59 protein-coding genes and 1 other RNA gene (2 of these 60 cut by a window edge) are annotated in these 55,636 nt (G+C 63.7%); 19 read left to right on the forward strand and 41 right to left on the reverse strand.

The window, feature by feature from the left end:
- Window positions 1-27, forward strand: partial view of a hypothetical protein gene (locus TC41_RS13390; RefSeq protein ID WP_014465609.1) — the 3' end only. 474 nt of this gene lie to the left of the window's left edge; 27 of the gene's 501 nt are visible here — the last part of the coding sequence; its start codon lies beyond the left edge, outside the window; its stop codon occupies window positions 25-27.
- Window positions 28-58: 31 nt separating this feature from the next.
- Here the strand turns inward: TC41_RS13390 and TC41_RS13395 are convergent, their stop codons facing one another.
- The 10 genes from TC41_RS13395 to TC41_RS13440 form a co-directional block, all read right to left on the reverse strand.
- Window positions 59-700: an SGNH/GDSL hydrolase family protein gene (locus TC41_RS13395; protein ID WP_081462292.1), complete on the reverse strand. Its 642-nt coding sequence runs from the start codon at window positions 698-700 to the stop codon at window positions 59-61.
- Window positions 697-1,536: an RnfABCDGE type electron transport complex subunit D gene (locus TC41_RS13400; RefSeq protein WP_014465611.1), complete on the reverse strand. Its 840-nt coding sequence runs from the start codon at window positions 1,534-1,536 to the stop codon at window positions 697-699. Before TC41_RS13400 ends, TC41_RS13395 begins: the two co-directional genes overlap by 4 nt.
- Window positions 1,523-2,428: an FAD:protein FMN transferase gene (locus tag TC41_RS13405; protein WP_014465612.1), complete on the reverse strand. Its 906-nt coding sequence runs from the start codon at window positions 2,426-2,428 to the stop codon at window positions 1,523-1,525. Before TC41_RS13405 ends, TC41_RS13400 begins: the two co-directional genes overlap by 14 nt.
- Window positions 2,425-2,895, reverse strand: a complete 471-nt coding sequence (locus TC41_RS13410) for an FMN-binding protein (protein WP_014465613.1) — start codon at window positions 2,893-2,895, stop codon at window positions 2,425-2,427. The genes TC41_RS13405 and TC41_RS13410 overlap by 4 nt, the downstream gene beginning before the upstream one ends.
- 94 nt (window positions 2,896-2,989) lie before the next feature.
- On the reverse strand, window positions 2,990-3,202 hold the full coding sequence (locus TC41_RS13415; RefSeq protein ID WP_041695485.1) for a hypothetical protein: 213 nt from the start codon (window positions 3,200-3,202) through the stop codon (window positions 2,990-2,992).
- 196 nt (window positions 3,203-3,398) lie between these two features.
- Window positions 3,399-3,593 (reverse strand): hypothetical protein, encoded by a 195-nt coding sequence (locus TC41_RS13420; protein ID WP_014465615.1) that lies wholly within the window; start codon window positions 3,591-3,593, stop codon window positions 3,399-3,401.
- Between the two features lie 57 nt (window positions 3,594-3,650).
- Window positions 3,651-5,171 (reverse strand): MDR family MFS transporter, encoded by a 1,521-nt coding sequence (locus tag TC41_RS13425; RefSeq protein ID WP_041695486.1) that lies wholly within the window; start codon window positions 5,169-5,171, stop codon window positions 3,651-3,653.
- Between the two features lie 95 nt (window positions 5,172-5,266).
- Window positions 5,267-6,133, reverse strand: coding sequence for a pantoate--beta-alanine ligase (gene panC / locus TC41_RS13430; RefSeq protein WP_041695487.1), 867 nt, complete (start codon window positions 6,131-6,133; stop codon window positions 5,267-5,269).
- Window positions 6,126-6,995, reverse strand: coding sequence for a 3-methyl-2-oxobutanoate hydroxymethyltransferase (gene panB, locus TC41_RS13435; RefSeq protein ID WP_041695488.1), 870 nt, complete (start codon window positions 6,993-6,995; stop codon window positions 6,126-6,128). The genes panC and panB overlap by 8 nt, the downstream gene beginning before the upstream one ends.
- On the reverse strand, window positions 6,996-7,895 hold the full coding sequence (locus TC41_RS13440; RefSeq protein WP_041695938.1) for a Rossmann-like and DUF2520 domain-containing protein: 900 nt from the start codon (window positions 7,893-7,895) through the stop codon (window positions 6,996-6,998). It lies immediately after the preceding gene.
- A 124-nt stretch (window positions 7,896-8,019) separates the two neighbouring features.
- Here TC41_RS13440 and TC41_RS13445 point away from each other — a divergent pair, with 124 nt between their 5' ends.
- The 4 genes from TC41_RS13445 to ssrS all read left to right on the forward strand — a co-directional run bounded on the left by TC41_RS13445 (window position 8,020) and on the right by ssrS (window position 11,395).
- On the forward strand, window positions 8,020-8,436 hold the full coding sequence (locus TC41_RS13445) for a hypothetical protein (RefSeq protein ID WP_014465620.1): 417 nt from the start codon (window positions 8,020-8,022) through the stop codon (window positions 8,434-8,436).
- A 13-nt stretch (window positions 8,437-8,449) separates the two neighbouring features.
- Complete coding sequence (locus tag TC41_RS13450; protein WP_014465621.1) at window positions 8,450-9,673, forward strand: MFS transporter; 1,224 nt, start codon at window positions 8,450-8,452, stop codon at window positions 9,671-9,673.
- A 161-nt stretch (window positions 9,674-9,834) separates the two neighbouring features.
- Window positions 9,835-11,160: a glycosyltransferase family 39 protein gene (locus TC41_RS13455; protein ID WP_014465622.1), complete on the forward strand. Its 1,326-nt coding sequence runs from the start codon at window positions 9,835-9,837 to the stop codon at window positions 11,158-11,160.
- A gap of 57 nt (window positions 11,161-11,217) precedes the next feature.
- Window positions 11,218-11,395: non-coding RNA, 6S RNA (gene ssrS, locus TC41_RS16035), on the forward strand.
- Between the two features lie 64 nt (window positions 11,396-11,459).
- Here the strand turns inward: ssrS and TC41_RS13460 are convergent.
- Window positions 11,460-11,900, reverse strand: a complete 441-nt coding sequence (locus TC41_RS13460; protein ID WP_049784383.1) for a Fur family transcriptional regulator — start codon at window positions 11,898-11,900, stop codon at window positions 11,460-11,462.
- 133 nt (window positions 11,901-12,033) lie between these two features.
- On the opposite strand from TC41_RS13460, the gene TC41_RS13465 reads away from it, so the two are divergent.
- The 5 genes from TC41_RS13465 to TC41_RS13485 all read left to right on the forward strand — a co-directional run bounded on the left by TC41_RS13465 (window position 12,034) and on the right by TC41_RS13485 (window position 16,157).
- Window positions 12,034-12,972: a metal ABC transporter solute-binding protein, Zn/Mn family gene (locus TC41_RS13465; RefSeq protein ID WP_014465624.1), complete on the forward strand. Its 939-nt coding sequence runs from the start codon at window positions 12,034-12,036 to the stop codon at window positions 12,970-12,972.
- On the forward strand, window positions 12,969-13,790 hold the full coding sequence (locus tag TC41_RS13470; protein WP_014465625.1) for a metal ABC transporter ATP-binding protein: 822 nt from the start codon (window positions 12,969-12,971) through the stop codon (window positions 13,788-13,790). Before TC41_RS13465 ends, TC41_RS13470 begins: the two co-directional genes overlap by 4 nt.
- On the forward strand, window positions 13,787-14,662 hold the full coding sequence (locus TC41_RS13475; RefSeq protein WP_014465626.1) for a metal ABC transporter permease: 876 nt from the start codon (window positions 13,787-13,789) through the stop codon (window positions 14,660-14,662). Before TC41_RS13470 ends, TC41_RS13475 begins: the two co-directional genes overlap by 4 nt.
- Entirely contained in the window at window positions 14,659-15,486 is an 828-nt protein-coding gene (locus TC41_RS13480) for a metal ABC transporter permease (RefSeq protein WP_014465627.1), read from the forward strand. Before TC41_RS13475 ends, TC41_RS13480 begins: the two co-directional genes overlap by 4 nt.
- 134 nt (window positions 15,487-15,620) lie before the next feature.
- Window positions 15,621-16,157, forward strand: coding sequence for an acyl-CoA thioesterase (locus TC41_RS13485; protein WP_012811858.1), 537 nt, complete (start codon window positions 15,621-15,623; stop codon window positions 16,155-16,157).
- Between the two features lie 61 nt (window positions 16,158-16,218).
- Here TC41_RS13485 and TC41_RS13490 read toward each other — a convergent pair whose 3' ends face one another.
- On the reverse strand, window positions 16,219-17,208 hold the full coding sequence (locus tag TC41_RS13490; protein ID WP_014465628.1) for a Gfo/Idh/MocA family protein: 990 nt from the start codon (window positions 17,206-17,208) through the stop codon (window positions 16,219-16,221).
- A gap of 176 nt (window positions 17,209-17,384) precedes the next feature.
- On the opposite strand from TC41_RS13490, the gene TC41_RS13495 reads away from it, so the two are divergent.
- From TC41_RS13495 to TC41_RS13505, 3 genes are all read left to right on the forward strand, one after another.
- Entirely contained in the window at window positions 17,385-18,686 is a 1,302-nt protein-coding gene (locus TC41_RS13495) for a WD40 repeat domain-containing protein (protein ID WP_237699961.1), read from the forward strand.
- 75 nt (window positions 18,687-18,761) lie between these two features.
- On the forward strand, window positions 18,762-21,161 hold the full coding sequence (locus TC41_RS13500) for a bifunctional diguanylate cyclase/phosphodiesterase (RefSeq protein ID WP_041695490.1): 2,400 nt from the start codon (window positions 18,762-18,764) through the stop codon (window positions 21,159-21,161).
- An 11-nt stretch (window positions 21,162-21,172) separates the two neighbouring features.
- On the forward strand, window positions 21,173-22,222 hold the full coding sequence (locus TC41_RS13505) for a Gfo/Idh/MocA family protein (RefSeq protein ID WP_014465632.1): 1,050 nt from the start codon (window positions 21,173-21,175) through the stop codon (window positions 22,220-22,222).
- A gap of 4 nt (window positions 22,223-22,226) precedes the next feature.
- Here the strand turns inward: TC41_RS13505 and TC41_RS13510 are convergent, their stop codons facing one another.
- The gene (locus TC41_RS13510; RefSeq protein WP_014465633.1) at window positions 22,227-23,492 is read right to left on the reverse strand and encodes an MFS transporter; all 1,266 of its coding nucleotides are present in this window, start codon (window positions 23,490-23,492) and stop codon (window positions 22,227-22,229) included.
- Window positions 23,493-23,840: 348 nt separating this feature from the next.
- The gene (locus tag TC41_RS13520) at window positions 23,841-24,086 is read right to left on the reverse strand and encodes a hypothetical protein (protein WP_041695492.1); all 246 of its coding nucleotides are present in this window, start codon (window positions 24,084-24,086) and stop codon (window positions 23,841-23,843) included.
- Between the two features lie 204 nt (window positions 24,087-24,290).
- On the opposite strand from TC41_RS13520, the gene TC41_RS13525 reads away from it, so the two are divergent.
- Entirely contained in the window at window positions 24,291-25,931 is a 1,641-nt protein-coding gene (locus TC41_RS13525; RefSeq protein ID WP_041695493.1) for a copper resistance CopC/CopD family protein, read from the forward strand.
- Window positions 25,932-25,985: 54 nt separating this feature from the next.
- Window positions 25,986-26,648 carry a YcnI family protein gene (locus TC41_RS13530; RefSeq protein ID WP_049784384.1) on the forward strand — a complete coding sequence of 221 codons (663 nt, stop codon included), beginning with the start codon at window positions 25,986-25,988 and terminating at the stop codon, window positions 26,646-26,648.
- A 42-nt stretch (window positions 26,649-26,690) separates the two neighbouring features.
- Here the strand turns inward: TC41_RS13530 and TC41_RS13535 are convergent, their stop codons facing one another.
- Both TC41_RS13535 and TC41_RS13540 read right to left on the reverse strand, forming a co-directional pair.
- Window positions 26,691-27,674, reverse strand: coding sequence for an inorganic phosphate transporter (locus TC41_RS13535; RefSeq protein ID WP_014465637.1), 984 nt, complete (start codon window positions 27,672-27,674; stop codon window positions 26,691-26,693).
- Between the two features lie 11 nt (window positions 27,675-27,685).
- Complete coding sequence (locus tag TC41_RS13540; RefSeq protein ID WP_008339331.1) at window positions 27,686-28,297, reverse strand: DUF47 domain-containing protein; 612 nt, start codon at window positions 28,295-28,297, stop codon at window positions 27,686-27,688.
- 286 nt (window positions 28,298-28,583) lie between these two features.
- Here TC41_RS13540 and TC41_RS13545 point away from each other — a divergent pair, with 286 nt between their 5' ends.
- Window positions 28,584-28,805, forward strand: coding sequence for a hypothetical protein (locus TC41_RS13545; RefSeq protein WP_014465638.1), 222 nt, complete (start codon window positions 28,584-28,586; stop codon window positions 28,803-28,805).
- A gap of 29 nt (window positions 28,806-28,834) precedes the next feature.
- Here the strand turns inward: TC41_RS13545 and TC41_RS13550 are convergent, their stop codons facing one another.
- From TC41_RS13550 to TC41_RS16350, 9 genes are all read right to left on the reverse strand, one after another.
- Window positions 28,835-30,004, reverse strand: a complete 1,170-nt coding sequence (locus tag TC41_RS13550; protein ID WP_041695942.1) for an ROK family protein — start codon at window positions 30,002-30,004, stop codon at window positions 28,835-28,837.
- A 154-nt stretch (window positions 30,005-30,158) separates the two neighbouring features.
- Window positions 30,159-32,507, reverse strand: coding sequence for a glycoside hydrolase family 3 N-terminal domain-containing protein (locus tag TC41_RS13555; RefSeq protein ID WP_041695494.1), 2,349 nt, complete (start codon window positions 32,505-32,507; stop codon window positions 30,159-30,161).
- A 14-nt stretch (window positions 32,508-32,521) separates the two neighbouring features.
- On the reverse strand, window positions 32,522-33,106 hold the full coding sequence (locus TC41_RS13560) for a carbohydrate ABC transporter permease (protein WP_014465641.1): 585 nt from the start codon (window positions 33,104-33,106) through the stop codon (window positions 32,522-32,524).
- A gap of 253 nt (window positions 33,107-33,359) precedes the next feature.
- Window positions 33,360-33,629 carry a sugar ABC transporter permease gene (locus TC41_RS16605; protein ID WP_202797557.1) on the reverse strand — a complete coding sequence of 90 codons (270 nt, stop codon included), beginning with the start codon at window positions 33,627-33,629 and terminating at the stop codon, window positions 33,360-33,362.
- On the reverse strand, window positions 33,626-34,252 hold the full coding sequence (locus TC41_RS13565; protein ID WP_202797558.1) for a carbohydrate ABC transporter permease: 627 nt from the start codon (window positions 34,250-34,252) through the stop codon (window positions 33,626-33,628). The genes TC41_RS16605 and TC41_RS13565 overlap by 4 nt, the downstream gene beginning before the upstream one ends.
- Window positions 34,253-34,334: 82 nt before the next feature.
- On the reverse strand, window positions 34,335-35,675 hold the full coding sequence (locus TC41_RS13570) for an ABC transporter substrate-binding protein (protein ID WP_014465644.1): 1,341 nt from the start codon (window positions 35,673-35,675) through the stop codon (window positions 34,335-34,337).
- 291 nt (window positions 35,676-35,966) lie between these two features.
- A complete protein-coding gene (locus TC41_RS17325; RefSeq protein ID WP_148260220.1) occupies window positions 35,967-36,173 on the reverse strand; it encodes a substrate-binding domain-containing protein in 207 nt (68 codons plus the stop codon).
- Window positions 36,091-36,384, reverse strand: a complete 294-nt coding sequence (locus tag TC41_RS17330) for a substrate-binding domain-containing protein (protein WP_148260221.1) — start codon at window positions 36,382-36,384, stop codon at window positions 36,091-36,093. Before TC41_RS17330 ends, TC41_RS17325 begins: the two co-directional genes overlap by 83 nt.
- Complete coding sequence (locus tag TC41_RS16350; RefSeq protein WP_237700125.1) at window positions 36,372-36,812, reverse strand: LacI family DNA-binding transcriptional regulator; 441 nt, start codon at window positions 36,810-36,812, stop codon at window positions 36,372-36,374. Before TC41_RS16350 ends, TC41_RS17330 begins: the two co-directional genes overlap by 13 nt.
- A 233-nt stretch (window positions 36,813-37,045) precedes the next feature.
- Between TC41_RS16350 and TC41_RS13580 the strand changes: the two genes are divergently transcribed.
- Window positions 37,046-37,702 carry an undecaprenyl-diphosphatase gene (locus tag TC41_RS13580; RefSeq protein WP_237700126.1) on the forward strand — a complete coding sequence of 219 codons (657 nt, stop codon included), beginning with the start codon at window positions 37,046-37,048 and terminating at the stop codon, window positions 37,700-37,702.
- A gap of 117 nt (window positions 37,703-37,819) precedes the next feature.
- Here TC41_RS13580 and TC41_RS13585 read toward each other — a convergent pair whose 3' ends face one another.
- From TC41_RS13585 to csb2 (TC41_RS13610), 6 genes are all read right to left on the reverse strand, one after another.
- A complete protein-coding gene (locus TC41_RS13585) occupies window positions 37,820-38,674 on the reverse strand; it encodes a hypothetical protein (RefSeq protein WP_014465647.1) in 855 nt (284 codons plus the stop codon).
- Window positions 38,671-39,180 (reverse strand): anti-sigma factor family protein, encoded by a 510-nt coding sequence (locus TC41_RS13590; RefSeq protein ID WP_014465648.1) that lies wholly within the window; start codon window positions 39,178-39,180, stop codon window positions 38,671-38,673. The genes TC41_RS13585 and TC41_RS13590 overlap by 4 nt, the downstream gene beginning before the upstream one ends.
- Complete coding sequence (locus TC41_RS13595; protein ID WP_014465649.1) at window positions 39,180-39,713, reverse strand: RNA polymerase sigma factor; 534 nt, start codon at window positions 39,711-39,713, stop codon at window positions 39,180-39,182. Before TC41_RS13595 ends, TC41_RS13590 begins: the two co-directional genes overlap by 1 nt.
- A 262-nt stretch (window positions 39,714-39,975) precedes the next feature.
- Entirely contained in the window at window positions 39,976-40,173 is a 198-nt protein-coding gene (locus TC41_RS13600; RefSeq protein ID WP_008339338.1) for a hypothetical protein, read from the reverse strand.
- A 126-nt stretch (window positions 40,174-40,299) separates the two neighbouring features.
- The gene (locus TC41_RS13605; RefSeq protein WP_014465651.1) at window positions 40,300-41,691 is read right to left on the reverse strand and encodes a hypothetical protein; all 1,392 of its coding nucleotides are present in this window, start codon (window positions 41,689-41,691) and stop codon (window positions 40,300-40,302) included.
- Between the two features lie 113 nt (window positions 41,692-41,804).
- Window positions 41,805-43,364 carry a type I-G CRISPR-associated protein Csb2 gene (gene csb2 / locus TC41_RS13610; RefSeq protein WP_014465652.1) on the reverse strand — a complete coding sequence of 520 codons (1,560 nt, stop codon included), beginning with the start codon at window positions 43,362-43,364 and terminating at the stop codon, window positions 41,805-41,807.
- A 343-nt stretch (window positions 43,365-43,707) separates the two neighbouring features.
- Between csb2 (TC41_RS13610) and TC41_RS13615 the strand changes: the two genes are divergently transcribed.
- Window positions 43,708-44,514 (forward strand): acyl-CoA thioesterase, encoded by an 807-nt coding sequence (locus TC41_RS13615; RefSeq protein ID WP_237699963.1) that lies wholly within the window; start codon window positions 43,708-43,710, stop codon window positions 44,512-44,514.
- Here the strand turns inward: TC41_RS13615 and TC41_RS13620 are convergent.
- From TC41_RS13620 to TC41_RS13645, 6 genes are all read right to left on the reverse strand, one after another.
- Entirely contained in the window at window positions 44,498-44,758 is a 261-nt protein-coding gene (locus TC41_RS13620) for a metal-sensitive transcriptional regulator (protein WP_008339346.1), read from the reverse strand. The two genes, TC41_RS13615 and TC41_RS13620, sit on opposite strands and share 17 nt — an antisense overlap.
- Window positions 44,759-44,814: 56 nt before the next feature.
- Window positions 44,815-45,615, reverse strand: a complete 801-nt coding sequence (locus tag TC41_RS13625) for a sulfite exporter TauE/SafE family protein (protein ID WP_014465654.1) — start codon at window positions 45,613-45,615, stop codon at window positions 44,815-44,817.
- 100 nt (window positions 45,616-45,715) lie between these two features.
- Window positions 45,716-46,855 (reverse strand): MBL fold metallo-hydrolase, encoded by a 1,140-nt coding sequence (locus tag TC41_RS13630; RefSeq protein WP_014465655.1) that lies wholly within the window; start codon window positions 46,853-46,855, stop codon window positions 45,716-45,718.
- Window positions 46,852-47,457: a sulfurtransferase TusA family protein gene (locus TC41_RS13635; RefSeq protein WP_014465656.1), complete on the reverse strand. Its 606-nt coding sequence runs from the start codon at window positions 47,455-47,457 to the stop codon at window positions 46,852-46,854. The genes TC41_RS13630 and TC41_RS13635 overlap by 4 nt, the downstream gene beginning before the upstream one ends.
- Window positions 47,458-47,627: 170 nt before the next feature.
- The gene (locus TC41_RS13640) at window positions 47,628-48,023 is read right to left on the reverse strand and encodes a DsrE/DsrF/DrsH-like family protein (RefSeq protein WP_012811880.1); all 396 of its coding nucleotides are present in this window, start codon (window positions 48,021-48,023) and stop codon (window positions 47,628-47,630) included.
- A gap of 71 nt (window positions 48,024-48,094) precedes the next feature.
- Window positions 48,095-48,403, reverse strand: a complete 309-nt coding sequence (locus tag TC41_RS13645) for a rhodanese-like domain-containing protein (protein WP_041695498.1) — start codon at window positions 48,401-48,403, stop codon at window positions 48,095-48,097.
- A 187-nt stretch (window positions 48,404-48,590) separates the two neighbouring features.
- On the opposite strand from TC41_RS13645, the gene TC41_RS13650 reads away from it, so the two are divergent.
- A complete protein-coding gene (locus TC41_RS13650) occupies window positions 48,591-49,376 on the forward strand; it encodes a sulfite exporter TauE/SafE family protein (protein ID WP_193352809.1) in 786 nt (261 codons plus the stop codon).
- 182 nt (window positions 49,377-49,558) lie between these two features.
- Here TC41_RS13650 and csb2 (TC41_RS13655) read toward each other — a convergent pair whose 3' ends face one another.
- The 4 genes in view from csb2 (TC41_RS13655) to cas3g are tightly spaced (at most 29 nt apart) and all read right to left on the reverse strand, a layout consistent with a single transcriptional unit that may run on beyond the window.
- The gene (csb2, locus tag TC41_RS13655; RefSeq protein WP_014465659.1) at window positions 49,559-51,142 is read right to left on the reverse strand and encodes a type I-G CRISPR-associated protein Csb2; all 1,584 of its coding nucleotides are present in this window, start codon (window positions 51,140-51,142) and stop codon (window positions 49,559-49,561) included.
- 29 nt (window positions 51,143-51,171) lie between these two features.
- A complete protein-coding gene (gene cas7g, locus TC41_RS13660) occupies window positions 51,172-52,134 on the reverse strand; it encodes a type I-G CRISPR-associated RAMP protein Csb1/Cas7g (RefSeq protein WP_014465660.1) in 963 nt (320 codons plus the stop codon).
- Between the two features lie 16 nt (window positions 52,135-52,150).
- The gene (gene cas8g1, locus TC41_RS13665) at window positions 52,151-54,424 is read right to left on the reverse strand and encodes a type I-G CRISPR-associated protein Cas8g1/Csx17 (protein WP_014465661.1); all 2,274 of its coding nucleotides are present in this window, start codon (window positions 54,422-54,424) and stop codon (window positions 52,151-52,153) included.
- Window positions 54,421-55,636, reverse strand: partial view of a type I-G CRISPR-associated helicase/endonuclease Cas3g gene (gene cas3g / locus TC41_RS13670; protein WP_041695500.1) — the 3' end only. The gene runs 1,415 nt beyond the window's last position; the window shows 1,216 of its 2,631 coding nt (coding positions 1,416-2,631); the start codon falls outside the window, past its right edge — the gene reads right to left on this strand; the stop codon is at window positions 54,421-54,423. The genes cas8g1 and cas3g overlap by 4 nt, the downstream gene beginning before the upstream one ends.

Below are 55,636 nucleotides of genomic sequence, written 5' to 3' on the forward strand. Positions count from 1 at the left end.
CTGCCGAAAAGCCTGCCCACGAATTGACCCCGCGCGCCCGGATCCGCACCTCGCGGCCTCACAGCGCCCCGACGGCGTTGAGAAACGCGCGCGCGATGACGAGGTGGCCGTTCAAATAGGGATGCACCCGATCCGGCGCCAACACCCAGGTGTTGAGGTGCGCGAGAAGGCGATCGAACTCGGCCTGCACGTCGACAAACGGGACGCGTTCGCTCGCCGCGACGTCGCGCATCGCCTCGATATACGCGTCCACAGCCTTTCGCATCGGATCGCTGCGATTGGGCTCAAGGTAAAACGGACTCAGGAGAAACATCTCGCGCACGCGCGGCTTCGTCGTCTCAACGAGGCGTCGCAGCGTGTCCCGGTATTCGTCGATCCCGACGTGACGCTCAACGACGAGCGGCATGTCAAACTGGCGCCACACGTCGTTCACGCCGATCATGAGGCTCACGTAATCCGGCTGAAGCGCCATCACCTCGCCCTCCCAGCGCTGCGCCACGTCCGCCACCGTGTTGCCGCTTGTGCCCACATTCACCACGCGGATGCGCCAGTCGGGGTGAAGCGCTTGCAGATGCGCGTCCACAAGGGCGACGTAGCCGTTTCCGAGCCCACCGCGCGGCGCCTCGCCCACCGGATGCGCCCTGCCGCAGTCGGTAATGGAATCTCCCACCATCACGAGCTTAGACCCTGGTTCGATCACGGCCTCTCCTCCCTCCGCGCCGATTGTAGCACATGGCGGCGCGCGCGGACGGCCGCGTAGGCGGCGTTCGCAGCGAGCAAGCCTAGGAAAGGATACAATAGCCCGCTCACGGCGAGGTAGACCGCCGCTGAGATACTCGCCGCCGCAGCGCCAAACGCCACCTGCTCCCACAGGCGGGACGGTGATGTCGGCGGATCGCTCGCCATGAAGCCCGCCGCGAAGAGCGTCGAATTGAAGATGGGATTGTGAAACGCGTCGGCGCCAAGGGCGCTGTGCATCGCGCCGGCGGCGAAGCAGATGGCGAGAAACACCGCCATATACGCAAAGAACGACGCAAACTTGCGGGCGCGCCAAAGGACCCCATACATCAAGGCGACGAGGATCGCGACATAGGCTGGGGGAAGCCCGCCGAGATCGCCCCACCAACTTTCGCTCGCGCCTGCTGCCGCGGAGAGGAGGAGGCCGACGGCGGCCGGATTGAAGACGTGCCGACGGCGAAGCCGAATCACATGTTTGGAGGCGACGGAGACGGCAGCCGTGGCTGGAGCGAGCCACAGCGGGCTGTCCACAGCCAGCACCATGCCCACAATGGCCCCCGTGACGAGCGCCCCTTCCGGCACCGCGGGTCGAAGACCGCGGGCGCGCCGCAAGGCGAGATCGCACAGGACCGCAACGACCGTGGCCATCGCCATTTGAAGCAGCCCGCGCGGAGATCCGCTGCCCACGGCTGCCACAAGACCAAGCGCCCAGAGCGCCGCAGCGCAGACCGGCTTTGGCCTGCGCAGAAGCGCGCGCAGGCGCCGCCACGGCCACTTCGCCGCGTCACTCGAGCACATGGATTCTCCACCCCCTCGTCTCCACGGATGTGCCGTCCTCGTACCACACCTTGGCCTGCGCGCCCGCCTCCTCGCACAGCGGCTCAAGCTCGTCCGGTTCCACCAACATGCAGGCCGTGGCGAGGCCGTCCGCCATCATGGCGTACGGCGCAACGACGGTCGCCGCCAGGGCCTGGGCTCGTCCGGGGCGCGGATACCACAGGTGAGAGGCCCCACGGGGGCTCCGCCGCGCGTACAGCCCGGACGAACACACGCTGCCCGAAGCCAAAGAAAATACCATCGGCACAAAGCCCGGGATCTCGTGGCGGACCTCAACCTCCCACGGACCGCCGCCTGGTGCGGAGCCAAACGCGGCCAGATCGCCGCCCGCGTTGACGAGCGCGCCGTCGAGAAGGGCGCCGCGAAGCCGCGCAAGGGCGAGATCCACCGCATAGCCCTTCGCCACGGCGCCGAGATCGAGGAGCAGGGGGCGGCGCGTTCGCACGGCTTGGCGCGCCGGGTCGAGGTCCACGTCGCGAAACGTCGCATCCGGCGAGCACTCGGGCCAAGCAAGTCGTTCGCCCGTCTGATAATCCCGATCAAAGCCGAGCGCGGCCAGGCGATGGCCGCATGCTGGATCGAAGCGGCCGCCGGTCCACTCGGCGAGCCAGAGGGCAACCTGCAGCGGGTACCAGACGTGCGGCGACACGGGCACCCACACTCCGGGCGTCGCAGCGATGCGCGCGACGTCGCTGTCCAGGCGAAACCGAGTCGCCACGGCCTCCACCTCGTAGAAGACGCCCGCCGCGTCGTCGAGCGCCCGCACCAGATCCTCCTCGCGCGCGCCCTCCCGCCACGCGGCCATGTCGATGCGCGTGTCCATAGCCATATACGCGCGGCGGACGTAGGTCATGCGTCTCCCCCCGCAGAGCCCGGATTTTTGGCCTCGTCAAGGGCCTGTTGCACGGCGAGCGCGAACGCGAAAGACGACAACGTTGCGCCGGAGACGAAGCGGATGTTGGCGGATTGCGCCTTCGTCACCTCGTCGGGCAGGGCGGGATCGATGTCGCTCTGCGGGTAATGCGTGTTGCAGCGGGTGATGACCACCTTGGCGATCCGCCCGCCGGCAATGGTGACCTCCACGTCGATGGTGCCGATTTGATCCGAACCGGACCCTCGATAGACGCCATCTCGATACCGCGTGCTCACCGTCCCCCGTTTTCCTTCACCCGCGTGTCGCTGGGAAGATGTCGGTGGAGAACCCTGTGACGCGCGGTGTGCGTAAGGCTCCGTGATGACGTAGCCGGCGGCGTACGCCGCCGCGAGGGCCGCGGTGCAGATGGCGACAAGCGGCGCGCGGCCCAACTTTCCCACGGACATCTACTCCTTCGAGAAACCTCTGTCCGCAGTATAACCGTTCTCTCTGAAAGACGAATGGAGCCAGCCCGGGCTGGCTCCAACATTCATCCTTTGTTCACTCCTCCGCGCACGCGCCGCGGTTGTAGCCAAGCACCAGGTACGTCCGCCCGTCCACTGCGGACACCTCCTGATACCCGTGGGTCAGGAGCGTGTACACAGCGTCGCGGGCGAGCTCTCCCCGATGGATGTCCGGCGCACCCGCGCTCTTCACCACCCGCACCACGCGATTCGTGCGCTTGTCGATGGTGAGAACCACGACATGCTCCACGCCTCTCACCTCGCTTCCAGAGAGCGGTGTGTCCGCGCGGACACCGTATCGTGTGCGAGGCGAGGCTTGCGCGGCATGGACAAAAGGTCCGCCAGGCGCAAAAAGGGGCCCCGGCCGCGAACGCGCCGCGGCGAGGAGCCCGCCTATGCTCACGCGAAAGGCCGATCGCGAGTCGCGATCGGCCCTGTTCAGCGATTCACGCGATCTCATCCGGGACGATGGTCGCTCGCAAATCCCGCAGGTGCCCATCCGGCGTGTACAGGATGGCATCGGCCGTCCCGGCCTGATACGCGTCCTGCACCTGCGCTTTGGTCAGGCTGAGCCCGTCGCTCGCTTCCTCGAGCCCGAGGGCTTCGCCTTTTGACGCGCGTCGTTCATGGCGCTCTGCCATCCGCCATCCCCCCGTCCATCGAACGTGATCGCCAAGTGTAGTTTGCCTCGATTGGCCTCAGGCATGCGCGCGATTCGCCTGAACCTTCGCCTGTTGCTCCATGAGTTTGGCATGCGAAGGCAAAAACCACGCGATCACGACGATGGCGAGGCTCACGCAGAACATGGCGAGGAAGATGTCGTGCAACGTGTGCGCGAGCATGCCGTCCACGAATCGCTTGACCTCAGCCGGGATGCCGGCCGCCTGTCCGCCGCCAGACAGATTGTTGAGGATCTGCGTCAGGTCTCCGCGATTCACACCCGCGGGCGCGTTGGTGCGCACGTAGCTCGCCGTGATGCTGTTGAACAGGCTGCCGAACACCGTCACGCCGATGGTCTGGCCGAGCGCTCGTGCGAACTGGTTCGATCCCGTCGCGGCGCCGCGCATCTGCCAGCTCACCACAGACTGAATCATGACAGTGGTGGGCGTGTTCAGGTATCCCATGCCGAGGCCCATGACAATCATGACGCCGACAAAGAACCAGTACGGCGTGCCGAGTTTGATGGCGAGGAGCCACGCGGTAGCCACAGCCACGAGGAGGGTCCCGGTGACCGTCGTCCGCTTGGCGCCGATGCGGTACATGTATCGCCCCGACAAAGTCGACGCGAGCGGCCAGGCGAGCGACATCGGCATGAGCGTGAGGCCCGAGTTCGTCGCGCTGTGCCCGAGGATGGTCTGAATCCACATGGGCAGGTACACGTTGCCGCCGATGAGCACGAACGCGGCCAAAAACGCCAACACGTCCGACACGGCAATCACGGGATTGGAGAGCAGCTTGAGCGGCAGAATGGGTTCGGCGACCTTGGCCTCAATCCACACGAAAGCCGCAAGAAAGACGGCGCTCGCAGCAAACAGCCCGAGGATGACCGCGCTCGTCCACGCGTACTTGCTGCCGCCGTTCAGGAGCGCGTAGAGCAGCGACGAGACGCCGATGGTGAAGACCAAGGCGCCCCACACGTCCACGCGGTGCTGGCGGCGCTCAAACCGCTCGTGCAGGAAGAGAAGCACGAGGACGAGCGAGAGAGCGCCGACGGGCACGTTGATGTAAAAAATCCAGCGCCAGCTGACGTGATCGACAAACAGGCCACCCACCAAGGGGCCGAGAAGTCCCGCGACGCCCCAGACGGAACTGAACAAGCCCTGCATGCGGGCGCGCTCCTCGCCCTGAAAGATGTCGCCGATGATGGTGAACGTCACAGGCATGACCGCGCCGGCCCCGAGACCCTGAAAGGCGCGGAACCAGACGAGCTCCGCCATGTTCTGCGACAGGCCGGACAGCGCGGAACCGATGACAAACAAAACGACGCCGATGCAGAAGATGGTCCTGCGGCCAAACAGATCGGCCAGCTTGCCGTAGATAGGCGTCGTCACGCACGTGGTCAGCGTGTAGATGGCGAAGACCCAACTGTATAAGTTCAAACCGTGCAACTGGCGGACGATGTGCGGCATCGCCGTGCTCACGACGGTGACGTCGATGGCGACCAAAAACACGGCGAGCATCATCGCCACAGAGACCATGCGCCTGTTGGTGTGATGCATCCTCACGCCCTCCTCCCCAAATCGATCAAAGCCGCCGCCCATTGTAGTCGAAGAGAATCCGCCGAGCAAGGGAGGACGAGGCGCGCGCAGAAGACCTACGGATCCACGTGGAACTGGAAGTTGTCGATGAGCCGCGCCTTGCCGAAGTACGCGGCGACAGCGAGCATGATGTCGCCCTCGATGCGCTCGATGGGTTCGAGATCCGGCATGGAGACGAGATCGGCGTAGTCGAGCCGAGCGATGGGATCCGCCTCAATCCGCTCGCGCATGCCCTGGCGAATGACGTCCGCGCGCCGCTCGCCGGCCAGAATGGCGTCTTTTGCCCAGCTCAACGTGCGATAGAGGACGACGGCGTGTTCTCGCTCCTCGGGTGTCAGGTACACGTTTCGAGAGCTCTTGGCGAGGCCGTCCGGCTCGCGCACCGTGGGCACCCCGACGATGCGGACGGGGAAGTTGAGATCCGCGACCATGCGCTGAATGATGGCGAGCTGCTGCCCGTCTTTTTGTCCGAAGCAGGCGACGTCGGGCTGCACGATGTGAAACAGCTTGGAGACGACCGTGGCCACGCCGGTGAAGTGGCCCGGGCGGGATTGGCCGCACAGACGGTCCGACAAGGTCGGGAGCGACACCTCCGTGCGCATGGGTTGCGGATACATCTCGTCGACGCTCGGCGCAAAGACGGCGTCCGCCATGCCCTGCTGGCGAAGTAGGCCGAGATCTCGGTCGAGATCGCGCGGGTAGCTCGCGAAGTCCTCGCGCGGGCCGAATTGCAGCGGATTGACGAAGATGCTGACGACGACGAAGTCCGCCTCCTGCCGGGCCCGCTCGACGAGCGCGAGGTGGCCCTCGTGCAGGTAGCCCATCGTGGGAACAAGCGCCACCTGCCGACCTTCGCGGCGCACCGCTTGCACCGACTGCCGCGCCTCGGCGATGGTGCGCAGAAGCCGAGGACGATCACTCACGCGGGCCACCCCCGTGCCGCGCGACCATGGATTGAAAGAGCCGCAGCTCCCCATCCTGCAGGTGAACGGTCTGTTCCTCGCCCGGGAACACGCCTTGCGCAACCTCCTCGATGTACTGGCGCGCGGCGTCCCGGATGACGGACGCAAGGTCCGCGTATCGCTTGTTGTGCTTCGGAATATAGCCCGACGTGTAGCCGATGAAGTCGTGGAAGACGAGGACCTGGCCGTCGCAGTGTGGCCCCGCGCCGATGCCGATGGTGGGAATGGACAGCCGGTGTGTGATCTCGGCCGCCACCTCCGCGGGGACCGCTTCGAGCACGATGCTGAACGCGCCGGCCTCCTCGAGCGCCAGGGCGTCTTCCATCATCTCGAGGGCGCGATCGGCCGTCTTGCCCTGCACGGCAAACCCTCCAAAGGCATGCACGGACTGCGGCGTGAGGCCGATGTGGCCCATGACCGGAATGCCGGCTTCGACGAGGCGGCGCACTGTCTTGGCCACCTCGCGCCCGCCTTCGAGCTTGACGCCGTGCACGCCGCCCTCCTGCATCAGCCGGCCAGCGGACCGCAGCGCCTCCTCGGCCGACACCTGATACGTCAGAAAGGGCAGATCCGCCACGACCATGGCGCCTTCCGCGCCGCGCGAGACGAGGCTTGCGTGGTAGACCATGTGATCCAGCGTCACCGGCACGGTGGTTGGCTGCCCCTGTACCACCATCCCGAGCGAGTCACCGACCAAGAGCACGTGGACGCCCGCCTCAGACAAGAGTTTGGCGGTCGGATAGTCGTACGCGGTCAGCATGGCGATCTTCTCGCCCGCCCGCTTCATGTTGGCGAGCGTGCGCACGGTCACTGTGCGTGCCATCTACATTCCCCCTGTATCCGCAAACCATTGTGACAGGCGGCCCGCGGCCTCGGACCCAAGCGTCCCCTTCGCCACCGCGATGGGCACGGTGGCCGCCGCAAGGGCGAGATACACGCGGCGCGCGGCCGGATCGCGCTCGAGGGCGCGCAGGTGCTCGGCCACGGTGTCGACGTCGCCGCGCTCGATGGGCCCGGTGAGCGCCGCCGGGATCCCGAGCGACGCGAGATTTTCAAGCGTCCGCTGCGCGAGCGGCAACAGGCTCTTCGCCCCTTCGGGGAGAGGCGCGAGGCGCGACGCGGTGGCCATGAGGGCGATCACGGCGTTGGACGCAAGCACCGCCGCGGCGTGATACGCTGGCTTGTCCGCCGCCGCGATGGCAAACGGGCGGGCTCCCCACGCCGCTGCGAGGGAACAAGCCAGGCGCACGGCCTCGGGCTGCCCTTCCACGGCCACGGCCACGCCCTTCAGCCGCTCGGCGTCGTCCTCGTCGCCCGCAAACGTCTGCAGCGGGTGCACACTAGCCGTCTTCGCGCCGCGAACGGCCGCTGGCTCCAGGACGTCGCTCGCGAGTGCGCCCGAGGTGTGAAACACCACCTGCCCGCGCCGCCACGCCCCCGCCTCCGCGAACTGACGGCACACCGAGGCGATGGCGCTGTCGGACACCGTGATCCAGACGACGTTCGCCTGCGCCAGGACCTCCTGAGGGCGGTCCATCCCATACACCGGGGCCCCCGTCATCCGTGCAAACGTCTGGGCCCTGTCGCTCTCCGGCTGGCGCGCGAGAGCGCCCATCACCTGATGCCCCGCGCGCATCGACGACAGCGCCAGAGCGACCGCCGTCCGGCCGGGCCCGACAAAAACCATGCGAGCAGCGTGAGCCTCGTGTTCGGCGCCGGACATCGCACCGCCTTCCTTCCTTGTTTGGAACATGCGTGTTTCGAGGTGATTGTACCAGTCCGGCATGAAAATGTGGAATTGAGCCAACCTTGTGGAGAGAGACATCTCCCAAGAGAGGTGCAAGCCCATGCAGGCGTTCTGGCAGTGGATCCGCCGGGAAGACCGATTCCCGCGTCACGCCAAGCTGCTCGGCGGAATCGCGTTCGCGCTCGGCCTCGCGTGCGCAGTCATGCCGCGAACGGGCGTGCTCCGCCTCGAACCTATCGCCGTGGTGTGCGGGACGGTCTGCCTGTGGGCCGGGTTGTCCGCCCTCGGGTACGGCGTGTTTGTCCTCCTCGCCATGGACCTCATCCTGAGCCCCGCGTTCTGGCGCAGCCTCATCCACCTGGCTGCCCCGGGCTCTCTCGCCGACAGCGCGGGCGCGTACTTCGATCTCGTCGGCGTGATCGCCATGTCTGTGGCGCTCGTGCGGCAGGCATTCCTTCGAAGGCAGGAAGTTGAGGTGGCAACGCCCGAACAAGACTCGGACGTCGAATCCAACTGAAGGAGGCGAGCACATGCGCCGGCCCGCGTGGCTCGGAATCCTTGCGGCCAGCCTGATTCCGTTGATCCTGACCCTCGGCAACTCGATGATGGTGCCCGTGGTCCCCGTGATGCAGTCGGCCTTTGGCATCACGCCCACCGCAGGGAGCCTGCTCATCACCGCATATTCCGTGATTGCCGTCGCCCTGATGCCCGTGGCGGGGTTCCTCGCGGACCGGATGAGCCGCAGGCGACTCGCCATGGCGGCGCTCGCCGTGGCCGCCGTCGGCGGTGGCATCGCGGCCGTCGGCGCCTCAGCCGCCCACAGTTACGCGTGGGTGCTCGGAGGGCGCGTTGTGCAGGGCGTCGGGGCTGCCTTCGCCATGCCGCTGGCGCTTCCCCTCGCGGGCGATCTCGCCGAGGAAGGCGGGCGCGGGCGGGCCGCCGGATTCACGGAAGTCGGCAACACCCTAGGCAAGCTCATGAGCCCCGTCCTCGGCGCGCTGCTCGCCACCTGGGCGTTCTTCGCGCCGTTCTGGGCCGTGTTCGCGCTCTGCGGATCGCTCTCAGCGGCTATCGCATGGATGATCCCAGAGCGGCGCGCACGAGTCCCTCGCGTCCCCCATGCCGCGGCCTGGCGCGTCGCGTTTCGCACCCACGCGCCACTTCTCACGGCGACCTACCTGAGCGGTGCGGTGAGCATGTTGTGCCTCTTCGGAGGGCTTGTGAGCCTGTCCGAATCCCTCGCCGATGGCGCTCACGTGCCGGAGTGGCAAAACGGCCTGCTGCTGTCCATTCCGCAGGCCATGCTCTGCCTGGCGAGCCTTCTGACCGGCCTCGTTTCAGACCGATGGAAGGCGCCATCTCGCGCGGCCATCGCGCTCGGCCTCGCCTGGACGGCTGCTTCCTTCGGCGCCGCAAGCGCACGTCAGGACATGGCGTGGCAAATCGCATCTGTCAGCCTCGGCGCCTACGGCATCGGCACGACCATCACGGCCATCGACGCGTGCCTCGCCACCGCGCTCGCTCACGAGGTACGCGGAAGTTTGTCAGCCCTCTACACGAGCGCGCGCTTCCTTGGCCCCACCCTCGGTCCGCCCCTCGCCTCGTGGCTCCAGGCGTTCGGAGCGCGAACGCCGTACGCGGTGCTTGGCGCCATTGCCCTTGCCGCATCCCTCACCTCCGGCGCGCTTCTCTGGCGAAGCGCCCGAGGCGGCGAACCAGCGGCGGGAGACGCGCGCCCGGCCGCACACGCCTAGCTGTTCTCGGATCTCCAAGCGGCACGTTCGCACTGTACGCTCCGGTCTCAGCGGCCTCTGCGGGACACCGCCTAATTCCATCTTCACCCATGGCGCGCGGGTGTACAATCGGAGAGGGTGAACAAGGCCCCGAGAACGGCCTTCCTGAAAGGAGCCGGCTCATGACGTTGGAACATTCCCAGGCGCGCGCCGCGGCCATCGAATGTCCCTCGGCGGTCATCCTGGCGCTCGACGCGCTGTCGATCACGGCCGTCGCGCTTCTGCTTCGCCTTCTGTGGCTCACCGCCGTGCATCCTGTCCCCGCATCCGATTTCGCCTGGTATCGCGATCACGCCCTCGCCCTCGCGGCCGGACAAGGCTACACGTACGACGGCAAGCCGACCGCCTATTTCCCCATCGGATATCCGCTCTTTCTCGCGGGAATCTATGCCCTGTTTGGCAGCAGCTTTTGGAGCGGCACTGTCGCCAACGCCATTCTGAACAGCCTGACAGCGGGACTCGTGACCACCCTCGGAACCGTTCTGTGGAAGCGGTCGGCCGGGCTCGTTGCCGGCTTTCTCTTGGCGGGATACCTGTCGCAAATCGCATGGTCGAGCGTCCTCTGCAGCGAGATGCTGTTCACGTTTCTTCTGACGCTGGCCGCGCTCATCGGCGCCACACGGGGAGGGCGAGACGTCCGGCTCGGCCGCTCGTTCGCCTTAGGGTGCGTCGCCGGGCTCGCCTGCGCCGTGCGCCCCGTCCTGATGCTCGCGCCCGCGCCGTGGTTCGCGTACCTCATGGTCGCGCGCGTCGGATGGCGCCGCGCCTGTGCGCTTGCGGCCGCCATGCTGTCCGGCGTCCTCCTCGCCGTGGCCCCCATCACCGTGCGCAACGTGATCGATCTCCACGCCTTCGTCCTGGTCTCGACGAACGGTGGTGTCAACCTGTGGCAGGGGAACAACCCGCACGCGAACGGCGCCTATTTTTGGCCGCTCAACCCGCATCAAAACCCCTTTCTCTCCTACGTGTCAAGCGAGGTGACGGAAGATCACGCAGCCGCAAAAGCGGCGCGCGCGTACATCTTCACGCATCCTCTGCGCACGCTCGAGATGGGCTTTGTGAAGTGGTGGCACCTGTTCGACGGAGTTTCGAACGCACTCTACTGGTCCGTCGGTCAGAGCTCGCCGCCTGTCTCCCGCTGGTTCGCGCGCGCCGTGCACGCGGTCGATCTCGGCACATATTTGGGCATGCTCGCCTTCGCCTGCGGCGGGATCGCCATGGCAGTGCGCAGCGCACGGGTGCGGCGCGACCATCGGGCCTTCTGGCCACTTCTCATCCTTGCGTATTACATAGCGCTCTTTTTCATCTTTCCCGCGTGGGATCGCATGCGCGCACCCATCGAGCCTTTGTTGGCGCTCTTTGCCGGATATGGCGCCATTCAGATGACGAGGGCGGTTCGACGCGCACGCTTGGTGCTGCGTTTCGCGCGCGGGTCCAGCGCAGGATGAACCTGGATGGAACAAACGGCTTGGCATTCGACGCCGAGCGTGCTATACTACTGTAACAAGCTCCTGTGATGTTCGTGGGGCAGTTTTGGTTTTCATCCACGCGAGACCTACGGGAATCCGTGTCCGTCTGCGGATGCCATGCCTCGGCGTTGTGGACGGTTGAAACCGGCGGTAGGATACCCACCTTGGAGATGGGGATGCAAAACCGATTGTCCCACGGCAGAACGGGGTTACATACCAAGCCGCTTGTCGACGCGGACATCGCTCGGCGGGCGGCTTTTTCATGTTGATCGGGCTCCTCACGAGCCCTGGCCGCCCGCGTCCGCGCAGCGATGGCAGTAGCCGTAAATCTCGAGCCTGTGGTCTTCGATGCGAAAGTTCGGAACCTGTTGCCGAATCCGGTCGATGGGGCACTCTTCGATGGGGATGGACGCTCCGCAGCGCAGGCACACGAGGTGATGGTGATGCCCTCGCGCGCACTGAAGGCGGTATCGAGCCCGGTCGTCCGCGAATTCCATAGGCTCGATCACGTTCTGCTCCACGAGGATCCCGAGCGTCCGATAGATGGTGTCGAAACTCACGGAAGGGTAAATTTGACTGACGTGATCGTACACCTCCTTCGCCGAAAAATACCGATCCCGATTCTCGACGAAGAGGTCCACCACCGCTCGCCGCTTGCCGGTGAATTTATAGCCTGCCTCTTTCAGCGCTTGAAGAATCGAGGCCGTGGTCTCGTGCACCGGATGCAACTCCCTTCTTTCGCCCCTATCATAAATCGAAATCAATCCGATTTACAAACCGCACCCAACCTGATATACTCCTCTCGGCAACCCAAATCGGAATCGTTCTGATTTGAGAGGATGGAGAGAGACCATGAAGCGCTCATGGTGGAACACAGCCATCGCCGCGGTGTCCGCCGCGCTCGTCATGACGGGCTGCGGCATCGCGAAGCCCGCGGCAAAGGGGAGTGCGGCGGCAGCGCAGGCGAACATCCGCGCCGTCGGCGCCGAGAGCGAATACGCGGACCTCATCCGGCAGATTGGCGGGCCGTACGTGTCCGTGACGGCCATCATGTCCAACCCTGCAGTGGACCCGCATGAATACGAGGCCAATCCGAAAGACGCCATCGCGGTGGCTGAGGCAAACCTGGTTGTCCAGAACGGGCTCGGCTATGACGAGTTCATGAACAAACTCGAGCAGGCTTCGCCGAATCCCAACCGCATCGTGATTGACGCAGGCCAGGCGCTCGGATACCGGGCCAACACCGCGAATCCTCATATCTGGTATCAACTGAATACGATGCCCCGGTTGGCGAAGATGGTCGCATCGGATCTGGGCAAACTGGATCCCAGTCACGCGGCCTACTTTCAGGCGCGCGCGAATGCGTTTGTCCAGTCGCTCAAGCCATGGGACGAGGCGGTGGCCCGCCTGAAAGCGGCCTATCGCGGCCGTGGTGCGGCGGTCACGGAACCGGTGTCGGACTATCTGCTTCAGGAGGCAGGTCTCCAGATCAAGACGCCCTGGGCATTTCAGGCAGCCATCATGAACGGCACGGATCCGTCGCCGCAGGATGTGGCGCTGCAGACGCAGCTGTTCACGCACCACGAGGTGAGCGTGTTCTGCTACAACAAGCAGGTGGTGACGAACGTCACCAAGATGTTCCTCACACTTGCCGAGCGAGAACATATCCCGACGGTCGCCGTGTACGAGACGGAGCCCACGGGACTGACGTATCAGCAGTGGATGCTTGAGGAGACCAACGCCATCTACAACGCGCTCGCGCACGGCACGTCCCTGGAGGCGATCTCGTGACACCTGTCATCTCGTTTCGCGACCTCACCGTATCGTACGGCTCCCGCACCGTGTTTGCGCATCTGACGGGCGAGATTCGGGCCGGACAATTCGTCGGCGTGCTGGGACCAAACGGCGCCGGCAAGTCGACGCTGCTCAAAACGCTGGCCGGGCTCATCCGCCCCGCTGGAGGTGTTGTCGAGATCGACGGCAAACCCGTCCGGCGACGCAACGAGTCCATTGGCTACGTGCCGCAGGCGGTGCATTTGGACGAGGACGTGCCGCTCACCGGGCGCGATCTCGTCGGCCTTGGTCTGGATGGGCATCGCCTGGGGTTTCCGCTCCCCTCCAGGCGGCGACGCGACGCGATTGAAGCGGCGCTCGCGGAGGTGAACGCGCTCCACCTGGCGGACAGGCGCATCGGGCGGCTATCGGGCGGCGAGCGCCAGCGGCTGCTGATTGCGCAGGCCATCGTCTCGAAGCCGCGGGTGCTTTTGCTCGACGAGCCGCTCAACAACCTCGATCTCGCGTCCACGCACCAGGTGGTGGATCTCGTAAAGCGGCTCGCGCACGAAGGCCAGATGGCGGTGTTGCTCGTGGCGCACGACGTGAATCCGCTCATTGGCCGCGCTGATGAAATTCTCTATCTGGCCAATGGCCGGATGGCCAAGGGCGCCCTGGACGACGTACTGCGCCCGGAGGTGCTGTCGGGGCTTTACGGGTACCCGGTGGAAGTGCTGCGCGCGGGAGGCCGGATCATCGTGGCCGCGGGTGCCATGGACGGGCACGCCCACGCCGTGTCAGCGGCGAGCCCAGAGGCGAGCGTGATGCTGCCATGACGCTCGGTTGGCTGAGCGAGGCGCTCGCGAGTGCGCCAGTCGAGCACGCGCTTGTCGCTGGCACCGAAATCGCGTTTCTCTCCGGCCTCGTGGGCGCGTTCGTCATCTTGCGCGGGCAGTCGTTCGCGGGCCACGTGTTGACGGACGTCGGCACCACCGGCGGCGCCGGCGCCTACCTCGTCGGCATGAACGGCTGGCTTGGGTTTCTGTCCTTTGGCGTCGTAGCGTCCGTCGGCATGGAACTCGCCGGCGGCCGAACGCGCGGGGAGCGCGATCTCGCCACCGGGGTCGTGCTCTCCCTCGCGCTCGGCTTCGGTGCCTTGTTCCTGTACCTCGACGCACAGCTCGCGCACGCCAACGCGTCGATGGCGGTGCTCTTCGGCTCCCTGTTCACGCTCGATCCCGCCCTCGTGCCGTGGATCTCGTTGGCGGCCGCTGGCTGCGTGGTGGCGATGCTCCTCATCTGGCGCCCGCTCGCCCTCGCCTCCGTCAACCCGGATCTCGCGCGCGTGCGCGGCGTGCCGGTGCGGGCGATATCCATCGCGTTCACGGTGGTGCTGGCGGTGGCGGTCGAGACGGACGCCCTCGTGGCCGGATCGCTGCTTGCCACGGCGCTCATCGTCGGGCCAGCCGCGATAGCCGCTCGTTTCACGGCCAACCCGCTTCGCGCGGGTCTCGCAGGCGGCTTGATCGGCGCGCTGATGGTGGCCACAAGCGTACTTTTGTCGTACGACAGCTACACGTGGCTGCCGCAGCACACGAGTTGGCCGGTGAGCTTCTTTGTGGCGGCGCTGGCGTTCTTGACATACGCCGCCGCGGCAGGCGCAGACCGAGCCATATTTCGGCGCAGAGCGGAGGGAGAACTTCGATGAGCCCGTTCGTGATGCTCGCTTTCCCGTTCGCCCGCCACGCCTTTTTGGCGGCGAGCTTCGTCGCCGTGGCGGCGGGCTGGATTGGCTTCTACGTCGTGCTTCGGGGCACGGCGTTCGCGGCGCACGCGCTCCCGAAGGTCGGGTTTGCCGGCGCAAGCGGCGCCCTCGTCCTCGGCGTGAACTCGCTCGTGGGCGTGAGCATCTACTCAGCTGCCGCCGCGCTCGGCATCGGCGCACTGGCGGAACGGGACCGGCGTGATGTGGCGACGGCGCTCGTCCTCGCACTGGGCCTTGGCACGGGCGCCCTGTTTCTCAGCCTGGGCAACCTGTACGCCGACGATGCCATGTCGCTCCTGTTCGGCCAGGTACTCGGCGTGAGTTCGTCCGGCGTCATCGAGACGGCCTTCGTGTCGGCCGTTGGCATCGCGCTTGTGACGGCGTTTCACCGCAGGCTGCTCTTCACCACCGTCGCGCGGGAAGCCGCCAAGGTCCGCGGCGCCTCCAACCGCACGGCCGATTGGGCACTGCTCGTCAGCCTCGGCCTTGCGACGAGTGCCATGATGCCCGTGGTGGGCGCGCTCCTCTCGTTCAGCCTGCTCGTCGGTCCAGCGCTCGCCGCGCGCCATCTCGCCCGCCGGCCCTGGCAGGCGATTGCCCTCAGCGTCGCGCTGTCGCTCGTCATCACGTGGCTGTCGCTGTCCCTGTCATTTGTGCTCGGTTGGCCCGTCGGGTTCTTCGTCGCCTGCTTGTCCGCGCTCGCTTACGGGTTGTCCCGGGGCGCCGCGCGCGCCTTCGCCCGGCAAGTGCCCGCCCGCGCCGCCTGACGGGGCGATGGCCGTTTTTCGACATCCGCTTCTCCGCCGGGGCCGAGAGCGCTTACACGATTTGCCACTCGCGTTTTGGGTCTGCTAGGATGGGTCTCGTCATCATGGTTCGTTCTCGACGAGGGGGGAAGAGGATGGACGAACAAGAGCGGCTTCGCCCGAAGACGTGCAAAGAGTCGCGCGCCACGAAAATCCTGCGCGTCTTCCCGGGCGATCTCAACGATCACCACACGATGTTCGGCGGCAAACTGATGGCCTACATCGACGACGTGGCCTCCATCTCCGCGGAGCGGCACGCCCGCGCGCAGACCGTCACGGCGTCGACCGACAGCGTCGATTTCCTTTTGCCCATCACGGAGGGACACTCGGTCTGCCTGACCTCGTACGTCACGTCGACGGGCCGCACGTCGATGGAGGTTTTCGTCAAGGTCGTGATTGAGCACCTGCGGACCGGCGAGCGAAAAATCGCAGCGACGGCGTTTCTGACGTTCGTCGCGCTGGGCCCGGACGGCAAGCCCATTCCAGTGCCACCCGTCATCCCGGAGACGCAAGAGGAGAAGGCGCTGCACGAGAGCGCGCCGGCGCGCGCCGAGGCCCGCCGGAAACACCGGGAGCAGAGTCGGCTGTTGGCCGCGCATCTGAAGCCGGATCGCCTGTGGGAAATGGTGTAAGGGAAGCCGCCCGCGCGGGGCGGCTTTTTTGTGCGGAGTTGTTGAGATCCTCGCGGCTTCATCACTCGATGGCGACGCGCCGCCCCGTGCGCGCCGACAGAAGGCACGCGTCCAGCACGCGCATGTTGGCCACCGCGTCCTCGGGCGGGAACCGAAGCGGCTTGCCTTCCAGGATGGCGCGGCCGAGATCGTCCACTTCGAGGGCGTAGGGGTCGAGTGCATCGAACGTCTCGACACGCTCGCCCTCCGGCGAGACGACGCGCAGGGTCACCGGCTCGCCGAGGAAGGCGTGCTCCAGGATAAGGCGGCCGTTTACGCCGATGATTTCCACCTCATTCCGATCCGCCGCCCACATGCCGCAGTCGAAGGTGAGCGAGACGCCGCCCGCGAACTCCACGAGGCCCGCGAGGTACATGTCGACGCCGTCGTGATCGGGCGAGAAGAACGCGTGCGCCGTAGCCGCGACGGGCTCCTCGCCCAGTATGAGCCTGGCCGCGGAAATGGGATAGCATCCGACGTCGTACAGCGATCCGCCGCCCCAGTCGCGGCGAAAACGGATATTGCCGCGATCCGCCGCGTTGTTGAACGTGAACGAGCCGCGCATGCCGCGCACGGGCCCGATGGCGCCGGCCTGGATGAGTTCGAGCACCCTGTTGTAGCGCGGATGGTGACGGTACATGAACGCCTCCGCGAGGTATACCCCGTGCGCCCGGCAGGCGTCCACCATGGCCTGCGCCTCGCGGGCGTCGAGGGCGATGGGCTTCTCGCACAGAACGTGTTTCCCTGCCTCAGCCGCGTGGATGGTCCACGGCTTGTGCAGGTGATTGGGCAGCGGGATGTAGACCGCGTCCACGTCGGGATCGCGGAGCAATTCCTCATAGCTTGCGTACGCGCGCGGCGCTCCAAACCGGCGCGCCACGTCCTCGGCTTTGGCGCCGTCGCGGCTCGCGACAGCGTACAATTCCCCCGTCTCGGACGACAGAATCCCAGGGATGAGCTTGCGAATGGCGATATCCGCGCAGCCGAGAATGCCGAAGCGGACCTTCCTCATCTGAACACCCCTTTGCTCCTGGATGACAACCAGCTCTCCCCCCATTCTGCCACACGGCGCGATGGGTGTCGCCGTGATCCGATCTCCGGTGTCGAATCGGGCGGGCGAGATCGGATCTCTCCTGTCGAAAGCAGGCGGCGAGATCGGATCTTTTTTCGAATATCGCGCCGCGCCTCGTGGCATGGCAGCGCCTTCGTTTGCGGCGGCCCTTCGAGCACGAGCATAATGGGTGCGAGGTGATTGACGTGCATCCTGGCCTTCGAATGGCCCTCGCCGCACTCGCGATTTCGTCCGCGCTTGGGGGGTGCGGAACGGCGCCCGCCACGCCCACGCCGACCCATTCGACAACGCAAGACGACCATCTTCCCGAAGGCGCGTCCCCTGGCGCTCTCGTGGCGTGCGGATCGACGGAGGTGGCCGAGTACACGGGAGGAAAATGGATTTACTTCCCTGCCTCGTCCATCCTGAGCGCGCCGTCGACCATCTTCGAATCCGTGGACGTATCCCCGACGGGAGAGGTCGCCGCGGTGACGAGCGGGTCGCCCGACGCGTCCACGCCCGGCATGTCCTCTGCCAACATGCTCTGGACGTATCGCAAGGGCTGGCACCTGGTGTCCATCCGCAACGACACGGATGTGCAGCTGCACACGTTCGGGCCGGACGGCTCGCTGTACGTGGTGCCGGACGACGGCACCCTGCCCGGCATTTGGCAACTGACGGCGAGCGGGTGGCACCAGCTTCCCGGCAGCGCGGAGCTCGGCTACATCTCCTCGCTCGCCTGGTCGCCGAAAGGCGTGCTCACGGTCGTGTCGGTGCCGCAGAACGGGGCGACCACCGTCTGGCAGTTTGTGAACGGCCGCTTTGTCGCCATGACGAGCGATCGCGCCCCGTTTGCCGCCGACACGCTGACGGTCGGCTTTGCCCCCAACGGCGATCTCGCCGTCGGCACGAGCGCGCACGGCGTCTGGATTGACGAAGGGGGGCGCTTTGTCCAGCCGGGCGGCATGCCATGCCCCGTCACCGACGTGGGACAGTTCGCCTGGTCGCCGAAGGGCATGCTCACGGTGAGCGGCAAGGCGGGATCGCAAAACGGCCTGTGGCAGTTCTCCGGAGGACGGTGGCAACGCGTACAAGGCGCGGGCCCAGACATTGGGTCGGACAAGATCTACCAGTTTGGCTGGTCGCCCCACGGCGTGCTGACCGTGAGCGACGCCTCCAGGTGCCAAATCTTCGAGCTCGTCGGTGGTCGCTGGACCCCTGTATGGACCAAGACGCACGCGACGGATCGAAACGCCGCGCCGCCGAAATTCGCGTGGTCCCCCGCCGGCACGCTCGTGACGAACGGCGGCGATCTCGGCGGGCTCTGGGAACTCACCCCCGAGGGCAACTGGACAGAAATTGGCGGCCAGTCCTCCCCGTTCGCCGGCGAAGTGGGCGTGAGCTTCACGTTTGCGCCGACGCGGTTGGTTCGCTCGTGAGCAGAGGATTTCGTGCGAAGGATGGCGAATTCAACCGGCAACGCTTCAATTGAGCGCAAAGGATGATGACCCATCTTGCACCCAGTTCCGCAGACGTATATTCCGATGCTCGTGATCCTCTCTTATGTCGTCGCATCGCTCGCCGCGTACGCCTCGCTCGATCTCGGTCGCCGCGTGCTGGAAACCAAGGCGAATCGCCAGCTCGTCTGGGTCGTGCTCGGCGGCGTCGCGATGGGCATCGGCATCTGGTCCATGCACTTTGTGGCGATGCTCGCTCTCATGCTCCCCGCGCAGATGACGTACAACTGGGCCATTGTCGCGCTTTCCTTGATGTTTGCCATGGCAGGCCCCGGAGCGGCGCTGTATGTGGTGGCGAGATCCGCGTCACCGGCGAAACTTGCATACGGGGCCTTGCTCATGGGCGCGGGCATCGTGTTCATGCACTACACGGGCATGGCCGCCATGGCGGTGCAAGGCGGCAGCTTCTACTATCGCGCTGGGCCGCTTGCGCTGTCGGTCGTGATTGCCGTCGTCGCGTCATACGTGGCGCTCTGGCTCTCGTTCCGGCTCGCTACGGCGCGAGGCTGGCTCGCACATGCGGCCAAGGTGGCTTGCGCGCTCGTGATGGGCATCGCCATCTCGGGCATGCATTACACCGGAATGTGGGCGACGGTATTCGTCCTGCCGACTCGCCGGCTCGCGGCGCCCATGGCGTACAGCGGGCCGCTCGCATGGGTGGTTGCCGTGTTCAGCGCGTTCATCCTCCTTGCCGCCATCGCGACCGTGATGCTGGACCGGCGACTCCAGGCAGACCGTCGCCGCCTGCGTCTCGCGGACGAGCGGTTCCGCTCGCTCTATACGCACCATTCAGACGCCATCTTCACGCTCGACGCGCGCGGCGCCATCGTCGATCAAAATCCCCGCGCGAAGGAACTGGTGCCTGAGCACCACCTGCGCAAATCCGCCCGGGCGTTCGCGCGGATGATCGACAGACGGGATCGGCCGCGGGTGTTCGAGGATTACCGCTGGGCGCTTCGCGGCAGCACCACGAACGGCGAGTTCCTGCTTCGGGCGGGAGACAAGGCGCTGCACATGAGTGCCACGCACATCCCCATCGTGCTCGACGACGAGATCGAAGGCGTGTTTCTGGTGGCGCGCGACGTGACGGCGGAGAAGGTGGCAGCGGAGCGCATGAACTACCTCGCCTTTCATGACACGCTAACGCGTCTCGCCAACAGGCGCCATTTCGAAGCGCGCGTGGACGAATTTATCCGCCACGCCCGCCCTGGCGACGAGATGCAGATTCTCTTTGTCGATCTCGACCGCTTCAAATCGGTCAACGACACGCTTGGACACGAATTTGGGGACAAGCTGCTTCAGGAGATTGCCCGCATCCTGAAGGAAGTGGCCGGCGACGACGCACTCGTGGCCCGGATGGGCGGCGACGAATTCACCATCACGCTCTTTGGCCAGCCCATGGAGCGCGCCATCGCCGTGGCGGACGCCATTTTGAACCGCCTACGCAAGCCTGTGCGCGTGGAGGATCGCCCGCTGTACATGACGGCGAGCCTCGGCATCGCGAGCTTTCCGCGCCATGGCGTCACGCGCGACATGTTGCTGCGCCACGCCGATCTCGCCATGTACACGGCGAAAGCCGAGGGGCGAAGCACGTACCGCTTATTTGAAGAGCGCACGGCGGCCGACGCGAAAAGCCGCTTGGAGCTCGAACAGGAACTCCGCACCGCGGCCCAGCGCGGCGACTTCGAGATTCATTACCAGCCGAAGATCGACATGCGCGCGAAGTCGGTCGTGGGCGTGGAGGCTTTGCTTCGCTGGCGCCGGCCGAGTGGCGAGTACGTGCCGCCGTGCGAGTTCATCCCTATTGCCGAGGAGACGGGCCTGATTGCGCCCATCGGGGAGTGGTGTCTGCGCACCGCGTGCCGCCAGGCGAAGGCGTGGCTCGACGCCGGTCGCCCGCTCAGAGTGGCGGTCAACCTCTCGCCGTACCAGGTTTTGACCGACGGTTTCCTCGACGTGGTGCGCGAAGTCCTCGACGAGACCGGCCTGCCCGCGCAGTACCTCGAAATCGAGGTGACGGAGAGCGCTATGATGGACGCCGAGCGGGCTGAACGGTTTCTCGCCGGATGCCAGGCGCTCGGCATCGAGGTGTCGCTCGACGACTTCGGCACCGGCTACAGCTCGCTCAGCCGCCTGACGCACCTGCCACTCAACGTGGTGAAGATCGATCGCGCCTTCACACAGCGCGCGGTGGATGGCGGCCGGGCGCGGGCCCTCGTGGCGAGCATCGTGGACATCGCACACAATCTCGGCATGCGGTGCGTTGCGGAAGGCGTGGAAACCAAGGAACAGTTGTCCGTCATCGAGGCGCTCGGATGCGACGAGGCGCAGGGATTCTACTTCGCGCGTCCCCTCCCCCCATCCGATCTCGAAGCGCTCTCGATCACGGCGGGGTAAGAGGTGAGACGATGGACAGGCGGTTTCGGGTCGCGATCGTCGGCTGCGGTCAGATGGCGAACACCTGGGTGGACCTTCTGAAACGAGAACCGGACGTGCACATCGCCGCGCTGGCAGACGTGGATCTCGCGCGGGCGCGGGACATGGCGGCAAGGCACGGACTGGAGGCGCCCATTTTCGCATCCGTCGAGGCCCTGCTCGACGAAGCCCGCCCGAACCTCGTGGTGGACACGGCCATCCCAGAAGCCCGCCGCGCCATCTGCGTGGCGGCTCTTAAACGCGGTTGCGACGTGATCGCCGAAAAGCCGTTCGCCCCCACCCGCGCGGATGCTGACGCCATTCTCGACGCCGTGACGCGATCCGGCAGGCGCTACATCGTGATGCAGAATCGCCGCTTTGAGCCGCACCTTCGCGCCATCCGGCGGGCCATCGAGCGCGGGCTCATCGGCCGCGTGGAGCAGATTCACGCGGATTTCTTCATCGGCGCCCACTTCGGCGGTTTTCGGGAACGCATGGAACATCCGCTGCTCTTGGACATGGCCATCCACACGTTCGACCAAGCCCGGTTCCTTCTCGGCGGTGCCAAGGCTGAGACGGCTCTCTGTCTGGCGTATAACCCGGCGAGCTCTTGGTACGAGGGATGCGCGAGCGCCATCTGTGCCTTCGAGATGGAAGGCGGCGCCGTGTTCAGCTATCGCGGCAGTTGGTCCGCGGAGGGGTTTAGGACATCGTGGGAGTCGACGTGGCGCATCGTGGGAAGCCGAGGGACCATCTTGTGGGACGGATTGGCCAGTCCCGAAGCGGAAATCGCGGTGGAGGAAGCGCACGGATTCCTGCGACCGTGCAGGCGCGTGCGCATCGATGTGGAACCGATGGCCGAGCAAGGCCATGCCGCATGCCTGCGCGAAATGCTCAATGCGCTCAGGACTTCGCGGCCAGCGGAAACCGAGTCGTCGGACAACATCGAAAGCGCCCGGATGATGTACGCCGCCATCGAAAGCGCGGCCATCCGAGCCGCCGTTCGTGTCGCCGACGGCAGCCCGGCTGCGCCGCGCCACTGATGACTCAAAGTTGAAGCGGTTCGCTCGCCACTTGTCCGCGACGGCGCAGGCGGATGGGAGCGGTTTCACGAATGAAGAACGCCATGATGCCGCTTACAAAGGCGCCTGCGGCCGCAATCCACATGGGTGCCGGCAGCCCGAAGTGATCGGCGGCCACGCCTGCGACGGTGGGCATCACCGCGCCACCAATGAGCTCGCCGACCATCTGGACCAGGCCCACCGCGGTGCCGACGTATTTCGGCGACAGCGACTCGCCCGGGATGACCACCATGAATAGCGGGAAACACGCCTGCCCGGCACAGGTGAGAAAGCCAAGCACGCACATCAGCGCGACCGAGCCGTGCACGAAGATGAGCACGAGCGGGGACAGCACGGCGATGAAGGAGAACAACACCAACGTCGGTCGGCGCCCCCACTTGTCAGAGATGTAGGGCCCCATGAACCCCCAGAAGAACGTCCCCAGGCCCATGGCTGCCGAGATGACACCCATCTGTTCGCCCGTGTAGTGATCGTACTCGACGAGGAACGTCGGCGCGAACGATGTGAACGCAAACAACCAGGTCATCATGAGGACCGCGATGAGCAGGGTAAACCAGATGTTCCACGTGCGGAACACCACCGGGAAGTCCTCTTTGCGCAAGCGATGTTCGCTCTTCGCAAGCTCCTCTTTCGACATGCGCTTGTTGGGGTCTTTCATGAAGAAAAGCAACACGAAGAACATGATGAGTCCCGGAATGCCCGCGACGTAAAAACCAGCGTGCCAGGAATACTTCGTAGCAGCCCACGTGAGAATGAGCGGACCGAACGTCGAGCCGATGAGGCCGAGCGCGCTCTGGACAAAGCCCATGTTGAAGCCGCGCCTCGCTTCCGTCGAGTCGGCCATCACGGCAGCCTGCGCGATGGGCAACACCGGGCCTTCCGAGACACCCATCAGGGCACGAATGCCAAGCATTTGGCCGAAGTTCTTCGCAATGCCCGTGAGGAAGGACAGCAGTGAAAAGGCCAGCGTGATGGGAACGAGCACGTTCTTGCGTGAGCCCAAAAAGTCTGAAATGGTGCCGAAGAAGAACCCTGAGAGTGCCCAGCAAATCGCGAGAACCGACACGATCATGCCGAGTTGAGCATTGTTCAGCTTGAGATCCGGCGCCAAGTAGGGAAACAAGTACACGACGCTCAGGCGCTCCATGAAGACGAAGCCGAACGTGAAGAACATCATGAGGACGACGCCGTTCTCATAGCGCCAGAATCGCTTCTGAGGTCCCTGATCCATTCGGGGATGTCACCCTTTCCAGATCATTTTGTCGACAAGATTGCCTATCAAACGAAATCCAGCGCGCCCGTGTTTGCAACCGGTTTCATAGGGTGTGCGTCACTGTTGCTTCTCCCCTCCCTGTGTCCGCGTCACTGCCTTCGAAGGTACCGGACCCTTGCGCGAGGATCAACGCGTATATTCCTGCATGCGGAACGCGCCTCTCTATATTGTCTGACAATGTGATCAAACCATATATCATGATCATTTTGAAGTCAAGATTGTATGTTGTTCTCGCCAAAAAGAAGACCCGCTTGGACATGATCGTCCGCGGGCTTCCCGTTCCGACGCGACGGGATTCGGATCGATTCAACGCCACATCCGCCAATCCTTCCAGGCCATCTGCACGAACATGATGGCCGCGCCGAGGGCCGACAGCACGCCAACACACACCGCCAAAGCCAGCCACACGCCCCACGGGTTGGCGCCTGCTGCGCCCGGCATTCCCGCGCTTCCGTACGCGGAGAGCACGTATTGTTCCGCAAAAATCCATACCAGAATGACCGAAATCAGAAAGAGTGCGACACATCCGGATGTGAACCACTTTGCGCGCATCGCCATCCACCTCCTGTGATGAAGACGAACGGTCGGCCGAATGTGTTTCACGGCCTCCGTCACCGCGTCACCGTTGATTCACAAAATGCTCGTGTAACCGTCACCAATCGCTTGGCCGTCGCCGTTTCCGCAGCGCCTCATTCGCCTCATACTGAAAGTGTGCAACCGTCTTTGAGGAATTTTTGAGGAGGTGATATCGCAGGCATGTCGAGAATGCGTGTCCGCCTATGGGCCTCGGTCGCAATGTCGTTGGCTGCGCTGGCTGTGGCCCTGTTCGTTCGCACTCCATCCGCCGCTGCTCACGCGTACGTCGTTCATTCGTCGCCCTCGCCTGGCCAGTCGCTCGCGTCTTCACCCGGGCGGATCGAGGTGGAATTTGACGAAACGGTTCAACTCATCCCCGGCGGCCTGACCGTCACCAATGTCGACAATCAGCGCGTCGATCTCGGCGATGGGCGCCGCAATCCTCTGCATGCCAATGAGGTGGACGTGGACGTGCCAAAACACCTGCCCAAGGGACTTTACACCGTGCACTGGCAGGTGATCTCGGCCGACGGGCACATGGTCTCGGGCACCATCCCGTTCGGCATCGGCGTCAACGTGCAGTCCCTGCAACTCGGCGCGTCCGAGCAAGGGTATCGGCCCGGTTTCTGGATGGTGGTCGATCGCGTCCTGACCTACGGCGGCCTGGCGCTGGTGCTCGGCGGTTGGGTGGGACTGCGCGCGGCAAGGCGATCCCTGCCCATCGCGGACAATCGGCTCGGAGTTCGGTGGGCACTCGCGGGGTGGCTGGCCCTGTTTGTGGGCGTCCTGTTCAACCTGCCGCTCGAGGCGGCCATCACCTGGAGCATTCACGGTCTGACCGCGTTTGCCCCGCGCTATCTCGCGCGGACGCTCAATTTCACGGTCTTCGGTTACCTGTGGGTCATCGAACTGATGCTCATTGCTGTCATCCCGGCGGTTCTCGCCGCGCTGTCGACGGCCAAGCCCAGGGAACGGCTTGCAACAGCCATGATCCCCATGTTCGCTCTGCCGGTGACCTTCGCCGTGCAGGGACACGCCTTCGCGGAACCCCACCCCATCTTGCCCGTCCTCGCGATGGCGGTGCACGGCGCGGCGGCGAGCGTGTGGATCGGCGGGATCGCGCAGATGCTGGCTCTCGTCCTCCAGGCGGACCGAATCCCCGGCCCGGACGATGAGAGATTGCGCAAGACCGTTCGGTCCTTTGGCTGGATCGCGGTGGCATGCGTGATCGCCCTGTGGTTGACAGGTGTGTACTCGGCCCTGCTTCACATTCCGACCTGGTATGCGCTCGATCACACGGAATACGGCGTCGCCCTGCTCGCCAAACTGGGCCTCGTCCTTCTCGTGTTGGGATTCGCCGCGATGCACGCGCTGACCGCGCGCCCCAGACGGGCCACCTATCGCGCGTGGATGAGCCTCGAGCTGATCTTCAGCGTCGGCATTTTCGTGGCCACCGCGCTGCTCACCAACCTGCCCACGGCCGACATCCGCCCCGGTCCGGTCGACGCGGTCAAGCGAGTGGGACCGTATGCCGTCCACCTGTCGATCACGCCCAACCGAGCAGGTTCCAATCTGTTCGTGGTCCAGATCACCAAGGGAAGCCGCCCCGATTCCGCAATCCAGCAGGTCGAACTCTCGCTCTCATCGGGCAGCGCGACTCCAAGCGCGGCGTCCGTCCCACTCGGCGCCAGGGCGCCAGGCATCTTCAGCGCGCGATCGTTGGCGCTCTCAGGTGCAGGCGCTTGGAACGCAGAGGTGCAAGTATTGACCGACGACTTTCAGGTGCTGACCGTCGACTTCCCGATTCACGTCGGAACGTAGAAAATGCCAGTGGCTCAAGCAGCGCACGGAATGATGCTCAAGGAGGGACGTCACATGAGAACACCTCGATGGATGCTGTCACTCACCGGACTGACCGCCGCCTTCGCCATCGGCGCGGCGACGGCGTCGGCGCACGTGGTCGTGATCGCCGACAACCCCACCCCGCCGGCCGCGGGCGGCTTCGAACAATACACGATGCGCGTGCCGTGCGAAAAGAACAATCCGACGGTCAAGATCGTGCTCAAGGTGCCGAAGGGCGTCTCGTTTGTGTCCTATGAGCCGGTGCCGGGCTGGAAGGTGACAGAAAACCAGGTGAACGGGCAGACGCTGGTCACGTGGCAGGCGACGGGAGGCGGGATTCAACCTGGACAGTTCGAGCAGTTTCCGTTCCTCGCAACGAATCCTCGACAGCCCGGCGTGATCGCCTGGGATGCGTTCCAATACTACCGGGACGGGTCGATCGTGGCCTGGACCGGCGCGACGGGGAGCGCGACGCCCCACTCGACCACGCAGATTGTCGCCGCCGGCACGGCGAGCGAACCCCCTGCGAACGCGGTGCAGACAGCGCCTGGCGAAGAGAGCACCAGCTCGGCGAACAGCTTCGGCTTGGGCTGGACAACGGCCGACACCATGGTCCTGGCCTCCTCGGTGGTTTCCCTGCTGCTCGCCGTCATCTCCCTCGTCTTCAGCCTCCGGCGCGACCTGAACCGCTCCTGATGTGGAAAAGGACAAGCCGCTTGCCGGCTTGTCCCTCTAGCGTCACAGAAGCGCCAACTTAGTGAGCCCCGCCGCGATGAGCCCAGACATCGGAATCGTCACTAGCCACGCGACGAGGATGCGTCCCGCCACATTCCAGTGCACGCCTCGCGCACGCTTTGCTGCGCCCGACCCCATGATGGCGGAGGAGATGACGTGCGTGGAGCTCACGGGCAGTTTAAACAACGTGAAACCGAAGATGATGATGGAACTCGTCAGGTCGGACGCAAACCCGTTGATGGGCTCAATTTTGATGATTTTCGACCCGACGGTCTTGATGATCCGCCAACCCCCAGAGGCTGTCCCGACGCCCATCGCGATGGCGCAGAGCGTCTTCACCCACAAGGGGACGTGCATCGTGTGCTGATACCCTCCCGCGATGAGGGCAAACGTGATGACGCCCATGGTCTTCTGCGAATCGTTCGTGCCGTGCATGAACGCCTGCGCAGCAGCCGAAAAGCACTGTAACACACGAAACACGCGGTTCACCCTGTGCGGAGACCTCCAGCCGAACACGCCGCGAAACGCCCACATGATGGCGAAGCCCAGCGCGAAGGCGCAGATGGGCGACGTGATGAGCGCCTCGATGATCGAGGTGAATCCGGCGAGATCGACCGCGTGAAAGCCCGCCGCGCCAATCACGGCCCCCGTCAGCCCGCCGATGAGGGCGTGGGACGAGGAACTCGGAATGCCAAAATACCACGTGAATAAATTCCAAAAGATAGCGGCCACGAGTGCACACAACACGACGATGGTCCCGTGCGGGATCTTCAGCGGATCGGCGATCTTGCCGCCGATGGTCTTGGCCACGCCGGTGAAGGTCATGGCGCCAATCAGATTCATCGCGCCCGCGAGCAACACAGCCGCCCTGGGCGACAGAGCCCGCGTGGAGACGCTGGTCGCGATGGCGTTTGCGGTGTCGTGAAATCCGTTGGTAAAGTCAAAGACCAGTCCCAAGATCACAATGAGCACGATGACAACCAGCATGCGGACGCACCTCAGGCGTTTTTCAGAATCACGGACTCGAGCACGTCCGCCACATCTTCACAACGATCCGTCACGCTCTCCAGGATCTCGTAGATCTCCTTGAGCTTGATGAGCTCGATGGCGTCCTTGCTCTCGGCGAAGAGCGACCGAAGCGCGGCGTGCAAAAGCTGATCGCCGTGTTTCTCCAGGACGTTCAACTCCTTGACGTGATCGCGAATCTGGAGCAGCTTGCGCTCGTTCAGCTTGTGAATCGCTTCCTGGATCTCCTTGGCACTGCGATGGATGTCCTTCGCGAACTCGATCATCGTCGGCGTTGAACCCGTGACGTCATACAGCGTGAAGCGCACGCTGCAGGCGTGGATGCCGTCGATGATGTCGTCGAGCGTCGTGGCGAGCATGACATAGTCCTCGCGCTCGAGCGGGGTGATGTACGTATTGTTGAGGAGCGAGATGAGTTTGGAAATCAGTTCGTCGCCCTTGTCCTCGTACGTCTTCATGCGACTCGCCAGGGCTCCGAAATCGCCTCCCTGCTCCAGCTCCCGCTGGAACGTCTCGGTCGCTTGCGCGATGTTCTCCGCGATCTCGACCAGAAACGCAAACAGTTGATCACTGCGCTTCGACACGGCTCATCCCCCATTGAATCGAATCGTTAAGAAACTACATGATTCGCGTAAAGCTGTCGTGATGGTTTTGTTAAGTTTCCGTAAAACCTCGACCAAGTTCGACAATGTTCGGAGCTTGGTCACAATCTCACCGCACGGTTCTCTGTGAAGTGTGCCCATTTGGGGAAGATGTGTGCGGAGTGCGCCCGCGATGGCGCCGGTGCGTGCACGCTGAGGGTGAAAGGTACACGGCAAAACCGCATGGATTGGCGAGCCATGAGGAACGTTAACCGCGAGGTGGTTGAGGATGTCTCGACGTCATCGAACGCTCACGGCTCGCCATGAGGAGAATCACTGGGGATGGCCCGTCATTGGAGGGATTGGGGTCGGCCTCGGCGCCACGCTCTTGTGCATCCCGCAAAGCCGCGAGGCCATGTTGAACGCGGTGGGGCGGCTGTTCGACCGCGCTCAGAACGCGCCGTCCGCCAGTCGGCCTTCCACCCACCGAAACAGTCCGTACGGGCCGTGACTGTCCATCGGCCGCGCGCGGGCGCGGCCTCATCTCCCGATGGTGGCGCGCGACGTCACCCTGGCGCGCGGGCCTGCAAAGAAATCGTGCAGGACAAGCGCCGCCGAACCAATGGCGCACGCGTCCCGGCCGAGCGCGGAAGGCTGCACCACCACCTTGGCATAAGGGCTCACCAGGCACCTGGATAGAATGGCCTGCTGCATGGCGTCCGTCACCATGCGCCCGCCTTCGGCCAGCCGATTGCCGAGGATCATCATGGCCGGGTTGAGGCCATTTACCAGGTTGACCGCCCCTGCGCCGAGATACCGCCCGACTGTCTGAAAGGCTTGAAGCGCGGCCGGATCGGACGCTCGAAACCGGGCCAACACCCCGTCGAAGTCCAGTTCCTCGCCGGTCAGCTTGGCGTAGACGGCGATGAGCGCTCGTTCCGAGGCGTACAGTTCCCAGCAACCCACGTTGCCGCACGGGCAGGTTTCCCCGTGCAAATCGATGCTCATGTGGCCAAACTCGCCGGCCATGCCGTCGGCGCCGCGGATGAGCTCGTCCCCGATGACAATCCCTGTTCCGATGCCTGTCCCGGCACTAATGTACACGAGGCTCGACACGTGCGTCGCCGCCCCGTACAGCTTCTCTCCGAGCGCGCCCGCATTGGCCTCGTTGTCGACAAGGACGGGCTTGCCGAACCAACTCTCCATCATAGCCTTGAGCGGAATGTTCTCCCACTTGAGGTGAGGCGCGCGCAACACCACGCCGCGCGCAAAATCCACGAGGCCCGGCACACCGACACCGATGCCGATGACCCCGTAGCGACTCTCTGGCGCTTCGGCGAGCGCCTGCGCAACCGACGCGCGCAACCGCTCAAGCACCTCTTCCGCGCCGAGGTTTCTCGGAAGCGGCACCTCACGCACGCTGAGCGCCCGCGCGGCGAAGTCCGTGATGGCCACGCGGACGTACTCGACGCCCAGTTCCACTCCAAGCACGCTGCCCGCACTGGCGTTGAACAACAGCATGATGGGCCGCCGCCCCACGCGGGATCTCCCCTGTCCCACCTCCAACACCAGCCCGTCGCGGATCAATTCATCCGTGAGCGCGGACACCGTCGCTTTGTTCAGGCCCGTCTCGCTCGAAATCTGGCTGCGCGAAATGGGGCTGTGGAACCGAATGCGGTTTAAGACAATCGACTTGTTGATCTCCTTCATCAGCGCCTGATCTGCCGTTTTCTCCAAGACGAGTCTCCCCTGCGTGATGATGGATCGCACCCAGCATACTCGGTTCCATTGTACCTCATTTGACTGCCCGCAAGCTCAAATTAGGGCGCCCCGCAGACAAATGCGAGGCGCCCTTTTGCCAGCGTCATATCCGCTCGACGCCCACCGCACTCTGGTACACCTTCTCGTGCTCAATCTCCGTCATGACGCCGCCGATCCGCACCATCCCGCGCAGCCGGATGTCCTCCGACGACGCCCCCACCATAAACTCGATCTCGCCCGGCTCCACGACATACCGCATCTCCCGGTTATAAAAGCCGAACTGGTGCGCCGACACCCGAAACCGCACCCGCGCCTTCTCTCCCGGCGCGAGGGCCACTCGTGCGAAGCCGCAGAGTGCCTTCACCGGCCGCGTCACGTCCGCCGCTACATCGCGCGCGTACAGTTGCACCACCTCTTCGCCCGCTCGCGCCCCGACGTTCTCGATGACGCACGACACTTCGACCTCGCCGTGGACGTCAAGCTCATGCGGAGACAGCGCCAGATCCCGGTATGTGAACTCCGTATAGGATAGCCCGTGCCCAAACGGATACAGCGGCAGATTGCTCTCGTCTACATATGCTCCCTTCCAGTGCGACCGGCCCCCCGAGGGCTTATGCCCGTAGTAAATCGGCACCTGCCCGACGCTGCGAGGAATCGTGATGGGCAGTTTCCCGGACGGGTTCACGTCGCCAAACAGGACCGCGGCCACCGCCTCTGCGCCTTCCTCGCCCGGCAGCCACGCCTCGAGAACGGCGTTCGCTCGCTCAGCGATGTCCGGAATGGCGAGCGGCCGGCCGCTCACGAGTACCACGACTGTCTTCGTTCCTGTCGCCATCACTCGGCGCACAAGTTCCTCCTGCCGCCCGATGAGCGAGAGCGTGGCCCTGTCTCGCGATTCCCCTGTCGTGCACGCGTCCGTGAGCCCGGCGCGATCGCCCACCACCACCACGGCCACGTCCGCCCGCGCCGCGAGCGCCACCGCCTCCTCGATCTCGGCATCGTCCCCGTCCAGGATGTCACAGCCCGTGGCGTACACGACCTGGGCGCTCGTGCCCACGCGCTGGCGGATGGCCTCCAGGATGGTCCGCATCGGAATGAACTCGTCGACGTGCTTCACGCCGCTCGGCAGGGGCGTCTGGAACACGTTGTCCTCCGACTGCTCGAGCAGTGACTCGATGTGGCACGGGTACGCGTAGTCCCCCACCAGATTGCGCGTCGTGTGCGCATTCGGCCCGATCACGGCAATGGTGCCTCGGGGCGCGAGGGGCAGAAGCCCGTCGTTTTTGAGGAGGACCATCGACTTCTCCGCCGCCTCGCGCGCCACCCGGCGCTGATCCGCGTTGTCGAAGACGGCGATGGCCGCGCCCTCGTCGACAAACGGGTGATCGAACAGGCCGAGCCGGAATTTCCACGTGAGCACCCGGCGGACGAGTTCGTCGATCTCGGCCGGGCTGACGAGCCCTCGTGCCACGGCCTCGATGAGCGGCTTGCCGTACACGTCACGCGTCGGCAACTCCACGTCCACCCCGGCGCGCACGGCGAGCGCCGCGGCCTCCGCCTTGTCCCTGGCCACCTGATGATATTCGAACAGCTGATTCACAGCGAAATAGTCCGACACCACGAGCCCCTGAAAGCCCCAGCGCCCGCGGAGCGTCTCGCGCAAAAGCCCCGGATTGTCGTGGCAGGGCACGCCATCGAGCTCGTGGTACCCCGGCATGATGGCGCCGAGCCCGGCCTCGCGTACTGCCGCCTCGAACGGGAACAGGTACACCTCTCTCAGCTCGCGCTCCGGAATGTGCGCAGGCGCCCAGTTCATGCCGCCCTCGGACGCCCCATAACCCACGAAATGTTTTCCCGTCGCCATCACGCCCTGGCTCAGGTCATCTCCCTGGAGCCCGCGGACGTACGCGATGCCCATCTGCGCCACGAGGTACGGATCTTCGCCGAACGTCTCCTCCACCCGGCCCCAGCGCGGATCCCGGGCCACATCCAGGAGCGGCGCGAGCGCCTGGCGCGCCCCCACGGCCCGCATTTGATCGCGGATAATGGCGCCAATGCGGCGGGCGAGATCGACATCCCACGTGCTCGCGATGCCGATGGTCTGTGGGAAGCAGGTGGCCCCCTTGGCCATGTAGCCGCTGCACGACTCCTCGTGGATCAGCGCCGGAATGCCGAGGCGCGTGTGATCCCGGAGGTAGCGCTGAATCTGGTTGGCAAGGCGAGCCACATCCGGCGGGTCCAGATTGGTGGCGCCGCCAATACGGGTCACCTGTCCAATGCCCTGCCCGAGCAGGGCTGTGGCTTTCTCGGCGGAGAATTCGAGATCATCCAGGACTTCGAACGCCCAGATGGACGTGAGTTGAGCGACCTTTTCTTCGAGCGTCATATCGGCCAGGAGCGCGTCGACACGCGCTTCAATGGACTGTGCGGGATCGAGATACACGGGTGTCACGGGAAGCCTCCTCACTACTTTCCGAATCCAGCAAGCATGCCTTGCCGCAAATAGCGGCCTCCAAAGATGTAAGCCAAGAATAGCGGTATGGCTGAGAAGACTACTGCAGCCATCGTGACTGGTACGTCCATCGTGTGCTCACCTTGGAATTGCACAATCGCGAGGGGGAGTACTCGGACGCTTGCACTCTGGGTAAGCACCAGCGGAAACAAAAAGTTGTTCCATGACTGGACGAACTGATACACCGCTACCGAGATTAGGGCTGGACGTGCCAAGGGTGCCACGAGTCGGAATACGATTTGAAAATCGTTGGCACCCTCAATCCCCATGGCTTCGTACAATTCATTCGGGATGTCACGAACAAAGTTTACCAGAATCAGCGTGCTTAAGGGTAAGGCAAACGCCACCATAGGGAGTATCATCCCGAGCAGGGTGTCGTATAACCCCAACTTCGTAATCAAGATGTAAACAGGGATAATCGCCGCCTGAACAGGTATGGCTAGCCCCACCACGAACCAGTTGAACACGGTTCGAACCACTGGATTGCGAGTTCGAACAACGACATAAGATAACAGCAAGGAGAAAATGACAATTAACACTACTGTAGAAACCGATACAATCGCGCTGTTAATGAATGCCCTAGTGAACCCGGATTGTATGACCTGATCGTAGTTCTGAAGAGTTGGATGAAGCGGAGGGACCCAAGGATTCCCTAGTAAATATCCGTTCTGCGAACGCAGACTGGTCGTTAAGATATAGAACACTGGATAACACCCAACAACCAGCCATATAACGCCAAATAATTCGAAGAGCAGGTTACCTACGGAGACGCGTCGAAAAGCTTTCATCGAGTCACGCCCCCTCCATCTGACTTTCCATCTTATTAAATCCCGTGAATTTCAGAGTGACGACGGACAACAACAACCCAAACACAGCCAGAACCACCGCGATGACACTACCCGCGCCGATGTTAAGATTGGTAAATGCCTCTTTATACATGTCGATTGCCAAAACCTGTGTTGCGTCACCAGGACCTCCGTTTGTGACAACATAAATCAGGTCAAAGTAAGTCAATGTGCCCGTAAGTATCAACACCGTTGTCGTGGTGATGGTGTACTTCAATTGGGGGAGCGTGATCGAAAAAATGTGCGAATTGGCCCCGCTCCATCGATCATCGCAGCCTCGTACAGCGACCGAGGAATTTGTCGAACACCACTCTGATACAGCAGCGCATTGAATGGTATATACTGCCACGAGATGATACACGCGATCACGAATAGCGCAATGTGCGGGTTTCCTAACCAGTTCTCGAATCCGTTCCCAATCCCCAACGCTTTAAGCAGGTTGTCCATGAGGCCGAACGTGGGGTTTAAAATGTACGACCAAGTTACACCGATAGCGACTGACGAAAACAACAAGGGAATAAAATACAATGCGCCGAACACAGCGCGGTGCCGCTGAGCACCTGCAGTGAAAACACCTATCACGAGCCCCAATGGGTTCTGGAGCACCCAACACCAAAACATCAGCGCAATTGTGAGCCAGAAGGAGTGCCACAACTCCCCACTCGCAAGCATGGATTTCCAATTACCGAGTCCGACCCATGTGGCAGAGCCAACGCCCGACCAATTGAGGCCAGAATAATATACAGCTACGCACATTGGTATGAGTGCGAAAGCCGCAAAAAAGATCACTGCCGGCAACATCATGAGTAGTCGCGATAGAGTAATACGATTGGTAACCAAGCACCCTTCCTCCAAATCAAGACGAGCTCGGTCGATTATCCCAAGCTCGTCCAATTGTGATACAGTCCTCAGGGCAGCCGGCTTATTTAGTCAAATAAGTGTTCATATCCGCCTCAAACTGTGCCACCGACATCTGGCCAACCATGAACTTTCCGAGATCGGTATCCAGCTCATTGCCCTCGGCGGTCGGCAGCGCGGTATCCCATGATTGTTGGAAGTACGGAGCGTTTTTCGCCAGGTTGTAATAGAACGTCTCGTACGCCGCGTCTTTCTGCTTCTTTAACTGGTTTTCAATGCCCTTGACCGCGGGAACGTAGCCGATCTGCAACAGGTCTGCGACGTTCTTCGAATCGAGATTGTTGTCCTTCAAGAACTCAATGGCTCCCTTAATCTTTGCTGGTGAGTCGTAACTTGGAATCGAGTAGAAGTCACTCGGGTTTCCACACACATCATTCGGATTGCCCTTTCCTCCGGGAACCGAAGGGAACGGGAACCAGCCCAAATTCTTCAGGAAAGCGCTGTCGTCCGATGCTATGGTTCCGTAGCCCCAGCTACCCATCAGCCACATCGCGGCCTTGCCACTGTACAAAAGAGCCGCGTCCGAACCGTTATTGGAGCCGATGGAGCTAAAGCCTGGTTCAAAAGCCCCCATGTTCACCAGCTGTTTCATCATGTTCAGAGCCTTCGTGATCACCGGGTTGGACCATGCATTCGGCTTGCCCGCCATGACGTTATCAAACGGTTGTTGCCCGCCAAGCCGGTCAACCAGATATTCAAAGTACATCAGATCTGGCCAGTTATCTTGACCACCCAGGGAAATCGGAATGATTCCCTTGCTTTTGAAGAACTGAATATCGCTCAGCAGTTGGTTCCATGTTTTAGGTGGGGTGAGATGGTACTGAGCGAACAGTTGCTTATTGTAGAAAAAGTTCACCGGTTGCAGATTGCCGTAAGGAACGCCGTACACATGCCCGTTGAACGTAATGGATTTCATCACAGAAGGGAGAAACCGATTTGCCCAAGACGGATCGGCTTTCAAGTACGGCGTTAGATCAAGCACATCTCCCGCCTTAACGAACGTATAGAGTCGACCGCCGCCCCAGTTACTGAACACGTCCGCTGCTTGATGCGCACCCATCGCAATTTGCAGCTTCTGAAGGTACGGGGTTGACTCAAAGTACTCTCCGGTCATGTGATATCCAGGATGCGTTGCGTTGAAGCGAGCTATCGCCTTGTTGTCTACTTGCTCAGCCAAACCGGAATCGACGTTCCAAAGCGTCAACTGCACTTGCTTCGCGCTCGCCGAGCCCGTGGAGGACACTTGATTCGAGTTGGACTGCGATTCTGTGCCACAGGCCGTCACAGCGATGGTTGCCACAGCCGCCAAACCGACCGCAGCGATCTTACGCACATCCTTAGCCATAGAAAGTACCCCCTCTTTGCACCTTAATTTGTTCACCAAACAAATACACCATGCATTATACCCCTCCAAAATCGATTTTGCAATCGCTTTCTGCGCGTTTTGTCCATGGAGAATAATCGTATTAATGAAGAATCACCCAATTAAGGGGGCCGCCGGGCCCTCGGTCTTTGCGTGCTCGTGCGGACGCTTCCATCGTTCGCATTCAGCGGCCACAGTGTCATTCGCAAGGGATGCTTCGAAACTTCAAACCTCTTCTGGATTTGTGTGGTCCGATAGATGAATACGAAACAGTCATACATGCATGTTTCTTACTGAATCTCGCTCCATGAGATCTGGAATAAGATGTTTGTCGCCACTATGTGCCGGCTCACCTGCCATCATGTTGAGAATCATTCTGGCAACCCTTCTACCCAGTTCAAACCACGGTTGCCTTACCGTCGTAAGTGCAGGACACTGCAATATCATCGTATCCGACGATGGACACGTCGTCTGGGACATGTATACCCTGCAATAAAGCTTCCCTCAGAGCGCCAATTGCCATGTAGTCGTTAAAGCAAAAGATAACCGAGGGAAGACGCTTGGACCTCAGTATTTTCCTCATTGCATTTTGGCCTCCGTCTACATCAAACAGGCCGTCTGCAATCCACTCGTCGCAAATTTCTATATCGAGTTCATCACAGCACGCTCGTACCGCAATTAGTTGTTGCATACGACAGGAAAGTCCTTTGGGATGGTGTCATGAAGGTATTGCGTCACTCCCTCGAACTGAGGCAATACCAGCAACCCATTAACGGACTGTTCAAGCGCCTTTTTGGAGAGCACCTCAAGCTTGTCTGGCGTCACGATGTCAAACTGAACCGAGTAACCTTCCGCCTCCAAAACTTGACATGCACCAGCGGTCACGTGAAAAGCATAGTCCACAAATCGGAGATGCAAATCAACATTAACCAAATAAATACCGATGGAGAAAACTCTACTAGCACGCAAACTTCGAGCACTCATCTTGGGATGATAATTTAATTGCTTTACGGCCTCAAATATCCGCTTGCGGGTCTTCTCGCTCACGGGCCGCGTCACATTGAGAGCCCAGGATACGGTAGCCGGAGATACACCGGCTAACTTCGCAATGTCTTTCACAGCTGCCAATCGTCCGCCCCCAGTTTCAACAATCCCCAATGTAAATAAAATTCAAATAAAATTATATGACTATACCATATTTATTCTCCTCGTCGAAGCGTCGCACGTTATTTAAGGCATGCGCTTTGATCACCAAATCACTAAAACGATTTGGTTGCCGCAATAGGATTTTTCGGCTCATCTCCCCCCACCCGTGAACTCTTCCCGCCTCTCACCGGTCCATGCCCACGGTGATGGAAAGGAGTGATCGCGTGATTCACGCGGCGCTGTTAAACCCGTTCGACGTGCACCTGTACCACCTCATCAACGGCCTGGCGGGAAAGAACAAGCTACTGGACGACGTCATGATCTTCTTCGCGAAGGACGCGCTCGAGCTGTATGCGGCGCTGTTCATCGCCTATTGGTTTGCTCTGCCCAAGGACGATCTCCAAAGCCGCAACCAACTCGCCGTCGCAGGTTTCTCTGGCGTGCTCGCCCTTGTGTTGAACGTCGTCATCTCGCACTTTGTCTGGTTTCGGCCGCGCCCGTTCGTGGTGTTTCCGAAGGGCACGTACACTGAGCTCATCCCGCATCCCGCGGATGCCTCGTTTCCGAGCGATCACAGCGCCGGATCGTGGGGGTTTGCCGGAGGCTCGTGGGGGCGCACGCCGAGGTGGATTTGGCTACCCTTCACGGTCATCGCGGTGCTCGTGATGATCGCGCGGGTGTTCGTGGGCGTGCACTATCCGACCGACGTGATCGGCGGAATGGTCGTGGGCCTTTTGGCGAGCGCGGTGGTGCGCCAGCTCGCATCGCGCATCATGCCCCTGACGCGGCTCGTGGCAAGGCCCTTCGGCTACGGAAGGACCACGGAAGAAGCACAGCGCGCCGGACACACCTCGCGCAGTTGACAGGCTGACCAAGAGACCCCAGCCCGCTGGAGACCTTCGAGGCCCACGCCCGTTCACACGACGACTTGAAAAGCCCTTCCGGCAGCGTCCGGAAGGGCTTTTTCGCGCGGTAAATCCTTACGTCGAGGCCCGATTGGATCTGCGGCGATGACGCCAGCGCCACAGCCATTCGGCGGTCACGCCGACGCCGGCGAGCCACAGGACCAGAAACAAAATCTGGCCGATGATGGGAATGCTAGAAAACGCGACGATGAAACTCACGCCGGCAAGCGCCGCCTTCCACACTTCTCGCGCGCGATCCCGCCCGACAATCATCCGGCCAATCCAGACCGATACGACGGCGAGGCCGACGACGGCGCCTATCGCGTAGAGTGCCAGGCAGAGCGCCGCCACCGGGATGCCGACGAGCGTCGCCGCGAGAAGTCCGGCGAGCGCCAGTACAGCCAGGGTGACAAACACGCCGCTCAGGCCGGCTCGGCGCGCGGACTTCTCGAGTTCGGCGAGGGGCACCTCGATGCTCTCGCGCAAGGCCGCCGCGATGACGGTGAGCAGGGCGGTGAGGACAATCCCGACCGCGAGGAGGCCCATCCACGCCACCAGCGCGCCGAGGCCCGCGACAATGGCGCCGCTCCAGAACGGGTTGCCGAGGGTCGCGTGGAGCAGCTTGTGCACCGTCGCGCCGGGCAGCGTGCGCACCTCACCGCCGAGATCGATGACGGTGTCCACGCGGGCGGTGGGGAGAAGATCCACGTTGCCGTTCACGACCAGGACGTGATCGGCCGTCCCGCCGATGGTCAGGTCGTGGCCGACGACGACGATGTCCCCGACCGACTGGCCCGGCAACACGTCGGTCGCGCTCGTTCGGATGAGCCCCTGATTCGAGACGACGGACGCCTCGGTAACGGTGGGCGCGGTGGCGAACAGCACGAGGCCGCCGATGGCCGCGGCCAGACTTCGCTTCGCCCACCTCATCGCCAGACGACCTCGCTTCTCGTCCAATGGAGCGCCCGCCGCAGACAGGTGAGCGATAGCACGAGGATGATGAGGCTCAGGGCGCCCAGCACTACGAGCCACTCCGCGTGCACGGACCAGGGCAGCGCAAACAGCGCGCGAACCATGGCCAGGGCAAAATGAAACAGAATCGCCGCGGCAGATGCGGCGGGCAGATTGACAGCGGCGAGGACGAACGCCACCCCCAACGCCAAGCTCGCGAAGTACACGTAGGCGAGTCGGCGCGACTGCACCTCTTGGCGCGACAGTCCAAGGGCGTTCAGGACGCGCATGGGCATGTCAACCGGCGCCGTGAGCGTTCGCGCCCACAACACCAACGCGCGTTCATCGTCCCGCATGGCGTGGACAAGCCCTCGGCAGCGCGCGCATGCCGCGAGATGTGCCTCGACGCGGGCCTTGTCGTCCTTCGCGAGCTTGCCGTCCAGGTACGCGGACAACATGGGCTCCACGAACTCACACGATTGCATCAGCTATCACCCCTCTCGCCGCTCAGGTATGTGCGCAGTTGCATGCGCGCGTGATGCAGGCGGGATCGCACGGTGCCAATGGGAATGTCAAGCACCTGGGCAATCTCGTCGTACTCAAGGCCGTGCACCGCCCGCAGGACAATCACTGTCCGGTGCTCGGGACTGAGCTTGGCCAACGCGCGTTCCAGGTCAATCCGGAGCGAAGCGGCGTCCTCACCTCCGGCGACGGAACCGTGAATCTCCTCGGTGGGATCCTGCGCGCGGCGCGCCTTGGCCTGCACCATGTCGAGCGAGATGCGGACCGCGATGCGCGCGAGCCACGTCGGAAACGTGCGGTCCTCGCGAAGCCGTCCGAGCGAGCGAAACGCGCGGATGAACGCTTCCTGCGTCGCATCTTCGGCGTCCGCGGCGTTCTGCAGGATGCCATAGGCGGTTCGATATACAAAGGACTGATAATTGCGCACAAGGGTTTCAATCGCCTGCGGATCGCCGTGCCGCGCTCGGCGTATCAGTTCGAGGTCCGCTTGTTCCAAACGGGCATCACCTCCGTCGGCGAGCGTCGGTCCGCCCCTAAGCCAGGCGCGCCATGGACTCAGCCGCAGGGATCCGCACGATAGACGTCTCCCACCGCGCCGCGGTTCAATCCGAAGGTGGGCGTTGAGATTGCGGCAGCCCCCTTGCCTCCATTGTACCCGTACGCACGGGGTACAAGAAGCTGGAAAGCAAAATCGGCCGCTCCGCGCGCGGCGGAACAGCCGATTCACTGAGGGTGTGCGCCATCGTTGAACCTGGAACTCAGCAGTTGCCTCCTGGGCAACCGGGGTCGACCGTGACGTTCTTCGTCTCGGGCTGCATCACGTAACGCGGAACGTTGACGATGAACTGGCGATTCACCCGCACCACGGGCTGGATAATGGGCACCTCCCGGCAAACGTAGCAGTCGTTGTACTCGTAGATGGGCGGGCATACAATCGGCGGGCATGGCTTCATCATGACCTGCATCCTCCCTTGTACCCTGAGTATTCGCGGGATACTACAGGATACTGGGCCGCCGACCTTCCTGGCGCGGCGCGTGTCCCGGATGAAGCCCGCCGGCGAAAACTTCTGTCTGACGGACGCCTAGGACACGCCCGCGACGTCCACGGCGTGATCGGCCGTGTCCCGCGAATACCAGCGGATGCCGATGGACGGGTGTATCCCATCGGAGGGATTGTGGACGACCATGGCGGGATCGATGGGGCGGTCACCGAGTTCCAGCACGGTGCGGCGCGGGTTCTGGGTGTAAAACGTGATCCCGCGCACCTCGTCGAGCGTGGGAGCGTGCCGGCCCAAGACGGGATCGTCCACGGCGCGGATGTGGATATACGTGCGGCCAAAGGCGTGGGTCACGTCGTAGCGCAGGTGATCCCGGGTGACGTTGTAGTGGAGCAGGCGGCTGGTGCGCGTCACGAGCAGTCTGCCGCTTCGCTCGTGCTCCGCGAGGCGCTCGAGCGCCGCCACGGCGTCGCTTGGCAGCACGCCTGGGTACGGCGTGCCACAAAGGTGCTGCGCCACGACGGCGAACCCGCCGTCCGACTCGAGGCGTGCGAGGTGCGCCTGGGAGAGTTGCTCGCGGAGCCCGTAGGGGGTCCAGTTCCACACGACCGCGCCCTGTGGCGTGTAGCGCTCGTTCGTGTAGCGCCAAAATCCCCATACGCGCCGCCCATCCGCGAGGCGTAGAGGAAACACGACGGACGGGCGCGAGAACACGTTGCTCGAGATGTCCGGCCACACGAATCGAATGCCGTAGGGAAGGGTCAGATCCGTGTGGTAATACGGCGATCCCGGCAGATCGCCTTGCTGATACGCATAGAAGCGCCCGCGACCTCGCGCGCCAAAGTTGTCGACATTGGACCGATTGCCGTGATCCGTCCACACCTCGACGAAGTCACCGTTGGCTTTCAGCGCGGCGACAGCTTGCGCGGCGAGATGGCGCCGAAAACGCGTCGTCTCTTGATTCATCTGGCTGAAGTCGCCGTAGGTGTGCAGGGTGTCGATCCAGCCGTCGCGGATATACGCGTGGATGGCCTTGGCGCCGTAGGGCACCTGGCTCGTGCCGCGGAAGTAGGAGAACTCGCGCTGAAGCGGAACGCGCCCCACTTCGTCCACGATGTGGCGCTGGTCGTTCGCGTTATACACGAAGAACGAGTCGGCGTAGTCGAGTCCGAGTCCCCGGCCGAGTGGGGTCATTTGTGTCGTATTGATAAAGCGATGCACCAGGTTGAATTTGCGCAGCGTCTGACTGTCCGCATCCGAGGACAGAGCCAGCATGGCCCGATACGGATACGGGAACCGGCGCAAACCGTACACCGTCGGCGCGGCGGAAGCCGACTGCCACTCGACCGCTGCCGGATGCGCCCCGCGAACGGCGCGCGGACCTGCTCCCGCGCGCACCGCGCCAGGCAACATCGCGGCCGCCGCGCCGATGGCTATGCCCGTGATTGCAAGCAGGCGAGCCCACCTGCCCTCCATGCAACCACCTCCTCCCCCTCGTGTTCCCGAAGAGGGGGGTGGCTATGTGACACACGAGGCGCAGGTTGCAGGAGAAAAAGGAAAACTCGCCCACGGCGCTGCGAAGCCTCTCGTTAGGTCATCTCCGCGTCCTCGGTCGGACTGCAAGCGCCGTTTGCCTCGTCCGCATCGGCCGCGAACAGTCCCATTCCGAAGTGGCAGTTCGCGCCGAGCGCGATAGGGCCATACACAGGTTCCGCAAACTCCAGGCGCCAGAACGAGCCCCACCGTCCGGGGATGTTCTGCCGCTTCCCGTAGCGCAGCCGACGGAATTTGTGCGCGGGCACCGATTGTCCCGCGATATGGGCCGCCGCACGAGGCGTGATGGCCACGGGTTCCGGCAGGCCCCGAAGCTTTAGTTCCTTGCGAATCTGCTCGACGGGCCCGAATTTGGCCCCGCCGTGCTTTGCATGCCACGGGTGAAGATACGGCGTGACGGAAACAAAGATGCGCGCAGGCCCCACCAGGCCATCCTCGAGCACAGGCGTGGCCCTCTCTCCCACCCTCGGGACGCGCCACAGATCTTCGAGCCAAACGCGCCACCTGCGCTTCGGGCCCGGCCACCAGTCCGGCGTCACGAGCGTTCGGATGCGCTCTAGCGCCGCAATGACGCCTTCGGGAAACGGCTCCTGCGCGTAGATGAGCACGTGATCCAAGAGGCCGTCGTGATCGAGATCCTCGGGCAGCACAAACACGTGCTGATGGCCTCGCCGGCTGACGGCCCCCGGCTCATTCGGCTCGTGCCCCGTGATGATGAGCGGGGCCGGCTCGTCGCGATCGTCGTAACGGCTCAGGATGGACTGATGAAAGACCTCCGAGATGTCCAACGCATCGGTGACCCGAGGACGGGCCGCATCAGCGATGGCATATCGGGCGGCATTCACCTCTGCTCGATTCGCCAACAGACGATACGAACGCCTTGCCCTTCTCGCACCGCGCCCCGCAAGTCCCTCCAGGACATAGGTCACTGGACGCGCCGCGGGCGAAGGAACGACGCCATCGCCTTGTGTGAGGGCATCCAACAGGTGGGCAGGTCTTCGACCGGCGGATGATGCCGGAGCGCTCACCCACGTGTGCGAAGGCAGCGGACATAGCCACTGCACGCGAACTCGGCGCTCAGCCTGCGGCTCACCGGATTCGGCGAAAGAGGCTGGGCGCGCATCCACTCGATCCGGCACCTTGTGCAACACGTGGCAATGGAGCCAGTCCGCCGCAGACCATGCAGCCGGAAGCTCATCCAAGATTTTTTCCAAGATCTCTAATTCGTCCGACTGAAGTGATAGATGAGGCCAAAATACGCAGAGTGCTGACGGGCGAGGAACACGTAGGATGGCGCAAAGAGCGCGCCCTGCCGGATCCGGATGCGAGAGCTCGACGCCCAGCGGAAGCGTGTAGACCGGCGGCTCCAGCGATAGCGCTTCCACGAGCGCATGAAGCGATCCACGAAAGCCTGTCAAGTGGAGCCGCATGCGGGTGGCGGTCGCGACAAGCGCCCGCAAAATCCGCCACGGTGAAGGAGGCCATTCGATTTCCGATTCCATGGGCTTCTCGAGAGGCACGGAGTGCGCGCCTGCGGCGAAACGGAACGCGATGCCGATCACGGTGCCACTTCCCTCTCTGCATGATTCGCGCATGGGGATGGCGCGGAGATGGAGCGTAGGCGACGCAGAGCTCCCATTTCTTTCCCAATTCTCAGAAACCTTGATGGGGCATTCGTGATGCCAAAAGCGGGGCCATCCTGGGATGAAACACCAGAGTCTGCGCTCGACGCTCCGAAGGACAGCCTGACGCACCCATCGTAGTCTTCCTGGGATTGGTCGTCAAGGTCTCCAACGCGCCACCGCCGTTCAATTTTGGCCCATCGAACGACGGATCCCTAGGAGCGAATACGCTTTCCTGTCCGTTTTTCATTTGTTATTCTATTTCATATGCGAATCAACCATTCCCAGCGCCAGGGAGGACCTCATGTCGCAACCTGTGACACATCCATTCGACCAAGCCACCGCGCTTTCCTATGACGGCCAGCGGTTTCACGGAGAAGTCAGAGGCGAGTATTACAACATGGTGGGGCCGTTCGGCGGCGTCACCGCGGCCACCATGCTCAAAGCCGCCATGTCCCATCCCGAGCGCCTCGGGCATCCGCTCGCATTGACCGTGAACTTTGCTGCGCCCGCCAAGGTGGCTCCGTTTGTCATCGAAGCGGTGCCGGTCCGCACGAACCGGTCAACGCAGCACTTCACGCTGACCATTACCCAGGATGGCGAAGTGGTCACAAGCGCCACGGCCGTGTTCGGCATTCGACGCGAATCCTTCTTCCATACCGAAGCCGTCATGCCCGATGTGCCCCCGCCTGGCGACGTGCCGAGATTCGTCGCGCCCGCGCCACTCCCGTGGATGCAATGGTACCACGTTCGCCTCATCCGAGGCTCGGCGTTCGACGACGTTCGGGACGCCACCACCTACCAGTGGATGCGCGACGACCCACCTCGCTCGCTCGATCACGCCGCGCTGGCCGCGCTCTGCGACACCTTTGTGCCGCGTGTCTACGTGAAGCTGAAGCGGCCTGTCCCCATCGGCACCGTGACGTTCACCGTGTACTTTCTCGCCGATCCGGAGACCATCTTCCGCCAAGGCACCAACGAGCTGCTCGGCGTCGCTCGCGCCACCGGCTTTTCGCACGGCTACTTCGACCAAATCGGCGAAGTGTGGTCACAAGATGGCGATCTCCTGGCGACGACCACGCAGCTCGTGTACATGAAGGCCCCCGTCAGCGGCTCTTCATGAGCAGCTCGATGGCCTCCTGGATGACGTGCTCCGCAGAACCCTTGCCGGCCAGCTCTTCGCGGATGCACTGCTCCATGTTCTCGCCGACGACATACATGATGACGCGATCGACCGCCGTGCGGATGGCCGTGAGCTGGTTCACGACCTCTTTGCAGCTCTTGCCCTGTTCCATCATGCCAATGACGCCGCGCACCTGGCCTTCGATGCGCTTCAGGCGGTTTTTCATCTGATCGTTGTATTCCATAGGAATCCCACCTTTGTCGCCACAATGTCGGATGGGCGGCCTCGCGTAAGCCGCCCTCAGTGGATCAAGATACTGATGTTATCGTACAACATGTAAAGTGCAACAAGCACGAGGATCGAGCCGAAGATGGTCTGAAGCAGCGACTTTCGGTTGCCCAATTTCGACGAGACGAGCGTACCGAAAAACCCTCCGGCGATCCCGCCGAGCACGTACAGCAGAAACACGTTCCACGCCACCAGTCCCGAGACCGCGTACGACACGGCCGTGGTGACGCCGAAGAGCCCCACCGACACGAGCGAACTCCCGATGGCGTCGATCATCTCCATCCCCGTGGCAAACATGAGTCCTGGGACAATCAAAAATCCGCCACCGATGCCAAAGAACCCGGACAACAGTCCTGTACCGCCGCCCGTGGCGAGCACCCGCCCCCATCGGAACCGTCCGGTCGGATCCGCGGCCGCAGTCTTCCCGTTTCCGCGCCGTGCCTGAATCAGCGTGCGAATCGCGATGGCGAGGATGAGAAGGGCGAACAAGAACAGAAGTGCCTTCCCGTCGAGCATCTTGCCGAAGATGGAGCCCACGACCGCCCCGATGGCGCCTGGGATGGCAAAGAAAATCGCGGGCTTCCATCGCACGTGGCCGTGCCGCCAGTGCGGGATCAGGTTGATCCACGCGTTCACTGCCACCGCGAGCGCGGTCGTCCCGATGACGATGTGGGCGTTGTGTATCCCCACCACATACAGGAGTAAAGGCACTGCGAGAATGGAACCGCCGCCGCCGATGAGGCCCAGCGTGAACCCGACGATCCCGCCACATGCGATGGCAAGCACAATTTGTAAGCCACTCAGCGCGACCATCGAGCTTCCCCCTCAAATCGAAGTTCTCCGCCCGGATCAATACCCATACAGCTCTGGGTATTGATCCGGACACAAAAGACCCCTGAGACGCTTGTCACGCTCAGCCGTGCACCGCGCAGCGGTTCGGGCCAATCTCCATCTCGCTCGCCTCGTCCGGGTTCGGCGTCAGCTTGCCCATGTTCGCCATCCGGATCTGCTGATACGCATTCGGCTGCGGCGGCAGGTTCTCCGTCACCGTCGTGAAGAATTCGCCCTCGTCCTGAATCTGAAGCCCCGGGTTCTTCTCGTAGAGCTCCGACAACGTGGCGCACACGCAGCCTTGCTCGTTCACCTCGGACGCCCACGCGTAGTGCGCCGGAAGCACCACGAGATGGCCGGGAAGCTGGCGATACGTCTCGTACAGCGTCCGCCGCAGATCCGGCGCGAACTCCTTTGCGCGCCCCGCGAGATCCGGGCGGCCAATGGAGCCCACAAACAGAATGTCTCCGGAGAGCAGGTACTGGCCATCCACCACGAGCGACGTGCTGCCCGGCGTGTGACCCGGAGAGTGAAGCGCCCGGATGGCAATGCGGCTGTCGCCAATGCGGATTTCATCGCCGTCGTTCAGCGGATGGTACGCGTACGTCACCTCGCTGGCATCGCCCGGCGGCAGATAGTACGCGGCCGAAGCTGCCTCCGCCAGCGCGCGCCCGCCCGAGATGTGATCCGCGTGCAAATGCGTGTCGATCACGGCGACAAGCTTCGCACCCTGCTCCTTCGCAAACTGCAGGTATACGTCGACGAACCGCGCTGGATCGACCACGGCCATCTCGCCGTTTGAGACGACGGCGTACGACAGACACCCCTTGCCGACGCGCAGGAACTGATACAGCGCGCCTCCAGCCACGTCCCCCACCTTCACCGGGTGCAGGTACTCGCTCCAGGCCCGCATGCCGCCCTGCAGATAGGCGACGCGCTGAAGCCCCGCCTTCACGAGCTCCTCCGCGACAAACTTGGACGACCCCTCTTTTGCGCACACCACGAGGATGTCCTTGTCTCGCGGAAGTTTTGGCAACAGCGCATCGACACCATCTAGCAGATCGAAATACGGCACGTTCATCGCCTCGATCCCGTCCCCCTCGATGCGCCAGTCCGCGAATGCGTCCTCGTTGCGCACGTCGAGGAGGAAGAACGGCTCGCGGCGAAGGATGCGATGATACACTTCTGCCGGTGTCCAAGCCGTCAACGTCAGTTCCATCATTCCTCCACCTCCGACTGCTCCACAGGCCCGTTCCACGCCGACATGCCAGGCACGACGTTTTTCACGCGCGTGAAGCCGTGATCGGCGAGAATCTGGCAGGCCATGTCGCTGCGATTGCCGGTGCGGCATACCACGTAGATGTCCTTGCCCTCGTACGCCTTCAGTTCGTCGATGCGGGCTTCGAGCGTTCCGAGCGGAATCAGCACAGCCCCCGGGATGTGGCCAAAGGCGTACTCCATCGGCTCGCGCACGTCAATCACGACCGCGTCGCCCTTCGACACGCGCTCCGCGAGCTCCTCATTCGACGCCACGTGTGGGTACTTCTTCTCGGGCTTCGCCTCGTCCGGCGCGGCCTTGCGGATGTAGTGGCGAAACACGCCATCCTTCTCCACCGTGCCAAGGTACTGATGGCCCGTGCGCGTCGCCCAGCTGCGGATGTCCGCGACGGAGCCGGGATCGGTCGCCAGCACCTCAAGCACCTGACCGGCCTCCATCTCGTCAATGGCCTTCTTGGTGCGGACCATCGGCATGGGGCACGAAAGCCCTTTGCAGTCAATCAGCTTGTCGACGGTGTACGCCTGCGTCTGCCCTGTAGAACTCATGCGTTGTTCATCCTCCTAGCAGTGTTGTGTGGATTCTCTATGCCATCGCCCGCCGAAACTGGCGTGGCGTCGTGTGCGAACCTTCAAAAAAGACAGAACTGAATCCAAGCCGCGCGAGCCGCCCGCGCGTGCTGCGCGGGCCGCGGCGGTGCACATGGGACAAAGCACGTTCAGAAGGTCACGGTGACGTCCGCGTCGTACGCGAAGTCGAGGAAGTTGACGGCCCCCGCGAACTCGACGCCGTCGATGAAATCCTCGGGCTTGAGGCCCATCACGTCGACGGTCATTTGGCAGGCGATGAGCCGGACGCCGCTCTCCTTGGCCATCTGAAGCATCTCCTGGATGGATGGCACGTTGTGCTTCTTGAAGTTCTCTGCAAACGGCTCGTTTTCCGGCTTAAATTTCAGCAGTTGCGCTGAATTTTTGTGGATGATGTTCAGACCTTCGAAGGTGAAGAAGATGGCAACCTCGGCGTCCGTGGCGACACCCGCCATGGCGATGTTCAGCACTTTGTAGGCCGTTTCGAGGCCGCCGTTCGATGCGATGATGGCGACTTTCTTCGACATGATGTTCCTCCCCAAATGGCTTCCACGTATTCAGCTCAACATCATCAAGCTCAACATGCGGCGGATGGCCCTCACTCAACCGGCCCGCGCCAGCCGAGCATGCCGCCCATCAGGTTCCACAGATTCGAATATCCCTGAGCCATCAAAAACTGGCATGCGCGCTCGCTGCGCGCCCCACTCCGGCAAACCATGACAGTCTCACGGTGCGGATCAATCTCCCGAAACCGCTCCTGCAACTGGCTGAGCGGAATATTCTTCGCGCCAGGAATCATCCCCGAAGCCACTTCTGCGGGTTCGCGGACGTCAATAATCTGTAACTTTTCCCCGCGCTTCAATCGCTCCTCCAGATCCTGAGCAAGGATTCCGCGCACTTGACTCATGTTCGTCACCTCCTCGTCCTATCGTACGCTTCCTTCGCCGCCGCATCCAGCGACGACCTCCTCACTTACGGTACGGGGTATAGTATAAATACAGCCTGCGCACCTGTCAATATACCCCCTTAGGTATATTTCAGCGATCGCGCGCATAGCTTGTATCATCCGACGGACAAGAAGAGAGGTGACGCGCGTGAATTGGGAGATGTTCGCCACGCTTCTCGCGATTGGATTCGCAGGCTCGGTATTGGCCGGGATGGTAGGCGTCGGAGGCGCCATCGTCAAGTATCCACTGCTTTTGTATCTGCCCCCACTGCTCGGCGTGGGCATATTCAGCGCGCATCAGGTAGCCGGTATAAGCTCGGTCCAGGTGATGTGCGCATCGCTCGCCGCCGTTTGGGCGTACCGGAAGTCGGGCTATCTGCACCGCCGCCTGATTGGAGACATGGGACTCGCCATGTTGGCTGGAAGTTTCGTGGGAGCTTACATGGCGCACTTTTATCCGGAGAGCGTCGTAAATCTTATCTATGCCCTGCTCGCGACCGCAGCAACGCTCATCATGCTGCGCCCGTCCGGCTCCGACGAACTGCGCGGCGACGTGGACGAGGTCGACTATCCGCGCCCACTCGCGGTAGGGCTCGGCGCATTGGTAGGCCTGTTTTCTGGCGTGGTGGGCTCCGCAGGCGCCTTTCTTCTGATGCCCATTCTGCTTGGCGTCCTGCGGATCCCGACGCGCGTGGCCATTGCGTCGTCCATCGCCATCACGTTTGTCGCTTCGCTCGGCGGTTTTGTGGGCAAGTGGGCTGCACACGAGGTGATGTGGGGGCCGGCGCTCGTTTTGGCTTGGGCGAGTGCCGTCGGGGCGCCGCTCGGGGCAAAGTTGGGCAAGCGCATGGACGCGCGCTGGTTGCGCTGGCTGCTTGCAGCGCTCATCGCCGCGACGTGTGTGCGGATCTGGTGGACCGTGTTGGCCGAATGAGCGCACCGAGCCCTGCGCTCGGCGGCGCAGGACCCGGTGGCCACAGCGAAACGTGAGGGTGCTTACTTCTGTGAATAGCAGGGTGCCCCCAAGCGGGACGCCACGCCTGCCTGCCGCGCGTGAGCGCGTCGATTTCGGCCGGGGAAACCACCCCCGCGCTCGACGCCAGCTTCGCCATCAGGTCACCTCTCGAGGACGGTTTGAAGCGGCATGTGCGCCACTTCTCCCGCGTAGAACAGCCCCATGCCGAAGTGACAGTTGACGCCGAGCGCGATCGGACCGAAGACGGGATCCGCAAACTCAATCCGCCAGAGCCCGCCCTTTCGCGCAGGAATCTCCTGGCGCGCGCCGTAGCGCAGTTTGCGGAACTTGCGGGCGTCGTACGATAGGCCGCCGAGCCGGATGTGGCCAAGCTCCTCGACGGACACAGGCTCCGGCAGCCCGCGGCGCCGCAGCTCCTCTCGGATCTGATCCGCCGGTCCAAACTTTGCGCCGCGCTTCTTCCAGTGCCACGGGTGCAGGTACGGCGTAACTGAGGTGAACACCCGCGAAGGGCGGAGGTAGCCGTCCGGAACGTCCAGGCTCCGGCCCTCCGCCGGGCGCTCCGCGTACGGCGGCGTGCGCCACAAGCCCTCGAGGTACAGCTGCCAGCGGCGCGGCCGACCCGGCCACCAGTCGGGAGTGTACAAGTAGCGCAGGCTTTCCAGCACGTCCACCAGCCCGTCCGAGAACGGATCGCCCTGATAGACGAGGACGTGATCGAGATAGCCGTCGAGGTCCTCGTCGGTGGGCAGGATGAACACGTGACGGTGGCCTTCCCGCAGCGGCTCCTTCGGGTTTTCCGGATCCTTTCCGGTGAGGGACGGCGGCACATCGCCGCGCTTAGCGGCAATCCCGACGAGCGCCGCGTGCATCGCCTCGCCGACGTCGAGGGCGTGAATGATGCGGGTCGGCACCGGGCTCACCAGCCGGAATCGCGCCACGTTGGAGGCCGGTCTGAGCGCCGAGATCCGGGGCGACGGAGCCGGATGCCTCAGATCGAGCTTCCGGCGCACGTACGTGACGTGTTCAGCGCCGAGCGGCAGATTGAGCCGTTCCGCCTCGAGCACGTCGGTGCCGAGGAGCAGCGCCTCGAAGAGCGTCTCGGCGGCCGCGAGGCTCGACTTGCGCGATCCCACCGCCCACCTTGCCCGAAGCCGCGGCCAATCGCTCGGCGCCACGGGGGCCAGGAGATCCACCAGCTCGCCCTCTGCGCGCTCGAGCATCTGCTCGGCCTCATCCGCCTCGACAGGAACCGCGTCGAACGCATCCGGCAACCGCTCGGCCACGGACGCCTCCACCCAGCTCTCCGCTCGCCCGAGGTACGGGATGATCGGCGCGAGGTGGCGGAGGAGCGCGTCGGCCTCCTCCGCGAGCTCAACCTTCGGCCAGTACACGCCGAGCGGCGCGTCCGGCTCGACGCGGAGGAAGGCGTCGTGGACGAGCGTCGTCCTGCCTCCCGCGACGGGCATGTAGTGCTTGGTATGCGTGTGGACCGCGTCCGGCAGCGAGTACATCGGCTTCTCCGAAGCGAGCGCCTCCACGAGCTGCCTGAGGGCGGCCTCGCCGTAGCGCGCCGACGCGCTGTATCGGTAGTACACCCCGATGAGCGCCCGGAGGATGCGCCACGGCGAGGGCGGCCACTCGACGTCCGCCTCGTTGACGTGCCGCCCCCATGGCGTCGCGTGGAACTTTCCCGCGACAAAGCGAAACTCGATTCCAACCACGTGGCCACTTCCCTTGTGTGGTATAGCGATCACTTCTTGACTTCGTAGCGGACGCGCAGGTCGTCCGCCGACAACGCGCCCTCGGCGCGCAGCCGCTCGATGAGGCCGGGCAGCTCGCGGTCGATCTCCTCCGCCTGGGGCAGTACGAACCCGCTCGGCCGGAGCACCTCCACCTGCTCGACGTCAAAGTCGCAGGCCGTGCGCAGGCGCAGGCCCTCGGCGAGGAAATGCTGGATCTTGTACAGTCCGAACAGGACAAGGAACGTCTCCGCAAGCGAGCCTAGGCCGTACGAGCGCAGGAGGGCGAGATCGAAGACGAAGTAGGCGTAGATCCGCCGCGCCACGTACTCGTCGCGGTGGAACGGCACGTTGCCGAAGCCCTGGGATGCGTCTCCCTTCGGATCGACGCGGTCGTTTTTCACGCCGCCGCTCGGCGCGACCCGCGCGTCCTCGGCCTCGATAAACGCGGACAGCATGCGCGTGAGCCGCAGGCGACCACCCGCGAGGTCCTTCTTGGCGAGGAACAGTCCGTGGAGGACCGAGTTCGGATCGTACTTGAACACTGTCCGCGCTAGCTTGGGCACGTCGACCGGCTGGGCGTCGCTTCGCAGCCCGAGCTCACGCTTCAGGAGCTGCGCCACCGTGGTGTCCTTGCCCTCAAGGATGTAGGGCGAATTCAGCCGGTGTGCCTCGAGCACGGAGTTGGTGAGGAACGCGCCGTTCTGGTCGTACACGTCCACCCGCGGCAGCCCCTTGAGCGGCGCGCGCCAGTCGTTGGCGGCGTCGTCCCAGCACACCTTCTCCATGCGGTTCGCCATGCTCTGCGGCGACTCGACGAGCAGCATCCGGTACAGCTCGCGCGGGTGATCATACTCGGCCGCGCCGAGATCGGGGAAGCCGGTGGGCTGGAAACGAGTTCCGGCGACAGGTTTGAGCTCCGCCCGCACGAGCAGACGGGGCGCGGTGTTCAGCAAATCGAGCGAGATGGCCATGGGCAAAACTCCTTCCTCACGAGTGCGTGGTGGCTTCGGTCGCCGCTTCGGTCGCGGCGGGATCGTCCTTCGGCCACAGGCGGGCCGCGATGGAGGCGAGAGACGAACGGTCAATCGGCACGACCGCCGAGGCGAGCACCCGGCGCGGGGACAGGCCGAAGGTGTCGGTGCCACGGTGCTTGATGGCGAGGCCGCTCGCGATGAACCGGCGCTCGAGGATCTCCCGCGCCCGGACGGCGTCCGACGGGCGATCCGTCCCGAGCAGCGCAAACACATCGCGCGGCACGGGGAGCACAAAGTCGTCGGCGATGGACGGCGGCTGGCCCAGGTTGCGGCCCGCGAGGCGAGTGAACGCATTCCGGAGCTCGCCGTCGGACGTGAGCGCGATGCGAAGAAGCGCGTACAGATACGGCACCCAGTCGGGCGTCCTGCGCGCGGGCAGGCGGGATGCGAGATTCGGCGCGCTGCCCTGGTAGGCCGAGAGCGCCCACGCGTAGTCGAGGATGCGCGCGTCGCGCGTCCGGCCGAGCCAGAACGGCACGAGGTGCTCGAGCCGCGCCGCAAAGCCCCTTTCACGGCTGTGAAAGCCGAGTTTGCCCCGCTTATCCAAAGGTCCTGACGCCTCTCCTTCGGAGTGGTTTTGGCTCGCGCGCTCCTCGTCCAGCAAGCGGCGTTTCGCGAGCAGAATGGCGCCGCGGACGAAGTCTGGGCTATCGAAAGCGAGGCGGACGCGCGCGGCCGCCATGTCGTCCGCCCACTGCCGCGCGCTCGCCCCTCCGCCCTTCACCGGCGCGAAATACTGGCGGTGGCTCACCTTGTCGACGTTCTCCATTGTGGCGAGGGCGAGCGCGATGGCGAACTCCGCCTGTTCCCTGCTCTCCTCAGGCCATGCGCGCTCAATCCACGACGGGGATCGCAGGACGAGCGGCTCGATCCGATCCCGGAGATCCGATCTCATCGACACCGTTCGATCCAACTGACCCACGGCCACGAGCAGCTCGCGCACCCGGTGGCTGCCGCCGTGCTGGCACAGATCGAAGATGGCGTCCTTGACCCTGCGCAGCGCCGACAGCGCGGCGGCGGGCGGTTCCTTCATGGATGGCAGCCCTTGGACCTGCGAGAGCCAGCGGTCGACATCGTCCAGCACGTCCGCCTCGGGCCGGCGCCGGACGTGAAACCGGCTGAGCGGCACGGCGTAGTACATCTTGCCGAAGCGCACGAGGAACGCGTAGCGCTGGAAGCTATCGATCCCGCGATCGATCCCGAGGTTCGCGCACGCCCGGGCGAAATCGAGGCCCGTGCGCGCGGGCCGCCAGCCGACCTGCGCTCGCCCTTCCTGGAAGAATTGCTCCAGCTCCTCAAGCGACACGGGCTGTTTCCAGAGCGGCAGCCACATCTCCGCCCGGGCCCGCTGTCCTTCGTCCGCGGTGCTCATGGCGCCTTGACCGCCCGCGGTGGCCCGGACCGTGAACGGATACGAGAAGTCGACGTGCTGACTGCCGAGCCTCCGCGACGCCGCGGCGGAAAACAGCTCCCCGCCCTCCATGGCGAAGATGAAGTCCCAAGGATTGACGCGGCGCCCGGCCTCGAAGCCCGGCCCGGCGTTGGGGCCGCCGTTTTGGCTGGGTTGAAACTGCCCGATGGACACGTTAAACAGGCCGTTCACCGGTTCCTCGAAGAGCGCCGCGCGCAGCAGCCGCTCGGTGGACGGAGCGGGCGATCCGTCCGGCTGAAACAGCTCGGACAGACGCTGCATAAAGTTGTTGGTAAATTCGAAGTTGCCGTCGTTACCGCCGGTGCCGTAAAGCGGGGCGAGGCCCAGCCTGTCGGTCGTGATGGCCGCGACGGCGTCCAGCCATTCGACGGCCTCGTCCGGCAGCTCCGCCCTCAGCCTGGCGAGCAGCTCGACCTTGTCCTCGTCCTTCGGTTTATCGGAGAGTGGCGCATCGGCAAAGAGGCGGTCCACCACGCGCAGCGCCGCTCGGTACGGCTCAAACCGCGCACCGGTCGACTTCCTCAGCCAATCGACGGGCTCCGCGTTCTTGCCCCCAATAAAACCTCCGCCCCCGTTCCACGGCGCCATGATGGGCGTGGGCCGGTATTCGCGCAGGAAGAATTCGACGAGATCGGCCTCCGAAAGCTCAGTCTGCAGGCAGAAGACGTCGTGCTGCCAATAGCTGCGGAGGTCAGGGTCCTTCTGCTCCGCGACGAGTCGCATCACCGCGATGGCCTTGAGGTACCCGGCGATGGGCACGGGCCGACAGCCGAATAGGCGAATTTCACGTTTCACGCTTCTACACCCCCCTCCCTGCGGGACGCGCGGCTGTCGGCCACGCGGAGGAGCGCCTCGTACCAGGCGAGCCGGAACGGGCCGTACGCCTCGAGCAGCCGCTGAACGCCGTGCACCCAGCTTTCGCGCCCTGCCTCGTCCCGCCCCATGCGCATCACGGAGAGGCTCAGCAAGGCCTCCGGCCAGCTGCCCTCGCTGGAAACAGCGTAGGCAGGAAGCTGGTCTCCCTCCCAGACGCCGCGGGCAAACAGCCGGCCGTCCTCGGGGGCCCGCTCGCGCGCGCTGGCGCGGATCTGGCCGCGGATCTTGCCGTGGTGTGCGGCGATGAGGTAGGCGACGAGGCGAGTGCGGAGATGGTTCGCCTCCTCGGGCGGAACCTGCTCCAAGTAGGCGAGCCCCGAGGCGAGCTCGTGCCGGAAGCCGCGGATGGAGCGGATTTGGCCCGCCTGAGCCTTGTTCCCCGCGTTCGCCGCAGCCCGGTCCTCGCCCTGGCCCTCGGCGCCTCCCCACACGCCACCGTGGTCACCTTCCTGTCCAGCGGCTGCCTCCGCCGAGGACTGCCTGTCCTCGCGCAGACACACCTGTGGATAGCTCCTGAGTCCGGCGCGCCCGCCGCTTTTCGCGAGCATCGGGATCTCGTCAGGCGGATACACCGGGCTTTGGCCCGGGCCTTGGGAGCCGTACTTCTCCCGATACGCCTCCTCCCCAAGCGCGGCGAGGCGGAGCTTCGCCTGAAAGAGCGGGTGGCGCTTGCCCGAGTCGTGCCAGAACGCGGCCTCGCGCAGGACTTCGGCGATCTCGTCGCTCCCCGCGAGCGGCCTCAGCGCCTCGGCCTCCCGCATGACGTCGAGCGTGTGTTCCTCGAGCGTCACCGGCCGACCCGGGGACGGGCCGTTGTCCTCCTCGCCGTCCTCCGCGTCAACCTCTCCCGGCCCGCGCGCCTCCACGGGATTCGGCACGGTGGACCAGAGGTCCGGGTCGAAGCCAAGGTCCGGGCTGTATCCGCCGTCCTCCGCCCGCAGGAGGTAGAGCCGGCCCGGGAACACCCGCTGCTCCTTCACTTCTTCGAAGCGGCCTATGAGCGAGTTCCAGATGTAGGCGACGCGCGTCTGCTCAGCGCCCCGAACCTTGCGCTTCTTTTTGAGGTACTCCTGCAGCCTGGACATGGGAACCCGGCAGACGTCCTCGTCCGCCACCGCACGCAGCGCATCG

Source organism: Alicyclobacillus acidocaldarius subsp. acidocaldarius Tc-4-1 (assembly GCF_000219875.1).
Taxonomy (GTDB): domain Bacteria; phylum Bacillota; class Bacilli; order Alicyclobacillales; family Alicyclobacillaceae; genus Alicyclobacillus; species Alicyclobacillus acidocaldarius_A.

What these genes read in the sequence shown, in the direction of transcription:
- TC41_RS13400 (WP_014465611.1), bottom strand. Translation starts at nt 1,536, where the DNA reads ATGTGCTCGAGTGACGCGGCGAAGTGGCCGTGGCGGCGCCTGCGCGCG.
- TC41_RS13405 (WP_014465612.1), bottom strand. Translation starts at nt 2,428, where the DNA reads ATGACCTACGTCCGCCGCGCGTATATGGCTATGGACACGCGCATCGAC.
- TC41_RS13410 (WP_014465613.1), bottom strand. Translation starts at nt 2,895, where the DNA reads ATGTCCGTGGGAAAGTTGGGCCGCGCGCCGCTTGTCGCCATCTGCACC.
- TC41_RS13420 (WP_014465615.1), bottom strand. Translation starts at nt 3,593, where the DNA reads ATGGCAGAGCGCCATGAACGACGCGCGTCAAAAGGCGAAGCCCTCGGG.
- TC41_RS13425 (WP_041695486.1), bottom strand. Translation starts at nt 5,171, where the DNA reads ATGCATCACACCAACAGGCGCATGGTCTCTGTGGCGATGATGCTCGCC.
- panB (WP_041695488.1), bottom strand. Translation starts at nt 6,995, where the DNA reads ATGGCACGCACAGTGACCGTGCGCACGCTCGCCAACATGAAGCGGGCG.
- TC41_RS13440 (WP_041695938.1), bottom strand. Translation starts at nt 7,895, where the DNA reads ATGTCCGGCGCCGAACACGAGGCTCACGCTGCTCGCATGGTTTTTGTC.
- TC41_RS13445 (WP_014465620.1), top strand. Translation starts at nt 8,020, where the DNA reads ATGCAGGCGTTCTGGCAGTGGATCCGCCGGGAAGACCGATTCCCGCGT.
- TC41_RS13450 (WP_014465621.1), top strand. Translation starts at nt 8,450, where the DNA reads ATGCGCCGGCCCGCGTGGCTCGGAATCCTTGCGGCCAGCCTGATTCCG.
- TC41_RS13455 (WP_014465622.1), top strand. Translation starts at nt 9,835, where the DNA reads ATGACGTTGGAACATTCCCAGGCGCGCGCCGCGGCCATCGAATGTCCC.
- TC41_RS13465 (WP_014465624.1), top strand. Translation starts at nt 12,034, where the DNA reads ATGAAGCGCTCATGGTGGAACACAGCCATCGCCGCGGTGTCCGCCGCG.
- TC41_RS13475 (WP_014465626.1), top strand. Translation starts at nt 13,787, where the DNA reads ATGACGCTCGGTTGGCTGAGCGAGGCGCTCGCGAGTGCGCCAGTCGAG.
- TC41_RS13480 (WP_014465627.1), top strand. Translation starts at nt 14,659, where the DNA reads ATGAGCCCGTTCGTGATGCTCGCTTTCCCGTTCGCCCGCCACGCCTTT.
- TC41_RS13485 (WP_012811858.1), top strand. Translation starts at nt 15,621, where the DNA reads ATGGACGAACAAGAGCGGCTTCGCCCGAAGACGTGCAAAGAGTCGCGC.
- TC41_RS13490 (WP_014465628.1), bottom strand. Translation starts at nt 17,208, where the DNA reads ATGAGGAAGGTCCGCTTCGGCATTCTCGGCTGCGCGGATATCGCCATT.
- TC41_RS13505 (WP_014465632.1), top strand. Translation starts at nt 21,173, where the DNA reads ATGGACAGGCGGTTTCGGGTCGCGATCGTCGGCTGCGGTCAGATGGCG.
- TC41_RS13510 (WP_014465633.1), bottom strand. Translation starts at nt 23,492, where the DNA reads ATGGATCAGGGACCTCAGAAGCGATTCTGGCGCTATGAGAACGGCGTC.
- TC41_RS13520 (WP_041695492.1), bottom strand. Translation starts at nt 24,086, where the DNA reads ATGCGCGCAAAGTGGTTCACATCCGGATGTGTCGCACTCTTTCTGATT.
- TC41_RS13525 (WP_041695493.1), top strand. Translation starts at nt 24,291, where the DNA reads ATGTCGAGAATGCGTGTCCGCCTATGGGCCTCGGTCGCAATGTCGTTG.
- TC41_RS13530 (WP_049784384.1), top strand. Translation starts at nt 25,986, where the DNA reads ATGAGAACACCTCGATGGATGCTGTCACTCACCGGACTGACCGCCGCC.
- TC41_RS13535 (WP_014465637.1), bottom strand. Translation starts at nt 27,674, where the DNA reads ATGCTGGTTGTCATCGTGCTCATTGTGATCTTGGGACTGGTCTTTGAC.
- TC41_RS13545 (WP_014465638.1), top strand. Translation starts at nt 28,584, where the DNA reads ATGTCTCGACGTCATCGAACGCTCACGGCTCGCCATGAGGAGAATCAC.
- TC41_RS13550 (WP_041695942.1), bottom strand. Translation starts at nt 30,004, where the DNA reads ATGAAGGAGATCAACAAGTCGATTGTCTTAAACCGCATTCGGTTCCAC.
- TC41_RS13570 (WP_014465644.1), bottom strand. Translation starts at nt 35,675, where the DNA reads ATGGCTAAGGATGTGCGTAAGATCGCTGCGGTCGGTTTGGCGGCTGTG.
- TC41_RS17325 (WP_148260220.1), bottom strand. Translation starts at nt 36,173, where the DNA reads ATGTCCCAGACGACGTGTCCATCGTCGGATACGATGATATTGCAGTGT.
- TC41_RS17330 (WP_148260221.1), bottom strand. Translation starts at nt 36,384, where the DNA reads ATGCAACAACTAATTGCGGTACGAGCGTGCTGTGATGAACTCGATATA.
- TC41_RS13580 (WP_237700126.1), top strand. Translation starts at nt 37,046, where the DNA reads ATGGAAAGGAGTGATCGCGTGATTCACGCGGCGCTGTTAAACCCGTTC.
- TC41_RS13585 (WP_014465647.1), bottom strand. Translation starts at nt 38,674, where the DNA reads ATGAGGTGGGCGAAGCGAAGTCTGGCCGCGGCCATCGGCGGCCTCGTG.
- TC41_RS13590 (WP_014465648.1), bottom strand. Translation starts at nt 39,180, where the DNA reads ATGCAATCGTGTGAGTTCGTGGAGCCCATGTTGTCCGCGTACCTGGAC.
- TC41_RS13600 (WP_008339338.1), bottom strand. Translation starts at nt 40,173, where the DNA reads ATGATGAAGCCATGCCCGCCGATTGTATGCCCGCCCATCTACGAGTAC.
- TC41_RS13605 (WP_014465651.1), bottom strand. Translation starts at nt 41,691, where the DNA reads ATGGAGGGCAGGTGGGCTCGCCTGCTTGCAATCACGGGCATAGCCATC.
- csb2 (WP_014465652.1), bottom strand. Translation starts at nt 43,364, where the DNA reads ATGCGCGAATCATGCAGAGAGGGAAGTGGCACCGTGATCGGCATCGCG.
- TC41_RS13620 (WP_008339346.1), bottom strand. Translation starts at nt 44,758, where the DNA reads ATGGAATACAACGATCAGATGAAAAACCGCCTGAAGCGCATCGAAGGC.
- TC41_RS13625 (WP_014465654.1), bottom strand. Translation starts at nt 45,615, where the DNA reads ATGGTCGCGCTGAGTGGCTTACAAATTGTGCTTGCCATCGCATGTGGC.
- TC41_RS13630 (WP_014465655.1), bottom strand. Translation starts at nt 46,855, where the DNA reads ATGATGGAACTGACGTTGACGGCTTGGACACCGGCAGAAGTGTATCAT.
- TC41_RS13635 (WP_014465656.1), bottom strand. Translation starts at nt 47,457, where the DNA reads ATGAGTTCTACAGGGCAGACGCAGGCGTACACCGTCGACAAGCTGATT.
- TC41_RS13640 (WP_012811880.1), bottom strand. Translation starts at nt 48,023, where the DNA reads ATGTCGAAGAAAGTCGCCATCATCGCATCGAACGGCGGCCTCGAAACG.
- TC41_RS13645 (WP_041695498.1), bottom strand. Translation starts at nt 48,403, where the DNA reads ATGAGTCAAGTGCGCGGAATCCTTGCTCAGGATCTGGAGGAGCGATTG.
- cas7g (WP_014465660.1), bottom strand. Translation starts at nt 52,134, where the DNA reads ATGGCCATCTCGCTCGATTTGCTGAACACCGCGCCCCGTCTGCTCGTG.